The organism is Cupriavidus sp. 2SB (assembly GCF_005503625.1).
Lineage (GTDB): Bacteria > Pseudomonadota > Gammaproteobacteria > Burkholderiales > Burkholderiaceae > Cupriavidus.
In genome coordinates, this window is record NZ_SCMX01000016.1 from 57672 (window position 1) to 104439 (window position 46768).

41 protein-coding genes (1 of these 41 running past the window's edge) are annotated in these 46768 nt (G+C 62.1%); 13 read left to right on the forward strand and 28 right to left on the reverse strand.

Annotated features, from left to right (window positions below):
- Positions 1 to 139 carry the 3' portion of a DotU family type IV/VI secretion system protein gene (locus tag FFS21_RS32900; protein ID WP_502705162.1) on the forward strand. Its footprint begins 1079 nt before the window's first position, so the window shows 139 of its 1218 coding nt (coding positions 1080–1218); its start codon lies off the left edge, out of view; it ends in the stop codon at positions 137 to 139.
- Positions 140 to 180: 41 nt separating this feature from the next.
- Here FFS21_RS32900 and FFS21_RS10245 read toward each other — a convergent pair whose 3' ends face one another.
- The 11 genes from FFS21_RS10245 to FFS21_RS10295 form a co-directional block, all read right to left on the reverse strand.
- On the reverse strand, positions 181 to 723 hold the full coding sequence (locus tag FFS21_RS10245; protein ID WP_137924728.1) for a cupin domain-containing protein: 543 nt from the start codon (positions 721 to 723) through the stop codon (positions 181 to 183).
- A gap of 410 nt (positions 724 to 1133) precedes the next feature.
- Positions 1134 to 1871: an SDR family oxidoreductase gene (locus FFS21_RS10250; protein WP_137924729.1), complete on the reverse strand. Its 738-nt coding sequence runs from the start codon at positions 1869 to 1871 to the stop codon at positions 1134 to 1136.
- Between the two features lie 5 nt (positions 1872 to 1876).
- Positions 1877 to 3202, reverse strand: coding sequence for an FAD-binding oxidoreductase (locus FFS21_RS10255; RefSeq protein ID WP_137924730.1), 1326 nt, complete (start codon positions 3200 to 3202; stop codon positions 1877 to 1879).
- Positions 3199 to 4626 carry a UbiA family prenyltransferase gene (locus tag FFS21_RS10260; protein WP_137924731.1) on the reverse strand — a complete coding sequence of 476 codons (1428 nt, stop codon included), beginning with the start codon at positions 4624 to 4626 and terminating at the stop codon, positions 3199 to 3201. Before FFS21_RS10260 ends, FFS21_RS10255 begins: the two co-directional genes overlap by 4 nt.
- Entirely contained in the window at positions 4623 to 5093 is a 471-nt protein-coding gene (locus FFS21_RS10265) for a GtrA family protein (RefSeq protein WP_137924732.1), read from the reverse strand. Before FFS21_RS10265 ends, FFS21_RS10260 begins: the two co-directional genes overlap by 4 nt.
- Entirely contained in the window at positions 5090 to 6634 is a 1545-nt protein-coding gene (locus FFS21_RS10270; protein WP_137924733.1) for an ArnT family glycosyltransferase, read from the reverse strand. Before FFS21_RS10270 ends, FFS21_RS10265 begins: the two co-directional genes overlap by 4 nt.
- Positions 6635 to 6930: 296 nt before the next feature.
- The gene (locus tag FFS21_RS10275) at positions 6931 to 8223 is read right to left on the reverse strand and encodes a hypothetical protein (RefSeq protein WP_137924734.1); all 1293 of its coding nucleotides are present in this window, start codon (positions 8221 to 8223) and stop codon (positions 6931 to 6933) included.
- Between the two features lie 180 nt (positions 8224 to 8403).
- On the reverse strand, positions 8404 to 9693 hold the full coding sequence (locus tag FFS21_RS10280; protein ID WP_137924735.1) for a hypothetical protein: 1290 nt from the start codon (positions 9691 to 9693) through the stop codon (positions 8404 to 8406).
- 180 nt (positions 9694 to 9873) lie between these two features.
- On the reverse strand, positions 9874 to 11169 hold the full coding sequence (locus FFS21_RS10285; protein WP_137924736.1) for a hypothetical protein: 1296 nt from the start codon (positions 11167 to 11169) through the stop codon (positions 9874 to 9876).
- A complete protein-coding gene (locus tag FFS21_RS10290) occupies positions 11166 to 12443 on the reverse strand; it encodes a hypothetical protein (RefSeq protein ID WP_137924737.1) in 1278 nt (425 codons plus the stop codon). Before FFS21_RS10290 ends, FFS21_RS10285 begins: the two co-directional genes overlap by 4 nt.
- Positions 12444 to 12500: 57 nt before the next feature.
- Positions 12501 to 14168, reverse strand: coding sequence for a metallophosphoesterase (locus FFS21_RS10295; RefSeq protein WP_137924738.1), 1668 nt, complete (start codon positions 14166 to 14168; stop codon positions 12501 to 12503).
- 414 nt (positions 14169 to 14582) lie between these two features.
- On the opposite strand from FFS21_RS10295, the gene FFS21_RS10300 reads away from it, so the two are divergent.
- Positions 14583 to 15017 carry a nuclear transport factor 2 family protein gene (locus FFS21_RS10300; RefSeq protein WP_137924739.1) on the forward strand — a complete coding sequence of 145 codons (435 nt, stop codon included), beginning with the start codon at positions 14583 to 14585 and terminating at the stop codon, positions 15015 to 15017.
- A gap of 22 nt (positions 15018 to 15039) precedes the next feature.
- Here FFS21_RS10300 and FFS21_RS10305 read toward each other — a convergent pair whose 3' ends face one another.
- The 3 genes from FFS21_RS10305 to FFS21_RS10315 form a co-directional block, all read right to left on the reverse strand.
- Positions 15040 to 16041, reverse strand: a complete 1002-nt coding sequence (locus FFS21_RS10305; RefSeq protein WP_137924740.1) for an aldo/keto reductase — start codon at positions 16039 to 16041, stop codon at positions 15040 to 15042.
- Between the two features lie 55 nt (positions 16042 to 16096).
- Positions 16097 to 17893: an FAD-dependent oxidoreductase gene (locus FFS21_RS10310; RefSeq protein WP_137924741.1), complete on the reverse strand. Its 1797-nt coding sequence runs from the start codon at positions 17891 to 17893 to the stop codon at positions 16097 to 16099.
- Positions 17894 to 18089: 196 nt separating this feature from the next.
- Positions 18090 to 18617: a GNAT family N-acetyltransferase gene (locus FFS21_RS10315; RefSeq protein WP_137924742.1), complete on the reverse strand. Its 528-nt coding sequence runs from the start codon at positions 18615 to 18617 to the stop codon at positions 18090 to 18092.
- Positions 18618 to 18726: 109 nt separating this feature from the next.
- On the opposite strand from FFS21_RS10315, the gene FFS21_RS10320 reads away from it, so the two are divergent.
- Entirely contained in the window at positions 18727 to 19131 is a 405-nt protein-coding gene (locus FFS21_RS10320; RefSeq protein WP_137924743.1) for a DUF1801 domain-containing protein, read from the forward strand.
- Positions 19132 to 19142: 11 nt separating this feature from the next.
- Here FFS21_RS10320 and FFS21_RS10325 read toward each other — a convergent pair whose 3' ends face one another.
- Positions 19143 to 19580, reverse strand: a complete 438-nt coding sequence (locus FFS21_RS10325) for a DUF2501 domain-containing protein (RefSeq protein ID WP_137924744.1) — start codon at positions 19578 to 19580, stop codon at positions 19143 to 19145.
- A gap of 295 nt (positions 19581 to 19875) precedes the next feature.
- Between FFS21_RS10325 and FFS21_RS10330 the strand changes: the two genes are divergently transcribed.
- Positions 19876 to 21354, forward strand: coding sequence for a SulP family inorganic anion transporter (locus tag FFS21_RS10330; RefSeq protein WP_237380090.1), 1479 nt, complete (start codon positions 19876 to 19878; stop codon positions 21352 to 21354).
- Between the two features lie 62 nt (positions 21355 to 21416).
- On the opposite strand, the gene FFS21_RS10335 is transcribed toward FFS21_RS10330, so the two are convergent.
- Positions 21417 to 22280: a LysR family transcriptional regulator gene (locus FFS21_RS10335; RefSeq protein ID WP_137924764.1), complete on the reverse strand. Its 864-nt coding sequence runs from the start codon at positions 22278 to 22280 to the stop codon at positions 21417 to 21419.
- A 144-nt stretch (positions 22281 to 22424) separates the two neighbouring features.
- Here FFS21_RS10335 and FFS21_RS10340 point away from each other — a divergent pair, with 144 nt between their 5' ends.
- A complete protein-coding gene (locus tag FFS21_RS10340; RefSeq protein ID WP_137924746.1) occupies positions 22425 to 23639 on the forward strand; it encodes a CaiB/BaiF CoA transferase family protein in 1215 nt (404 codons plus the stop codon).
- 65 nt (positions 23640 to 23704) lie between these two features.
- Positions 23705 to 24700: a tripartite tricarboxylate transporter substrate binding protein gene (locus FFS21_RS10345; protein WP_137924747.1), complete on the forward strand. Its 996-nt coding sequence runs from the start codon at positions 23705 to 23707 to the stop codon at positions 24698 to 24700.
- 30 nt (positions 24701 to 24730) lie between these two features.
- Here the strand turns inward: FFS21_RS10345 and poxB are convergent, their stop codons facing one another.
- The 3 genes from poxB to FFS21_RS32265 all read right to left on the reverse strand — a co-directional run bounded on the left by poxB (position 24731) and on the right by FFS21_RS32265 (position 29076).
- A complete protein-coding gene (gene poxB, locus FFS21_RS10350) occupies positions 24731 to 26464 on the reverse strand; it encodes a ubiquinone-dependent pyruvate dehydrogenase (RefSeq protein WP_137924748.1) in 1734 nt (577 codons plus the stop codon).
- Positions 26465 to 26616: 152 nt separating this feature from the next.
- A complete protein-coding gene (locus FFS21_RS10355; RefSeq protein WP_137924749.1) occupies positions 26617 to 28851 on the reverse strand; it encodes a phosphocholine-specific phospholipase C in 2235 nt (744 codons plus the stop codon).
- A gap of 63 nt (positions 28852 to 28914) precedes the next feature.
- Positions 28915 to 29076: a hypothetical protein gene (locus FFS21_RS32265; protein WP_160472402.1), complete on the reverse strand. Its 162-nt coding sequence runs from the start codon at positions 29074 to 29076 to the stop codon at positions 28915 to 28917.
- A gap of 241 nt (positions 29077 to 29317) precedes the next feature.
- Here FFS21_RS32265 and FFS21_RS10360 point away from each other — a divergent pair, with 241 nt between their 5' ends.
- A complete protein-coding gene (locus FFS21_RS10360) occupies positions 29318 to 29806 on the forward strand; it encodes a VOC family protein (protein ID WP_137924750.1) in 489 nt (162 codons plus the stop codon).
- A 34-nt stretch (positions 29807 to 29840) separates the two neighbouring features.
- Here the strand turns inward: FFS21_RS10360 and FFS21_RS10365 are convergent, their stop codons facing one another.
- Complete coding sequence (locus FFS21_RS10365) at positions 29841 to 30416, reverse strand: redoxin domain-containing protein (protein WP_137924751.1); 576 nt, start codon at positions 30414 to 30416, stop codon at positions 29841 to 29843.
- 254 nt (positions 30417 to 30670) lie between these two features.
- On the opposite strand from FFS21_RS10365, the gene FFS21_RS10370 reads away from it, so the two are divergent.
- Positions 30671 to 31534 (forward strand): alpha/beta fold hydrolase, encoded by an 864-nt coding sequence (locus FFS21_RS10370; protein WP_137924752.1) that lies wholly within the window; start codon positions 30671 to 30673, stop codon positions 31532 to 31534.
- A gap of 231 nt (positions 31535 to 31765) precedes the next feature.
- Complete coding sequence (locus tag FFS21_RS10375) at positions 31766 to 32701, forward strand: LysR family transcriptional regulator (RefSeq protein WP_137924753.1); 936 nt, start codon at positions 31766 to 31768, stop codon at positions 32699 to 32701.
- Here the strand turns inward: FFS21_RS10375 and FFS21_RS10380 are convergent.
- On the reverse strand, positions 32673 to 34979 hold the full coding sequence (locus FFS21_RS10380; RefSeq protein WP_137924754.1) for a xanthine dehydrogenase family protein molybdopterin-binding subunit: 2307 nt from the start codon (positions 34977 to 34979) through the stop codon (positions 32673 to 32675). The genes FFS21_RS10375 and FFS21_RS10380 overlap by 29 nt on opposite strands.
- Complete coding sequence (locus FFS21_RS10385; protein WP_137924755.1) at positions 34976 to 35458, reverse strand: (2Fe-2S)-binding protein; 483 nt, start codon at positions 35456 to 35458, stop codon at positions 34976 to 34978. Before FFS21_RS10385 ends, FFS21_RS10380 begins: the two co-directional genes overlap by 4 nt.
- A gap of 179 nt (positions 35459 to 35637) precedes the next feature.
- Between FFS21_RS10385 and FFS21_RS10390 the strand changes: the two genes are divergently transcribed.
- Positions 35638 to 36912, forward strand: coding sequence for an MFS transporter (locus FFS21_RS10390; RefSeq protein ID WP_502705160.1), 1275 nt, complete (start codon positions 35638 to 35640; stop codon positions 36910 to 36912).
- A gap of 232 nt (positions 36913 to 37144) precedes the next feature.
- Here the strand turns inward: FFS21_RS10390 and FFS21_RS10395 are convergent, their stop codons facing one another.
- The 5 genes from FFS21_RS10395 to FFS21_RS10410 form a co-directional block, all read right to left on the reverse strand.
- Positions 37145 to 38137 (reverse strand): tripartite tricarboxylate transporter substrate binding protein, encoded by a 993-nt coding sequence (locus FFS21_RS10395; RefSeq protein ID WP_137924756.1) that lies wholly within the window; start codon positions 38135 to 38137, stop codon positions 37145 to 37147.
- Positions 38138 to 38181: 44 nt separating this feature from the next.
- On the reverse strand, positions 38182 to 39597 hold the full coding sequence (gene pyk, locus FFS21_RS10400) for a pyruvate kinase (protein ID WP_137924757.1): 1416 nt from the start codon (positions 39595 to 39597) through the stop codon (positions 38182 to 38184).
- A gap of 12 nt (positions 39598 to 39609) precedes the next feature.
- On the reverse strand, positions 39610 to 40881 hold the full coding sequence (locus FFS21_RS10405; RefSeq protein WP_502705161.1) for a glycerate kinase type-2 family protein: 1272 nt from the start codon (positions 40879 to 40881) through the stop codon (positions 39610 to 39612).
- Between the two features lie 10 nt (positions 40882 to 40891).
- Positions 40892 to 41044: a hypothetical protein gene (locus tag FFS21_RS31990; RefSeq protein ID WP_171020366.1), complete on the reverse strand. Its 153-nt coding sequence runs from the start codon at positions 41042 to 41044 to the stop codon at positions 40892 to 40894.
- Positions 41045 to 41205: 161 nt separating this feature from the next.
- On the reverse strand, positions 41206 to 42294 hold the full coding sequence (locus FFS21_RS10410) for a tartrate dehydrogenase (RefSeq protein WP_137924758.1): 1089 nt from the start codon (positions 42292 to 42294) through the stop codon (positions 41206 to 41208).
- Between the two features lie 140 nt (positions 42295 to 42434).
- Here FFS21_RS10410 and FFS21_RS10415 point away from each other — a divergent pair, with 140 nt between their 5' ends.
- Positions 42435 to 43358: a LysR family transcriptional regulator gene (locus tag FFS21_RS10415; protein ID WP_137924759.1), complete on the forward strand. Its 924-nt coding sequence runs from the start codon at positions 42435 to 42437 to the stop codon at positions 43356 to 43358.
- Between the two features lie 196 nt (positions 43359 to 43554).
- Entirely contained in the window at positions 43555 to 45114 is a 1560-nt protein-coding gene (locus tag FFS21_RS10420) for a methyl-accepting chemotaxis protein (protein ID WP_137924760.1), read from the forward strand.
- Between the two features lie 258 nt (positions 45115 to 45372).
- Here the strand turns inward: FFS21_RS10420 and FFS21_RS10425 are convergent, their stop codons facing one another.
- Entirely contained in the window at positions 45373 to 46311 is a 939-nt protein-coding gene (locus FFS21_RS10425) for a LysR family transcriptional regulator (RefSeq protein WP_137924761.1), read from the reverse strand.
- Positions 46312 to 46430: 119 nt separating this feature from the next.
- Here FFS21_RS10425 and FFS21_RS10430 point away from each other — a divergent pair.
- Positions 46431 to 46768: SDR family NAD(P)-dependent oxidoreductase (locus tag FFS21_RS10430; protein WP_137924762.1), on the forward strand; the 338-nt coding region annotated here is incomplete at its 3' end.

Genomic DNA, 46768 nt, shown 5'->3' on the forward strand with positions numbered 1-46768 from the left:
GATCGCCGACAATGGGACCGAGACGGGCAGGGCGTTGAACCGACGTATCGAGATTGTCATTGATCGAAGCCGACGAGACGCCGCACCGGCCACGAGCGGCGGCCCTCCCACCAGGGCCGACACCTCTCACCGCCGGTAGTCTTTGTCTCACCCGAGAGCAGCGATAGTTGCGCTGCCCGCCTACAGCGGAATCCCCATCAGCATCACCGTGGCCGTGGTCCGGCTCACACCGACCACGCGCCGCCAGCACTCGCCTGCGATACGTGCAATGGCCCGGATGGGATTGGCGCCGTGGAACTCACGCACCAGTCGGCGCACGATCCGCATCGGCAGCCGCACGCCCCGAGGCACTTCGTTGCGGCAGAACGCCACCTTGCGCACGTAGTCATCCACCTCCCAGAACCACGACGTACCTTGCGGGAAATACCCCACATCGCCCACCGCGAGCGTGTGCGTCACCCCCTGGCTGTCAGTCACGCGCACGCTGCCTTCGAGCACGACTACGATCTCGTCGATGTCGTAGTGCCACTCGAATGAGCTGCGCGTGCAGTCCCATACCATGGTCCAGGCAAAACCGTCGACGGTGGACGAATGCAGGTTGCAGCGCGTGGTGGGCGACCCGCTGCGCATCCACGATGCCTCGATCGGACACGGCGAATCGGGCAGGGCGCGAATACTCCCGAAGGTCCCGGCATGGCGCTGCTGTTCGGGCAAGTCTCCCATGGCTTCTCTCTCCCCCGTCTATGCAGGTGTGGTCGGATAAGAGCGATGGTTCACCAAGCGGCGCGGCGGAAATATGCGGTGGCGTACAAAGAGTGGACGTTCATCGAGGAACAGGCATCGCACCCCGGTGCGACTTCCAAAAAAAGAACCCGCCTGGCGGTGAGGTCAGGCGGGCTGCAGGGGGAGTTGTCATACAGGACGGGTCAAGGTCCTGTGATGCATCGTAGGGTGCGTCGCAGCATGCGGCTGTAGGAGTTTGTCTGATTTTGCATTTCTAGCATTTTCTATACAGGTTTGGCGAAATTGAGCTGCCCTGCGGAATGCCTAGTCGTGCCAACGGTTTGCGGGGATTTTGCGGCTTTGCATCATTGCATGATCTAACAGACAACAAGGCATTAGCCCCACTAAATTTAAAGTGCGAGGCGTCGAAACACCACGTCGGGGATCGCGCGGATGATCAGCATGATGTATCGCCAGAAACCGGGCACATAGGCCACGGCCACGCCGCTGTCGATGGCGTTGACGATGTGGCCGGCAGCGGCATCGGGGCTGATCCAGAGTGCGCCTTTGCGGAATGCGCTGGTCATCGGTGTATCGACGAAACCCGGCTTGATCGTGACCACGGACACGCCTGCCTTGGCGAGTCGCTGGCGCAGGCCGGACATGAAGGCCGTGACCATGGCCTTGGCGCTGCCGTACACGTAATTGCTTTGCCGGCCGCGCTCGCCGGCGACGGACGAGATGACGGCGATGGTGCCGGCGCGGCGGCGTTCGAACAGGTTGGCGATCAATGTCAGCATGGCCACCACGGACAGCGCGTTGGTGCGAAGCTCGGCCATGGTCAGGTCAACCGACTGCGCGCACGCGGCTTGATCGGATAACGTGCCGTGCGAGATCAGCACGGTGTCGATGCCGTCCAGGGCCGTGTCGGCCGCGCGGAGGATCGCGTCATGAGCGTGGAAGTCGTTGGCGTCCATCACGGCCATATGCACTTGCTTGGCACCACGGGCGCGCAGGTCGTCCACCATGGCCTGGAGGCGTGGGGCGCTGCGGCCCACCAGAAACAGCGCGTCCCCGCGCTGGGCCATGCGTCGGGCGGTGGCTTCGGCAATGGCCGACGTTGCACCGATGATCAAGGTCTTCTTCATGTTTCCTACTCCCGATGGGATGGCCCATCCGTGACGCGTCGCCAGAAGCCCGACGAAAACGCCGGATCGAGATACGGTGCGAGGGCTTCCCATTGCGGAAAGCCTGCGCGGAAGCACGCGCCGCTCATGCGGCCATCCTTGGCCGGATACAGTCGCCCACCCGCACCAATCACGATGGCGTCGAGTCGTTCGAACAGTGCATGCACCGCGTGCCCTGCATTCGGAAAATCCAACGCCAGCGTGATGCCCGGACGCGGAAACGACAACAAGCCCGGCGACACCAGCGGCCCAAACTGTTTCAGCACACCCAGGAACGACGCGGCACGGCTGCGTCCGATCTCGGTCAGCAGTGTCTGCAATACACGCGGCGCATCCTCTGGCGGAATCACGCACTGGTACTGAAAGAAGCCTTTCGGTCCGTACATACGATGCCACTGCAGGATGTGATCGAGCGGATAAAAGAACGTTTCGCAATGCGCCAGCCTGCTGGCCGGTGTGCGGCTGGCGCGGTGGAAATGCATCGTGTTGAAGGCGGTGACGCTGATCCGATTGACCAACGACAACGGCGGGGTGAAGGGCATGCTGCGCGACGCCGCGCGATGCTGACCGGCTGGCTCGGCGCCCGCCTCGGCGTGATGCGCGCGCGTGAACAGTCCTCGCCCAACACGGCGTGTGCCGCCCGCGCAATCGATCCATGCCACCGTGTATTCGTCGTCGGCGTCGCGGCACAGCGCGAAGAATTCCTCGAGATTGCCGAAGCGCTCGGTAGTCTCGGCCACCCACGGCGAAGCGATGGGGCGCAACTGGATCTCGGCCCATAGCACCAGGCCGGTCAGACCAAGGCCGCCAATCGTCGCGGCAAACCAGTCGGCATTCTCCGTGGGCGAGCATTGCAGCAGCGTGCCATCGGAGCGGCGCAGCACCAGCGTCCGCACGTGGCGACCGAAGGTGCCGTGGCTGAGGTGGTTCTTGCCGTGCACGTCGTTGGCAATGGCGCCGCCCACGGTGACGAATCGCGTGCCCGGCGTCACGGGCAGGAACCAGTGCTGCGGCACGGCTACGCGCAGGATATCGGCCAGCAACACGCCGGCTTCGCAGCGCAGCACGCCGGTCGCCGGATCGAATGCCATGAAATGGTCGAGGTAGCGCGTGGAGAGCAGCGTGCCGCCCGGGTTCAGGCAACTGTCGCCATAGCTGCGCCCGTTGCCGAATGGCAGCATGGTCTGGCCTTCGGGCACGGGTGGCAGGGTGTCGAAGCGGCTGGGCAGTGCGCGCACCTCGCTATCGCTTGGCGTCGTGTGTCCCCAGGCATAGACCGTCTGCTGCATCATGTCGCGGCCCAGACCACCACCGCTGCCAGCACGCCAATGACCACGCTGGCGCGGTCGCGCAGCGCGAACATCACCGGATCGTCATGCATCTGGCCGCGATGCGAAACTACCCAGACGCGCGTGATCCAGTACAGCATCAGCGGACACAGCGCCCACAGCACCTGCGGCTGGCGATACAGGACCTCCACCACAGGGTTGTTGATGTAGAGCGCCAGCACCAGCACGCACATATAGCCGGCGCCGGTGCCCAGGCTCTCCAGCAGCGCAAGATCGTCGAGCCGATATCCACGTCCCGCCGCTTCAAGCTTGCCTTCGCCTTTCATCACCTGCAGTTCGGCAAAGCGCTTGACCAGCGCCAGGCTCAGGAACAGGAACAGTGAGAACAGCAGCAGCCACAGGGACAGCGGCACGTCCACGGCGGCGGCACCGGCCACGATGCGAATCGTGTAAAGACCGGCCAGGCACAGCACATCCACAATCACCAACTGCTTGATGCCGAGCGTATAGCCGAGCGTCAGCAGGTAGTACGCGGCGAGCACGAGGCCGAACTTGAGCGGCAGCAGCATGGCAATGCCCGCCGTGGCGAACAGCAGCAGCGGAATCAGCACAAAGCCAGCCTTGAGCGGCAGCGCGCCGCTGGCGAATGGTCGCAATGCCTTGCGCGGATGCTGGCGGTCGGCTTCGACATCGAGCATGTCGTTGAGCACGTAGACCGACGACGCACACAGGCAGAACGCCAGCAGACCGAGCGCCGCGTGACCCAGTGCCGTGGGATCGAGCCCACGATGCGCGGCCAGCAGTGGCACCAGTAACAGCACGTTCTTGGCCCATTGGTGCGGGCGCAGCAGCTTCAACACGGCGCGGGCATGGTGGCCGGGCGAGCCAAACGTGCGATAGACCTCGGTCACCTTGCGTGCGCGTTCTTCCAGATTGCCGTGGCCGTTGACCACCACGCCGCCCCGGCTGACGGACCAGACGTGCAGGTCCACGCGATCGTTGCCGCAGTAGTCGAAGGCGCGCGAGCCGAACTTGGCCACGAGCATGTCCGCTTTCTGCTTGCCGGAGAGGTTCAGCGTGTCAGTACTGGCGAGCACGCCATCGAACAGTTGCAGGTGCTTTGCCACGGCCTCGGCCAGACGCTGGTTCGATGCGGTGCACAGCCAGATCTGCCGGCCATCGCGCTTCTCGTCGGTCAGCCACTGCACGAATTCGCGATGGAAAGGCAGTACCGCATGGTTGAGCAGCACACGACTGGCAATCTGCGCCTTGAGGTGTGCCTTGCCGCCCCGGAACAGCCACCACGGCAGCAGGAAGAGGTAGAGCGGATTCTTGCGCAGCAGCGCCACGCAGGTCTCCATGAGCAGGTCTCCGTGGATCAGCGTGCCGTCGAGGTCAACGCACAGCGGAACGGCGGCGTGGCTCATTGTCCTTCTCCCATGCGAAGGGGTAGTTCAGATGACTCGGTATCGGCGCGCCGGAACACGTAGCGCTTGTCGAGCTGATACTTGGTGTAGTAGCCCAGCGTCAGACCCAGTACGCCGCCCAGGTAGCGCATGGCGAGCGTGCCGAACACGTAGTCGAAACCGAATTCGAACGCCCAGAAAATGGCAGTGGTGGCCAGCCCCATGACGGTGTAGAGCACGAATGTGCGTGCGTCGTGCGCGGCGTTGTCGGCCTGGAAATCGAAGATGTAGCGCTTGTCGAGTACGTACTTGACCACCAGCCCCACGGCAGTGCCCACGGCCACGGACAGCAGCGCTGCGTAGTCGCCGTCGTACACCTGAAGGAAGGCGTCCTGCGCACCGATGTTCACGACGATAGCGATGGCGGCCAGCACCGCATACGTGGTGGCGATGCGCGCGCCGCTGGGTTCCAGGGTGGTCTCGTTCATGGTGTCAGCGGCTGCCATGCGGTGAGGCCCGCCACGCTGTTCACGTTGCGGTACGTGGTGATCTCGAACTGGTATTCGGGATAGCGCGCGTCAAGCCGCTGCTTGATGCGGAAGAACCCGTCGCGGCCATACTGGCGCGGTGTGCCTTCGGCGGTGCCAAGCGTGCCGAGCTGAGTGACCATGCGCGCGTACTCATCGTCGCCAAGGTGCCCCGCAAAACTGCGCACCACCACCACGCAGCGGTGCGGCGCATCGAGCGTGGCTGCCGGCAGGTGTTGGCGCGAAAACGGCCCCAGTTGCACAAAGCCCGCATGATCCACATGCCAGCTCAGCGCCGGATCGTGCGCCACGATGACCAGGTCGTCATTGCAGGCGTCACGTTCGCGCGCGAGATCGGCCAGCACCGGCCCGATGCGCAGGTCCCAACTGTTCTTGGTGGTGTCCTGATGCGTCGCCACGTTGTAGACGCCCCAGAGATTGGCCACGGCCAGCAGCGCAAAACTCCACAGGAACGCGCGCATGCGGCGCTGCGGCACGTCCAGCGTGGCCAGCCATAGCGCCTGCCATGGCGAGATGATCACGAGGTTGCGCCATTTGCCGGCGATGCCGAGCGCGATGGTCGCTACCGCGCCGATGCCGTAGGCATGCAGGTATCGGTCGCGCAGGTTCGCCGGGTTGCCCAGCACCGCGAAGATCACCATGCCCGCCAGGCCCAGCGCCGACAGCACGGCGGGCACTGATATCGGGAACACGCCCTGATTGGACACCTGTGCGATGGCAAAGCCCATGAAGTTGCTGGCCATCGACGTGACCTGCGAATCCTTCGACAGCAGATGGACGGTCAGGAACACATGGAACTGGTAGGCATAGAGCAGGGCGCCGATCAGCCCGCCCCAGAAGATGCCCGAGAGTTTCTGTCGCACCGTTTGCTGCGAGCCCGCCCAGTAGAGCAGCAACACCGGCAGCGCCACGACAAACACCGCATAGCCGATGTAGCCGAGCACCACCAGTCCGCCGAAACACTTGGCCCAGTAGCGCCAGCCATCGCGGCGCGGCGTGATGCTGAGCCAGATCAGCACAGGTACGAAGTAGGCGTACCACCGCAACCCCGTGCACCACATCAGGATGGCGGGGTTCAGGCACAGCAGCACGAAGAGCAGCCCCGCCGCGCGCTCGCCGTGGCGCTGACGGATAGCCTCGGTGGCGTAGACCAGCGACGCCACAGTCAGCAAAGCCGTGGCCAGCCGCACCAGCGACCAATCGCCCGTGACGCTGTGGAACAGCCAGTTGATGAAGTAGGAGCCGGGCGGATGGACATCCTGCGTCTGCATCAGCGCCACCACGCCAAAGCCGTGGCGCTCCACTTGCAGGATGTTCGAGAATTCGTCGTCGTAGCCGTAGGACAGCCAGGCCACGGCACCATAGAGCATGCACAGCAGCACGTAACCCACCGGGAACGCCCACGCCAACCCATGCGCGGGCAGACGGGGCCTGACCACGTGGGCAGCTACGGCATCGTTCGCATTGGCGTTGGGCAGCACGTCGGCTCTCTCCTTGAGGCGTCAGGCAGCCGGGCAACAAAGACCCCGGGCAGACCAGCGCAGTATCTGGCGGTGCAATCGGAGGGTCTGTTGGATAGCGCACCCACTGCCGCGGAGGAGGTTCAGCCGGAATTCCTAAAGGAATTCACGTGACCTTGCATAAGTCCATGATTTTAATGACCTTTATTTCACTGCATCGAACGAAGTGCGGTCATTCGTCGTCCGGCAAGGCCTGTAGGATGGTGGGCTTTCGCAGATAGGAAATGCGGAGCGAAGCCGCAGCGGCCATGATGCTCTTACGGCAGGTAAACGTTGCTGTCAGCAGTGACAATCTTTTGTCCCGCGAAACGCACAAGGCCCTTGGCATCAAGCTTCTGAACCTGCACGCCAGTAAAGTCGATCGCCTTGGCGATAGCGGTAGCCCGGAAAGTCAGCGATCCGATCTTGCTTGTGACGAAGCTGGCTTTTTCGCCTTCGTAGTTCTCGATCGTTACGTTGGCAGATTCCAGCCAGAGAGAGGCTTTGGGGATCTTGCAGTTGCGAATGACCGTGGTGTCGACGCCTCCCATGATCCAGCATCCGGAAACCGTGTCGTCGATCAGATTCGGGAGATAGCCATCGTCGCCCTCATCATGCCCGCATTCGACACCGTCGAGGACCACGGACTTTAGATTCCCTCGGTTCTCGACGGGGACGAGACATTTAAATGACCGGTAGACTTTCGGATAGACCCCTGGAGGTCGAACGTTGACGCTACGGAATTTACTGTTGCGAACAGTGATGGAACGCGCACTGTAAAACTCGTTGATCATCGCTCCGGCCTGCACATCCTCAATCAGCACGTCACCGCTTACGTCGGAACTGCCAATATCGAGAACGTCGAACTTGCTGTTTAGGATGGTCAGGCTCGTTGAATATGAAGGCCCAAGTCCCGTTGAGCCCTTGAATTCACAGTTCTCGATTAAGACTGTGGAATATACCTTCTTCCCATTTATTGATTCACCGCTATTTACGTAAACGGGACCGAAATTGCAGTTTCGGTAAAGAACGATGCCATTTCCAGCTAAACTCATGTACTGCCCAGTACAGTCCTCATAGGAGACATCCTGATTGAAGTAGATGGCACCGTAGTGATTTTCATCCGAGTTTTTTCCGCCAAAATCGCATTCCACGAATCGCACATTTTTGCTCGTGTTACCGGCCATTAAATTAGCTTCTCCCAGCGTATCACTACGTAGAAAAACAACATTTTCGAAGTCGTAGGCCTGAAAGTTGGACCCCGGAAACTGGCAATGCTCGAATACGCAGTTTCGAATACTCGTCAAGTGAATGACGCCATAGAAGATGCAATCGTAGAAGTGGATGTTCTCCCACTCTTTCTCGTAGAAGTCGGTTCCCCCGACACCAAAGTCGGCGCCGCTGATTTTCAGGCGCTGGTCTCCCACCACGGCACGACGCTGTTCGGGATTCATCAGCAGCGCGTACTCGCGCGGCATGTTTTCGATTCGCTTGGCAGCCATGCGGGTACATCCACCGGTACTAAGGCAGGCTGTTCCGCATATGGCGAGAAACTGGCGGCGGTTGGTCATGGCGGGTGAATGCGGATCGGAACTTGAGATTGGGATAGGGATCAGGAAGCGTCTTGTTCATCCACGTCTAGTCGGGAAATTCCGTGCTCGCTCGGCCGGCGCAGTTGGGCGACGGGTCCGGCTGTTGGCGCGTTTTGGGCCTGAGCACCATTGATAAGTCGCTACAAGCAAGGCGCTTCCTTACGGCAGGTGGACATTGCTGTCAACGGTGACAATCTTTTGTCCAGCGAAACGCACAAGGCCCTTGGCATCGAGTGTCTGTACCTGCACGCCAGTAAAGTCGATCGCCTTGGCGATAGCGGTAGCCCGGAAAGTCAGCGATCCGATCTTGCTTGTGACGAAGCTGGCTTTCTCGCCTTCGTAGTTCTCGATCGTCACGTTGGCAGATTCCAGCCAGAGAGAGGCTTTGGGAATCTTGCAGTTGCGAATGACCGTGGTGTCGACGCCTCCCATGATCCAGGAACCCGAAGCCGTATCGTCGATCAAGTTTGGAACTGAGAAGTCACCGTCGTCACGCCCGCATACGACACCGTCGAGGACCACGGATTGCAGGTCACTGCGGTTATCGAGGTCGACCCCGCAGTCAAGCGAGCGGTAGATCTCGGGATACAGTTCCGGAGAGCGGACGTTCCGCCCCCGGAACGTACTGTTGCGAATCGTGATGGAGCGAGCGGTGTTGAATATGTTGATTATGGCGCCAGCTTCCACGCCTTCGATCAGGACGTCACCTTTAACCTCAGAATTTCCAATATCAAGAACGTCGAACTTGCAGTTTCTGATAGTCAGACTCGTGGAATACGACGGCCCAAGTTTTGCTTTACCTTTAAATTTGCAATTTTCAATCAATACTGTCGCATATACAGAATTTCCATTAAGTGACTCCCCATTCTTAATTTCTACCGGTCCAAAATTGCAGTTTCTGTATTTAACAATTCCATTCCCAGCCACGCTCATGTACTGGCCAGTACAATTATCATAGTAAACATCCTGATTAAAATAGATGGCTCCATAGTGATTGTTGTCTTGGTTCTTACCACCGAAGTCGCATTCCACAAACCGTACATTTTTGCTCGTGTTTCCAGCCATCAGGTAAGCCTTCCCCTGTGTATCACTGCGAATAAACAGGACATTCTCGAAATGATAAGCCTGAAAATTTGATCCGGGGAATTGACAGTGCTCGAAAACGCAATTGCTAATACGCGTTAAATGTATGACGCCATAGAATATACAATCGTAGAAGTGGATACCCTCCCATTCCTTTTCATAGAAATCCGTTCCGCCCATCCCAAAATCGGCCCCACGGATCTTCAGACGTTGATCTCCCAACGCGTTGCGACGCTGGTCGGGATGCATCAGTAGCGCATACTCGCGCGGCATGTCTTCGATTCGCCTGGCGGTTAGGCGGCTACATCCACCGGCATTAAGGCAAGCTGCTCCGCATATGGCGAGAAACTGGCGGCGGTTGGTCATGGCGGGTGAATGCGGATCGGAACTTGAGATTGAGATAGGGATCAGGAAGCGTCTTGTTCATCCACGTCTAGTCGGGAAATTCCGTGCTCGCTCGGTCGGCGCAGTTGGACGACGGGTCCGGCTGTTGGCGCGCTTTGGGCGTGAGCACCATTGGTAAGTCGCTACAAGCAAGGCGCTTCCTTACGGCAGGTGGACATTGCTGCCAACGGTGACAATCTTCTGTCCCGCGAAACGTACGAGGCCCTTGGCATCAAGCCTCTGAACCTGCACGCCAGTAAAGTCGATCGCCTTGGCGATAGCGGTGGCCCGGAACGTCAGCGATCCGATCTTGCTTGTGACGAAGCTGGCTTTTTCGCCTTCGTAGTTATCGATCATTACGTTGGCAGATTCCAGCCAGAGAGAGGCTTTGGGGATCTTGCAGTTGCGAATGACCGTGGTGTCGACGCCTCCCATGATCCAGCATCCGGAAACCGTGTCGTCGATCAGATTCGGGAGATAGCCATCGTCGCCCTCATCATGCCCGCATTCGACACCGTCGAGGACCACGGACTTTAGATTCCCTCGGTTCTCGACGGGGACGAGACATTTAAATGACCGGTAGACTTTCGGATAGACCCCTGGAGGTCGAACGTTGACGCTACGGAATTTACTGTTGCGAACAGTGATGGAACGCGCACTGTAAAACTCGTTGATCATCGCTCCGGCCTGCACATCCTCAATCAGCACGTCACCGCTTACGTCGGAACTGCCAATATCGAGAACGTCGAACTTGCTGTTGCGGATGGTCAAGTTGGTGAGTACGGATCTCGAGAGATGAGCCGATCCCTTGAATGTGCAGCCCTCGATGAGGATAGTGGCATAGAGCCTCTTCCCATCACTAGTTACGTCGCCACAGTTGACGTCGATTGGGCCAAACTTGCAGTCCCGGTAGTTGACAACTCCGCTACCGCCGATGTCCATGTACTGTCCAGTACAGCGTTCATAGGAAACGTCCTGCTGAAAGTAGATGGCTCCGAAATTGTTACGATTTTGGTTTTCCCCCCCAAAATCGCATTCCATGAATCGTACGTTCTTACTCGAACTTCCCGCCATGAGATAGGCCTTTCCCAGCGTATCACTGCGCGCAAACAACACGTTCTCGAAATGGTAAGCCTGAAAGTTGGAGCCCGGAAACTGGCAATGCTCGAATACGCAGTTTCGGATACTCGTCAAGTGGAAGACACCGTAGAAGATGCAATCGTAGAAGTGAACATTATCCCATTCAAGTTGATAAAAATCGGTCCCCCCGAATCCAAAGTCTGCCCCGTTGATTTTTAGGCGCTGGTCTCCCAACGCGGCACGGCGCTGCTCGGGATTCATCAGCAGCGCGTACTCGCGCGGCATGTCTTCGATTCGCTTGGCAGTCATGCGGGTACACCCAAAAGTTGTCAGTGTCGCCATGCCGAGCATGGCGATGAAATAGCGACGATTGGTCACTGAGGATCGACCTTCGTCGCGCTTCCTGGCGCTGGATATCGATCGCGGCCAAAAGTCTCGTTCAGCCATTTCCAATCGGGCACTTCCCCGTGCTCGCCCGGCCGGCGGCGCAGCGTGGGCAGAGATCCGGCGCCTGTAGAACGCGCGACAAAATCCACAGGGAAGAACCAGGGATCGAGCTTGAAATGATCCCTCGGGAATCCCATTGGGGCTTTTAGCTTGACCTCGCAGAACCAGCGGGGAGATGCCTGTTGCTGAAGACGCGCGATATCGTCTTGCCGCTCCGCAGGAATTTTCATCATATAGACCCCACTTTGCGGCGCAGCAGAGACGGCTTCGTAGGCAGAGCCCCTAGCCAATTGGCGAAATTCAAGTTCCATATCGAACGGGATCCATACGGCAGCGTTGGGCTGCTTTGGGGGTGTGTCGAATCCCCACAACCGCACCGATTCAATGCACGCGAGCTTGTGCGTTTTCGGCCCTACGATCATGAAGAAGTCCTTGCCTCTGGCACGTTCCCACGCAATCACCCGCTCAACCTTGCTGATTTGCATGTAGTCGAGTGCCACCGCGAGTCGTGGTTGCGCCCCGCCTTGCGTGTGGGCAATTTGACGGAAGGGGGCTTGCGCCGTGCTGTCGTAGAGCGTCCCTGACGGCGGCGTCAAGGTCCAGCCGCCAAATTCATGGTTCAGATTCTGGACGCCGATAGGTCCGCCACAAGAACTCACAATGAATCTTGTGCGTCCTGCCATCTGTTTATTGTCCGGATGTGTAGTCTGCAATCCCGGGTCGAACGCGCTCACGATGTGCACGGTATCCGCCGATTGCGTAACGGAATAGACACCGGCCCGGTGCGAGTGACCACTGAAGTGAAGAGCGACGCCGCCCGTCCGGGTCTGGTTGACGCAGTTCTCGAAGAACCAGAGCTGGTTACGCTCACAGGTACCCATGTTGTTGAAGTTCCACCCACCGCTGTTTTCGCCCCATTTGGTCAGCCGGCCCAGGGTCGCCGACGGCTTGATTTGGCGATCCGGGTCGGAGAACGCCACATTGAGGTCATAGTTGATGAACGTGAAGTGAGAAAAGACGAGGGTCTGTGCGGCGTACTTGGTCTTGGCCAGACGCTGGGAGTGATCGAGCAATGCACGCTGGGCGTCGCTAATCGCTTGCGTGGCCCGTGGCAGAATTCCACTGCCTTGCTTGTCAGCCCGCAACGGCACAACGCCGGCTAGATTGACGAACTCCTCGCCGGCTCCCCAGTCCAGGCCGACCATGCACTGATTGCCGTAGATGTGACGCCAGTCGGAAAGGGGGGTGAACAAGGTGAAAAACTAGTCGTATTGCCCTGGATCGTAGTTTTTTGCGGTGAGTACCTGACCGTAAGTGGGACCATAAGCGAGACATGCCTCGTAGATGGTGAGGTTATGGTCTGCTGCGATACCATCATTGGCCTTCTGTTCGGAAAATTCGCTAGCCCTTTCGGGATCTGCATAAACTCCGGAGGGACCATTGATAACGTCGACATCCTTGCCCGCGGCGATCAGTGCCTTGTATTGGGCAGCCGCGCCGGCAAGCCCGGCAGCATCAAGGTTGACAGGTCGGAGGCCGTGTGGGGCGTTGTCAAACGCGCCGGCGTTTTCCAAGACACCGGAAGCCAGCACCCATGCATTCTGTCTCGGAGAAATGCCATACGGAACCTGGTAGGCTTCGTGATTGCCTGTGGTCAGAAACACTGGCATGTTCAATTCCCGGTACGCGTGTCGCAGCAGGGAAAAGACCAGCATGTCATCGAGCCCACGCTTGTATAGCGAACGGTCACGGACTTTGTTCAGGACGTTGAATGCCTTCCACTGATCAACAATGCTGTTTGGTGCTACGGCGCCAGGATCGATGTTGCGGTTGAAGTCCAGAAGGTCGCCCGTGATGACCAACGCATCAGCCCTGGGAACATCGTCGCCACCTTTTGCGAATTGCTCGACCAAGCCATGGAGGGCGATGAAGCTGTTGCACAGGTTGGCGGCCGGAGGCATGGAGGGCGATCCTGGTGCCGGTTGGCCACCCGGCAACTCAAGCAGATAGGCAGGGGACTTGGCCAGCGCCGTTTGCCTGACGTTCACATGGACATCGGAAAGGTGGCCGATCTTCAGGGCGGGCGCCTTTCCGCGAACCACCGGGTGCCATGCCATGAGTCGATGTGTGGTGTCGGCCTTTTGCGGGGGCATCGCCATTGCTGACGGCGGTTTCGTCAGATCGAATTCATACAGCCGTTCATAGTGACTCTGCTGTTGATCGGCCACCTGCTTGTCGAGGAACTCCAGGATGACCTGATCCTGGTATTCCCACGCGCCGACCCCCTTGAGCTCGGGGCGCGCCGCGAACGTCTCCGGAACAGGAACCATCCAGGCAAACGTGTGCATGCTGTCCAGGCTAATCCCAGGGGGAAGCTTCGCGAGATCGATCTCGATCTCGTAAATGTGCGTCAGGCCCGCATACATCTTGGCAGTCGAATGGCGGACAATTGCAACCGGTTCACCGAGGCGGTTGATCATGATGCCGCCACGGAATCGGCCCACTTGCCAGACGTCTACAGCCTCCATTGCTCTGGACGCGGCCTTGCCGTCAGCGAAGAGCATGGTGTCCTTGGGTTCCCTTTCCTTGCTCTTTTCCTTGATCGGGTAGAGCCGAAGGTGACGATCGACAAAGACAGCACCTCGCGTGGTCTCCTTGACAAGGTTCCCGAAATGCCAGGTTGGCTGAAGTTCGCGCGACGGAACTACCCCGAAGTAACGTTCCGCATTGGCTTCCGCCGCGATGAACAAGCTGCACTTGTTCTGGCCCGGGGACAGGATCAAAGGGGTGCCAAGATTGGGATACAGGATGATGGCCCTGATAGGCGCCTTGTCCTCGCAGTCGACGCAGCCCAGGATTGCGGGTTCATGGCTTTCTGTCGTTGCTGCGATGCGGACCTTCTCGGCGATGGTGCGATCTGCTGTGCTCATGATGCGGTCTTCGAAATCAAGGCGTTGGCAGATTGCCTCCGCTTTCTGAGGAGTTGCTGTAGTCCATGCGGACGGTAGTCGAGAATTATGACGACTAGAAAAGCGATTAAATATGTACGCGAATATTTTACTGAAATGAAGATAATGATTTCATATCGATTTAAAGAAATATCTATTGATTAAATTAAATTACCGATGCGGCAAGGGGATTCGTGGAGGTCTGCGGTCAGCGGGTATCGCAGGAAAGGCGTCGTCCGATGCGGGATCAGATGAGCTGGGTAGTATTCAGGCGCTCGTTGGCCCAACCGACTGGCGGTTTCGCCAAGAACCGGCTACCATCGACGATATGCAACCAGTTGCATATGTAAGGCTGCATGAGCCATCGCAAAAGAAGTCAACATCAAGGAGACACGCATGCATGTACCTGGCCTGATTCCCGCCGCGCAATCGACGCTTGCCGTGTGGCATGACCTGCTCAAGCGCAATGCCATGGAGGAACTGGACCCGCTGCTCTCGGACAGGATCGTGTTCCGCTCGCCGGTGGCGCATACGGCCTATCCGGGGCGCGAAGCCATCAAGCTGGTGCTGAAGACCGTGAACACCGTGTTCCGCGATTTCACGTATCACCGCATGTTTGCTACTGAGGACGGCAAAAGCCTTGTGCTGGAGTTCAGTGCCACCATCGATGGCAAGGCGCTGAAGGGCATCGACATGCTGCGTTTCGACGATGCCGGGAAGATCGAGGAATTCGAGGTGATGGTGCGGCCGATGTCCGGCCTGCACGCGCTGGCCGAGGCCATGGGTGCGAAGCTGAGCGGTCAGCAGGCCGTGCTGAAAGGGCAGGGCTGACCGGGCAGAAGTTGGCCAGCATCTAGTCGAGCAGCATCGTCACGGGCACCGTGGCCGCCACGCTCAGTGCGGTGGCCAGCGCGTTGCGGGCGCGGTCGCGGGAGCAGTCCGGCGGGCATACGGCCTGGAGGATGGCCGGCGCGATCCAGTGGCCGCGTTCGCCCAGCGCCTCGAACTGGCTGACCAGCGCCAGGTTCTGCCGCAGATGCGCCTCGGTGAACATGGATGTGACGACCATGCCGGTTCGCCCGGCGTGACTCAGTGCGAAATACATGGCCAGCGTACTGTCATCCACCGGCGTCAGGCCGAGTGTCTGCAGTACGTGATAGATAGGCGGGCGCATGACCGCCCCTTGGACGGCGCCGCCTCCGCCGCCGAACGGCCGCGCCAGGAATACCGGGCGGCCGGCGGCGTCGGGGGCCTTGCATAGCGCGTCGAGCACGTTCAGGTTGCCTTCATAGAGCAGCGCCTGGGCATGCGCCGCAGCGGGGCTCGACAGTACCGGATGATGATCCGTGGCGATGCCCCAGCGGTCGATCTTGCCCGCGCGGCGCGCCTCTTCCAGAAACTGCAGCAGTTCATCGGTCAGGTCCGTCTCGGCGGGATCATGGACGAGATAGTTGTCCACGCGCTCCACGCCGAGGTCGCGCAATGACGTATCCAGGCATGCGCGGGCATAGGCCGGCGAATAGTCGCGATGCGCCAGCATCTTGCGCGCCGCGACCCGCGCCAGCCGGCGGCCTCCCGGCAGGTGCGACAACACGGTACGCGCGGCGGACTTGGCAAGGCCCAGCCCCGATGCATTGCGAGGCGGCACGATGCCGAACTTCGTCGTGATGGTCACGGCATCGTGCTTGCCGCGCAGGAACCTGCCCAGCAGCATCTCCGCTTCCCCGAATCCGTAAGAACGCGCCACATCGAAATGGGTGATGCCGTTATCGAACGCCAGTTCCAGAGCGCGCAGTGCTTGCGCGCGGCCAACCCGACCGAGCATGGCGCCGCATCCGAATCCCAACCGGCTCATGCAGGGCTCCTCGGTGAACGGTTGTCAGGCCCGGATCGCAAGGGTGGCTTGGCGGTCATGTCGCAATTCCTCCGGCTGCGCGCGCAGCCATGGGCACATCGGCAATCGTTTCTGGCACTGCGGGGGTGGCAGCAAGGGTGTTGATGTCGTACAGCGTGCCGCCGCGCAACTGCGCCCCGAGGTGGTGGGCCAGTCGGGCGGAAAGCGCCAGGATGGTCAGGGTGGGATTGGCCTGCCCCGATGACGGGAACACGGCGCTGCTGGCCACGTGCAGGTTGCGCGTGCCGAAGACGCGGCAATTGGTATCCACCACGCCGCCGCGCCAGTCGAACGCCATGCGCGCGGTGCCGATCTGGTGAAAGCCATCCGACGCATGCGCCATGACGTGATCCACGCGCTCGGCTTCCGGCATCCAGAAATCCAGTTGCCCGGCGCCGGTTTCGCGCAGGTGCCGGTCCAGCAGTTGATGGGTGCGCACCACCGATTCGGCATCGGCCTGCTGGTAGCGCAGGTCGATTCGGAGCCGGCGCAGGCCGTGCCGATCCGTGGCATCGGCCAGCGTCACGCGGCTGTCCGCATGCGGTAACTGCTCGGCGTGATAGTGCAGTGCGTAGACATTGTTCGGGCTGCGCAGGAAGAAGCCGGGCAGCCGGGGCCGTGCCAGATAGCGTCGATAGATGAAGGGCGGCACGAAACCCGCGATCTGTGGCAGGGCACGCAGCACGTTGCCCCAGTGCGCGCCGAGCCCGCCGCGCGCGCTGGCCGCGGTCACGGCCTTGGCGATAGCCGGCGCCGTCAGCATCCGGTTCAGCCCGGGCGTGCGCAGCGCGAGGTAGGCCAGCGACAGCACGCCGTTTCCGTGCGCGGGATCTGCCGGTGGATGGTTGTCGAGCCACATCGCGGTGTTGAGCAGCCGCTCGCGATGCTGCACCTCGGCCGGCACGGTCAGTCGGCGCCGCGCATAGAAGCCGTCGCGGTCGCGCTCGAAGTGGTAGACCGTGCGCCTGGGGTCGGCATGAAACCGCACGCTGGCGATCTTGCCGGAAATATGGCCCATGTAGTGTCGGCCCAGCATGTCGCTGCGATTCCCGAGCCGGTTGTCGCAGCGCGTATTGGCGTCCAGCAGCAGTTGGGTCACGCCCAGTCCGCCACAGGCCAGCACGAAGCGGTCAGCCTGGATGCGCAGCAGCAGCCCATGTTCCGCGCCGCCCTGGGCCACCACGACGCTGCGCACTTCCTCGGTATCGGGATCGAGATCAATGTCGATGCACGTCGCGTCGAGCAGCAGCCGGACGTTGGGATGGTCGCGCAGGGTTTCGGCGTAGCGGCGCGCAAATACGGGCTCACCGGCCCAACGCTCCAGATCGGTGGCAATCACGTCGCCAGCGCGGAAGGAGCCGGTCAGCGGCTGCCGGGCCGTCGCCGCGTCCATCACGTCCATCTCGCCGAGCGTGAAGCTCGGCTGGCCGCATTTGGCGTACTCGCACGCGGCGCGATACCACGGCGCCACGTCTTCATAGGCAATCGGCCAGGCCGCGCCCGGTGCATGGTCACGGGGCGCAAAATCCACCGGATCGAACGGGATGCAGCGGCCACCCCACAGCCAGGAAGTGCCGCCCAGCGCCTGTCCCACGGCATCGGCCATTGGCGCGTGGCGCAGACCATCGACGATTTCCGCATCGCTCGCGGCTTGCTTGTCTGGCTGCAACGCATCTCCGCCGCCCTCGACGAGGATGACGTCGATCCCTTGCTTGGCCAGTTCGAGCGTGCACGCGATACCGGCGGGTCCGGACCCGATCACGCAGACACGCGTCTGCATTGTCGCGGCCGGCGACGAGGTGGTCAGTGCCATGGGAGCCTCTCCGGTTTCGCCGTCGGTGTGGCGTCTTGTCTACGGGCGTCTGTCGTTGGCGTCATGCGGATGGTCCGCAGGGCGTGCCCGCGGACCTGTCCGGAACTCAATGTACGGGCGCGCACGGGTGCGCTTCCGTACGGTTGCCCACACGGATGGATCAGATAGGTCAGAGACTTCAGGAACGGGGGAGGGCCTACAACGCCAGCGTGACGATGCGCACGGTGGGATCGTCCGGACACGGCGCATCGGAGAAACCGAGCCGATGCGCCAGGCCGCGCATCGGGTGGTTCGTGGCCAGGACATAGCCTTCCATCGTCCGGATGTCGGTCGTGCGGGCATGCCCGATCAGCGTCTGCAACAAGAGCCGCGCCAGTCCTTGCCCCTGCCAGGCGTCCAGCAGGGTGATGGCAAACTCGCAGGCGCCACGGTCGGGGATTTCCACATAGCGGGCGCCGCCGATCAGGCCCTCGCCGGGAACGGCCATGGCCACGAGTGCGAAGTCGTGGCCCGGCTCCGAGTGCACGGCATCGTCAAGCAGGGCATCGGGCAGTGTCTTCATCAGACCCATGAAGCGCGTATAACGCGACGCGTCGGAGAGATGCGTGAAGGCTTCGATCACCCCGGCGCGGTCAGCCTCGCAGATCTCGCGCAGCAGCACGGCCCGGCCGCCTCGGAGGGTGGTTTGCAGGGGCAGCACAACAGGAGAGGCGATCTCGGACATGGGGGGCCTGAAGGTGGGGACGGGTGCTGTCATGGTAGGACAGCCGATAGATGCCGTGGCACTATCCTCACGCACACGCAGCCCCCCGCGATAACGACAAGGAGACCCGATGACCAAGGATTCCGATGTATCCGATGTGTCCGCACAGATCGACGAGAAGATTGCCTCGCTGGACGACTGGCGGGGCGAGACCCTGGCGCGGGTCCGCAAGATCGTCCGTGCCGCCGATTCGGGGATCATCGAGGAACTGAAATGGCGCGGCGTGCCGACCTGGTCACATCACGGCATCCTCTGCACGGGCGAGACCTACAAGAGCGCGGTGAAGATGACGTTCGCCAAAGGGGCGTCGCTACCCGATCCGGCCGGCCTGTTCAATGCCAGCCTGGAGGGCAACACCCGTCGCGCCATCGACTTCCATGAGGGCGACAAGATCGATGCCAAGGTGGAAAAGGCGCTCACGGCGCTGATCCGGGCAGCCGTGGCGCTCAATACGGAGAAGAAAACGCGTGGCTGAGAGATGGCGGCTCAGAACATCGACTTGCCCTGCGCCAGGATCTTCTCGCAGACCTGCTTCGTCACTTCGGCCTTGAGCCCGCCGCCGCTCAGATCGAGCTTGCTGCCGCTGCTGGTGGACAGCATGCCTTTCGAGCCTTCGCCATAGCCGGCGTCCTTGTTCCCGCCCGACGTCGAACCGAGCAGTTTGTCCTTGACCGCCGATGTGGCGGAATCGGCGTTCAGGTAGTTGTTCTTCACGCAGTACTCGATCACGCCTGCGGCATTGCCGGCCGTGCCCGCGCTGACCGACGACGGTGCGAGGCTGCCTAGCGTACCCAGGGCACCGGTGGCGCTCTGCCCAGAAGTGCCGCCGGGGGCGGATTTCATGAGATCGCCGAGCTGGGCGTGGGCGAGGGGGGTGACGAGGAGGGCGAAAGCAAGAACGGTAGCGGTGCGAAATGCTGCCATGGGGAGACTCCTTAACGCGGGGACGGGGTTTTTTACTATATGCGGTTTGGGCGATCCTCTCGGGTTTTGGCTCCCCTCTCCCGCATGGCGGGAGAGGGGTTGGGGGTGAGGGCCAGCGGTGCAATCACCAACAAATCGCAATTTGAACCTCATGCCCTCACCCCCGCCCCTCTCCCACTTCGCGGGAGAGGGGAGAAAACCAGCGGTGAGGAAGCCAACGCAGGTTGCTCAAAACCCCTCAACCCCCTATCATTCCGCGCCTCGCCTAAGTCGCTGTTTCCGCTGGAGTTTTCCCTTGTTCGCCCCCAACACCTTTCGCCAGGACTGGCTGTCCAATATCCGTGGCGATTGCCTCGCCGGGCTTGTCGTGGCGCTGGCGCTGATTCCCGAAGCCCTCGCATTCGCCGTGATTGCCGGTGTGGACCCGCAGGTGGCGCTCTATGCCGCGTTCTCGATTGCCGTGGTCACGTCGATCGCAGGTGGTCGGCCCGGCATGATCTCGGCGGCCACCGGGGCGGTGGCGCTGCTGCTGACCTCGCTGGTGAAGGACCATGGCGTGCAATACGTGTTCGCCACGGCGCTGCTGGCTGGCGTGCTGCAGATCGGCGCGGGCTGGCTGAAGCTGGGCGCGCTGATGCGTTTCGTATCGCGCTCGGTGGTGACGGGCTTCGTCAATGCGCTGGCGATCCTGATCTTCCTTGCGCAGTTGCCGGAACTGACGCACGCGCCGGCCGCCGTCTACTGGTTGACCGCAGGCGGGCTGGCCATCCTTTACCTGTTCCCGAGGATTACCAAGGCGATTCCGTCGCCGCTGGTCTGCATCGTCGTGCTGACCGCCATCGCCATCTACCTGGACCTGCCGGTGCGCACCGTCGGCGACATGGGCGCCTTCCCCGAGCATCTGCCCGTGCCAGCCTTGCCCAACGTGCCGCTGACCTGGGAAACCCTGCGCATCATCTTCCCCTATGCGATGGCGGTGGCCGTCGTGGGCCTGCTGGAATCGCTGATGACGGCCGCCATCATCGATGACTTCACCGATACGGGCAGCGACAAGAACCGGGAATGCCGGGGGCAGGGCATTGCCAATATCGTGGCGGGGATACTCGGCGGCCTGCCCGGTTGCGCAATGATCGGGCAATCGATCATCAACGTGAAATCGGGCGGGCGGGGCCGGTTGTCGAGCTTCGTGGCCGGCGCGCTGCTGCTGGTGCTGGTGGTGTTCCTCGGGCCGTGGGTCAAGCAGATCCCGATGGCCGCGCTGGTGGCCGTGATGATCATGGTGTCGATCAGCACGTTCAGCTGGCAGTCGCTGAGGAACCTGCTCACCCATCCGAAAAGCTCGTCGGTGGTGATGCTGGCCACCGTGGCCATCGTGGTGCTGACCCACAACCTGGCACTAGGCGTACTGGTAGGCGTGCTGCTCAGCGCGCTGTTCTTCGCGTCGAAGGTGACCCGTGTACTGCAAGTGACGTCGGAATCCACCGCAGCCGATACGCGCCGCTACTTCGTGCGCGGACAGGTCTTCTTTGCCTCGTCAGAATCGCTGGTCAGCGAGTTCGATTTCAAGGAGCCGGTGCGCCATGTGGTGCTCGATCTCTCGCATGCGCATTTCTGGGACATCACGGCCATCGACGCGCTGGACCGGGTCGTCCACAAGTTCCGCCGCAATGGGGTGGAGGTTGAAGTGTTTGGGCTGAATCGTGCGAGCGTGACGATGGTGGAGAGGTTTGGGACGCATGACAAGGTGGGGGCGACTCGCGAGGCTGGGCACTGATTTGATTCGCTCCCGGTTTTCTCCCCTCTCCCGCGAAGTGGGAGAGGGGAGCAATGCAGCAGTCAGACTAACGCCCCCGCCTTCTCCCTCAAAAACGCAATCAACGTCGTCACTGCCTTTGTCTGATACCGCGCTGGCATATACAGCAGATACATCGTCGTGCGCAGGAATGCCAGTTCCTGCTGCGGTAGAGGCAGGCGGACCAGTGCCCCGGCCTTGATGTCCTGATCCACCATGTAGCGCGGCACCAGCCCCACGCCGAGGCCCTGCAGGATGGTGTCGCGCAGGAAGAAGAAATTGGCCGACACCAGTCGGGGGCGATTGACCCGCAGTTTCTGGCCGGTGAGTTCCGATGTCACCAGTGGCAACGTTGCAAAACCGGCGAGCGTATCCGGAAGTTCGCCGAGTTCCGCCAGCAGGCCCGGCGTGGCGCAGGCCACGTATTCCACATCGCCAAGGCTGCAGGCCACCGCGTTCGATGGCGTCTCCGCCATCACCCGTACCGAGAAATCCACCGCGCCCTTGATCAGGTCTTCCAGGTCGTTGTCGAAGATCACGTTGAGCGTGATGTCGGGGTAGCGCCGCATGAACTCGATGAACCATGCGGACATCGTGTGCTGCCCAAAGCCGCTCGGCACGCTGAGCCGCACCGTACCGCTGAGTTTCTTTCCCAGGCTTTGCACGGATTCCTGCGCGGCCAGCAACTGGTGCCGAATGGCGCGGCCGTTTTCATAGAGTTGCCAGCCCAGTTCCGTGGGCTCCAGTTGCCGCGTGCTGCGGCGAAGCAGTTCGGCGCCCAGTTGCCGTTCGAAGTGATTCAGCCGCTTGCTGACGTTGGCTCGGCTCATGCCAAGCCGGGCTGCGGCGCGGCTCAGGTTGCCCGCGTCGATGATGTCGACCAGCAGGGACAGTGCGTTCAGGTCCACATTCGGGTCCATTGTCAACCTTTGGTATGCAGATATGGTGAAATTCCGTTGCAATTGTCAAGCATCGAGAACATATCCACAATCGTGCTTCACCAGAAACAACCGGACCGCTCCCAGAGTCCGCGTGGACCGGGGAGACACAGCATGATTTCAACGAACACAGCCGCAGCGCTGCCGCTGGCAGGCGTGCGGGTACTGGACCTCTCGCGCGTATTGGCCGGGCCGATGTGCGCCATGGCGCTGGCCGATCTTGGCGCCGATGTCATCAAGGTGGAGCACCCCTCGCGCGGTGACGATACCCGCGACTGGGGCGTGCGCATCGGATCGCGCAATACCTCGTACTTCAACAGCGCCAACCGCAATAAGCGGGCGATCACGCTGGACCTGCAGAGCGAAGCCGGCGTGAAGCTGGCCCGCGAACTGGCAGCGATCAGCGATGTGGTGATCCAGAACTTCAAGGTAGGCGGCGCCGAGAAACTCGGCCTCGGCTACGAACAGCTCAGCGCCATCAATCCGCGTCTGGTCTATTGCTCGATCTCGGGCTATGCGCGTTTCACGCCGGAAGCCGAGCGTCCGGGCTACGACCTCGTCGTGCAGGGCGAATCGGGCGTGATGGCGACGAACGGTGAAGCCGGGCAGGGTCCGCTGAAATTCGGCGTGGCTGCCGTCGATATGTTCACCGGCATGTACTCGGCGCAGGCCATTCTTGCCGCGCTGTTCGCGCGCCAGTCCACGGGGCAGGGCCGTCACGTGCAGATGGCGCTGTATGACTGCGGGCTGATGATCACCTCGTACTACGGCATGGAAGCGCTGCTCAAGGCCGGCGATCCGCCCAAGTTCGGCAATGCGCATCCGTCGATCGTGCCTTACGGCGTGTTCGAAGCCGCCGATGGTCCGCTGGTCATTACGGTCGGCAACAACGGCCAGTTCGTGCGCTTCTGCCGCGAGGTAATCGGGCGTCCGGAATGGGCCGAGGACGAGCGTTTTGCGACCAACACCGCGCGCTCGGCCAATCGGGAGATCCTGCTGGCCGAGGTACGGCAGGCGCTCGCACAATTCACGCGTGCCGAACTGCTGGAGCGGCTGACCGCCGCGCAGATTCCTTGTGGCGAGGTGCTGGGCCTGATGGAAGCGCTGGAGTCCGAGCGCACCGCGCAGGCCGGCCTGCTGCATCGCTTCGAAGACAGCGAAGCCGGTTCGCAGGCCGTGCTGGCGCCGCCCTATGCACTCGACGGCCAGCGCATGCCGGTGCGCCGTGCGCCCCCGCACCTGGGCGAGCACAACCGCGAGGTGTTCACCGATCTGCTGAAGCTCGATGACGACACCATTGCCGCGCTGCAGGCGCAGGGCGTGATCTGAACACCAGGCATCGAACATCAAGACAACATTCAACGATTTAGATTTCGGAAGCAGGAGACAAGACCATGAGCCAAACCATCACCCGCCGCCACGTACTGAAGGCTGGCGCCGCTGCCGCGCTGGCGGCCGTCATGCCCGCCGCCTTTGCCAAGAGCGAGTGGCCCGACAAGTTCATCAAGATGGTGGTGGCGTTCCCCGCCGGTGGCCCCACGGACACCGCCGCGCGCATCGTCGCGCAGAAGCTGTCGGAGCGGCTCGGGCAACAAGTCATCATCGAGAACAAGCCGGGTGCGTCGGGGTCGATTGGCACGGCCAGCTTCATCAAGAGTCCGGCCGATGGCTACAACCTGTCGATGTTCGGCATGCCCGCGCTGCTGGCGCCGCTGATGTACAAGACCAACGCCTATGACGTGAAGAAGGATTTCACGTCGGTGGCAACTGTCTACGTGCTGCCGATGGCCATCGTCATCAACCCGGCGGTGGTGCCAGGCGTGGAGACGCTGCCCGACCTCATCCGCTTTGCCAAGGCCAGCAAGACGCCGTTGAGCTACACCAGCTCGGGCACCGGCAGCTTTGGCCATCTGGCGATGGAGCAACTCAAGGACCTGGGCCATTTCGACATGCTGCACGTGCCGTATCGCGGCAGTGCGCCGGCCGTGGCCGACTTGCTGGGTGGTCAGGTGGGGGTGATGTTTGCGGACGTGGTGGCAGCGCTGCCGCATATCCGCGCGGGCAAGCTCAAGGCCATCGCGCTAAGTTCGCCGAACGCCAAGGTGCTGCTGGCGAATGTGAAGACGGTGTCCGAGCAGGGCTTTCCGGGCTTCGACTTCGATTCGTGGGGCGGCCTGATTGCGCCGCTGGATACGCCGCAGGCCATCGTGGACCGTATCGCAAAGGAGACACGCGACATCATCGGCAACGACAAGGAACTGCAGCAGAAGCTGGTCACCGCAGGTGCCATCGCGTCGTTCCAGGACGGCAAGCAGATGCAGGCGCGGCTCAACAAGGACTATGACCGTTGGAGCGCCATCGTCAAGGCGAAGGGGATCAGCGCCAACTGATCGGGCATCGATCCCCTTGGTGGAACTGGCCTAGCGCAGCAGGTTCGACTTCGCCAGTTCCAGCAGTTCGTCGCCCCGGCCGTTCATCACGGCCTTGAGCGCCCACAGGCTGAATCCCTTCACCTGCTCGGCCTTGATCGAGGGCGGCATGGCCAGTTCCTGCGTGTTGGTGACCACGTCCAGCAGGGCGGGGCCGTCGTGGCGCAGGAATCCTTCGATGGCATCAGGCAGCAGCAGTGGGTCATCCACGCGCTGCGCATGCACGCCGATGGCACGCGCCATGGCCGCGAAATCGGGGTTCTCCAGCCGCGTACCTTCTTCCAGGAAGCCCGACGCCTTCATTTCCAGCGCCACAAAGCCCAGCACGCTGTTGTTGAAGATGATGACCTTCACCGGCAGCCGCTCCTGCACCAGCGTCAGGAAGTCCCCCATCATCATCGCGAAGCCGCCATCGCCAGACAGGCTGATGATCTGGCGACCCGGAAACGCAGCCTGTGCGCCGATGGCCTGCGGCAACGCGTTGGCCATCGAGCCATGCGCCAGCGAGCCGATCATGCGACGGCGGCCATTCATCTTGAGGTAGCGTGCGGCCCAGATCGTTGGCGTGCCCACGTCGAACGTGAAGACGGCATCGTCGGCAGCCATGTCGCTGACCAGCTTTGCCAGGTATTGCGGATGGATGGGCTTTCGGCCGCTGTCACCGGTGGCCAGGTCATCCAGTTGGTCGCGGGCGCGATGGTAGTGCTCCACGCTCTGGTCCAGATGCGCGCGATCCGCTTTCACGGTCAGCAGCGGCTGCAGCGCATCGAGCGTGGCGCCGACATCACCGACCAGCCCGAGATCGAGCCGGGTTCGACGACCGAGGTTCTCGGGGCGGACATCGATCTGAATGACCTTCGCATCGGTCGGATAAAACTGGCGATACGGGAAATCGGTGCCCAGCATCACCAGCGTGTCGCATTGCTCCATCGCGTGATAGCCGGAGCTGAAGCCGATCAGGCCCGTCATGCCCACGTCGTACGGATTGTCGTACTCCACATGCTCCTTGCCGCCCAGCGCATGCACCACGGGCGCCTTCAGCGTTTCGGCCAGTCGTAGCACTTGTTCGTGGCTGCCAGCGCATCCGCGTCCGCATAGCAGCGTGGTCTTGCTGCCATCGTTGAGCAGCGTGGCGAGCGATTCGAGCGACGCGCGATCCGGCGTGACCACGGGTTGCGAGAAGGTCAGCGAAGCCGGCGAAGAGAGCATCGCCGTGGCCGCCTCGCGTAGCGCCACATCGCCCGGAATAACGATCACGGCCACGCCACGATGACCCACGGCAGCGCGGATGGCGGTCTCCAGCACGCCGGGCAGTTGCTCGACGCTGGTGACCAGTTCGCAATAGTGACTGCACTCGCGGAACAACTGGTCCGGGTGCGTTTCCTGGAAGTAGCCCCGGCCGATTTCGGCACTCGGGATATGGGCAGCGATGGCCAGCACCGGCACGCGCGAGCGGTGGCAGTCGAACAGCCCGTTGATCAGGTGAAGGTTGCCCGGGCCGCAGCTACCGGCGCAGACCGCGAGTTCGCCGGTCAGGTGGGCTTCGGCGCCGGCCGCGAAGGCGGCGGCTTCCTCATGGCGCGTATGAATCCATTCGATGTCACCGCGCACGCGCAGCGATTCAGTCAGCCCGTTGAGGCTGTCGCCCACCACGCCGTAGATCCGGCGGACCCCCACGTTGTATAGCGTTTGGGTAATGAGGTCCGCTGCAATCGTCTTGGCCATGGCGCTGCTCCTTGTTTGTGGGTGGCGTGGCTTAAACCATAGTCATTCGTCACGTTCCCCGCTTGAAGGTTCGCGCCATGGCCTTCCGATTTGCACGGATTACGTCACGGCGGGCCGGAAACCCGTCCGCAACGCTGGCCTGGCAGCAATTCTTACAACTGTCCCATTGCCGGATCGGTCACTGAATCCTTGCCGGTCTCCACGCGACCTGCAAAGCGGCGGTAGAACGTGAGATCGCTGCTGCTGGTGACGGCAAAGTCGTACCAGCTGCCGCTGTCCTTGAGGGACCAGTTCAGCGTCTGCGTGGCGCCCGCCGCCACCGTGGCTTCCCACGGACCGTCGGTCCGGTAGGCCAGCGGCGTGATGTGGAAGGTGGTCGAGCCGCTGCCCAGGTTCATCAGGTCGATGTAGACATCGCCATTCGTCACTTCGTAGCAGACGCGGATTTCCGGATTGGCACGCGCAGTGGCCAGCACCTTGGTATCGCCCTTGAAGTGGCGGTGATAGCCATTCGGCCCGAGCACCCAGAGATCGTACTGACCGGCATCGGATGACGATGCAGCCCAGGTGTCGGACAGCGTCTTGCCCGCTTCGAGCATGTAGCGGCGCGGCACGCTGTCCAGATCGTTGCGATCGTAGACGTGGAACACGGCAGCCTGCTTGCCCGAGTTCGCGAACAGCAGTTGCACGGTGCCGTTGACGTTGGCGCGGGCGCTGGTGTGCAGCTCGTAGGGCAGGGCGCGCGACGGCACCGAGCCGGCTTCCTGCTGCGGCAATTGCGCGGTGGTAGGTACGGGCACAGCGGGCAGGGCACCCTGCGACGCACGCAGGGCATCCGCTGCGGCGCGCGTCTGGTGTCCGTTCAACTGCGGCAGCAATTCGTTGTTCGGCGTCTTGAAGTTGAAGGCCGAGGTCAGGTCGCCACAGACTGCGCGACGGTACGGGCTGATGTTGGGTTCCTGCACGCCGAAACGGGCTTCCAGGAAGCGCAGCACCGAGGTGTGATCGAACACCTGCGAATTGACCCAGCCACCACGGCTCCACGGCGAGATCACGAACATCGGCACGCGCGGGCCGGGGCCGAACACGCGGCCATCGCGCGCGGGCTGGCTCGTGCTGCCTGCTGGCGGTGACTGCGTGTAGTACTCGGCAGCCATGTCCGTATCCGACAGCGTGCTCTTGCCTGCCAGCGTGTTGTCCGGATGGCGCGACGGGGCGGACGGCGACGGGATGTGGTCGAAGTAACCATCGTTCTCGTCGAAGTTGATCAGCAGGACGGTCTTGCTCCAGACCTCGGGATTGCTGGTCAGCGCGTCCAGCACTTCCTGCAGGAACCATGCGCCCTGTACCGGCGACGACGGGCCCGGGTGCTCGCAGTAGATCGACGGGGCATTGATCCACGAAACGCTGGGCAGCGTGCCATTCGTGACATCGCGCTTGAAGGCGTCGAGGTACTGGTCAGGCGTGGTGCCCGGCAGCGTGTTGGCGATGCCCTTGTACAGCGGATTGGCCGCGTTGTCCGTGGCCGCATCGTAAGCCTTGTACGGCAGCGCTTGTCCGGTGTTGGTGTAAGCCGACTGCGGCGCGCCGCCGCTGGAGACCGGGAAGCCCGAAGCCAGGTTCGCGCGGCGGAAGTTCTGGAACGCGCCCAGCATGTTGTCGCCCCACTCATCGGGCATGTTCTGGTAGCTGATCCAGCTGATGCCGGCAGTCTCCAGACGTTCTGCGTAGGTGGTCCACGTGTAGCCAACGTTGGCATCGGCGGCGATGCCGTTGATCGCATCCCACTCGTTGTTCACGAAGGCACGGTTCTGCGGCATCACGCCGTTGGTGCCGGTGATGTGGAACGAGCGATTGGCGTCGGTGCCGGTGTGCATCGCGCAGTGATACGCATCGCACATCGTGAACGCCCTGGCGAGCGCGAACTGGAACGGGATTTCCTGTTCCTTGTAGTAGCCCATCGAGACATCGTTCTTCGACACGGGCCAGCGCGACATGCGGCCATGGTCCCAGGCGTTCTGGCTGTCTACCCACGTATGCGGCGTGCCGGACACGCGCTGCGCGTTGTTACTGGTGCCATCGAGGTGATACGGCGTCAGGATGCTGCCGTTGGCGCGGCCTTGTTGCCAGATGTTGCGACCGTTCGGCAGCGGAACCGTGATGCGATCGCCAAAACCGCGCACGCCCTTGAGCGTGCCGAAGTAGTGGTCGAAGGAACGATTTTCCTGCATCAGGATGACGACGTGCTCGACATCGGCAATGGTGCCCGTGGCGTTATTGGCGGGAATGGCCAGTGCGCGGCGGATGCTGGGCGGGAAGGCGGCCAGGGCGGCGGCGGAGAATGCCGTGCCAGTGGCCGCCTGCAGAAACTTGCGGCGGGAGATCATGTTTTTTATGACTGAGCGAATGAGTCAGTGAGCGGAGCGGGCGTGCGAGACGATGCGAGCGGATCAGGGCGCGCAGCGCTTGTCGACGGCGGGGGCCGAGGCGCCGGGTTGCGTGCCGGCCGGAGGTTGCGTGGGCTTGTCGTCATCGCTCCCGCCGCAAGCGCTCAGCAACAGCGCGGCGAGGCACGCGGCTGCGAATCCGCGTATGAATCTGGTTTCTTCCATGGTGTCTTTTTTTATCGGCTCGTTATTCGAATCGGGGCTGCCCGGTGAGGCAGGCCGCAAGACTAGGAGACACCAGTGACAGGTTCATGACGCGAGACGCACTTGCGGGCGATTTCCGCACGCGGGTGTCCACATTCGCTCGCCGACATTGCAGTACATTGATTGACACACGCGAGGCACATCGGCGCAGCACCGCGCCGGGCGCCAATTCTTACGCAGTGATGACAAACAGGAGACCCGCATGACGAGCAAGAACACCATTTGTCTGTGGTATGACGGCGACGCACTCGACGCCGCCAACTTTTATGCAGAGACGTTTCCCGACAGCGTGGTAACGGCCGTCCATCGCGCGCCGGGCGACTACCCCAACGGCAAGGAAGGCGATGTGCTGACGGTGGATTTCACGGTGGCCGGCATTCCGTGCATGGGCCTGAACGGGGGGCCGTACTTCAAGCACAACGAGTCGTTCTCGTTCCAGATCGCTACAGATGATCAGGAAGAAACCGATCGGCTCTGGCATGCGATCGTCAACAACGGCGGGCAGGAAAGCGACTGCGGCTGGTGCAAGGACCGCTGGGGCCTGTCGTGGCAGATTTCGCCGCGCGTGCTGACCGATGCCGTGATGGGATCGGACAAGGCGGCTGCCAAGCGGGCCTTCAACGCGATGATGACGATGAAGAAGATCGACGTGGCGAAGATCGAGGCGGCGGTGCGGGGCGAGGGCGGCTAAAACACGCCACCCTCACGCTGGCTTCACGCGACACTCATCGCGCGTCAACCGAACACGCACCCGACGCGCAGCCTTCCTCGACTGGGGCACCTTCCGCCTGACGCGCAACCTCGTCCGTCCGGGCCGCATCTTGCCGCGCTTCCAGCACCAGTTCCGCGATCTGCGCGCCGAGCGTGAGGTCCGCCACCGATCCGAAATGCTGCTGGCGCAGATTGCCACGGGCATCGATCAGGATCAGCGTCGGCGTGCCGCGCATCGCATAGGCCCGCATGGTCTGCGGCACGCCATCGTGCCCGTCGGGGCGGTCCACGCCTACCGGAAACGGAATGCGGTATTCGTGCAGGAACGCCTTGAGCGCGGTGGGCGTCATCGCATCGTGATGCTCGAACACGGTATGCAGGCCGATCACGGCCACCTCTGATGCGGAGAACGTCTGGTGCACCCGTACCGCTTGTGGCAAGCCATGCGATACGCAACCCGGACACAGCATCTGGAAGGCTTCGATCACAACAACCTTGCCTCGCAAACTCTCCAGCGTGATGGGACGGTCGGTGTTGAACCACTGCTGTACGGCAAGGGCCGGGGCGGGTTGGGGATGGCGGGCATTCATGATGGGATCTCCTGCTGCGTCTGATGGTGTCCCTAGTATTGGCTCGCGGCGACCTTCCGGGATGCCAATTCGTCCGGGAAAGATATCCTTTCGTCCAGCGACGAGACCGCCACTTCGCAAGACATCGCGTTCCAAGTTAGCGAGCTAATACCAAAAGCCGGTGCACCTTCGGAAAAACCGGGCGATTCCGACAAATCGCGATCGCCGTCCCTGAGAAGCTTCGCGGCTTAAACCACAGACACCGCGAGACGTTCATGCAGGCCACGATCAACGGCACAGAAATCTTCTTCGACATCGACGGCGAAGGTTTTCGCCCGGGGGCGGGCAGGCTGATTGAAAAGCCGGTGCTGGTGGTGATCCACGGCGGACTCGGCTTCGATCACGGTTACCTGAAACCCGGCCTGTCCGGCCTGCGCGACGAGGCGCAACTGCTCTACGTCGATCTGCGCGGGCAAGGTCGCTCGGGGCGTCCGCCGCTGGAAACCTGCACGCTGGAGCAGATGGCCGATGACGTTGCCGCGCTCTGCGCGTACCTCGGGCTGCATCACGTGCACGTGTTCGGCCACTCGGCGGGTGGCTTCGTCGCCATGCACATGGCGCTGCGCCATCCGGCGTTGGTGCAGGGAATGGTGCTGTGCAGCAGTTCGCCCACGGTGCAGCCGATCATGGACGACACCGGCGAGCCGGCTCCGTCGCTTGCCTCGCGCGCCAACCCGGAAACACTGGCCGTGGCGGCCCGTCTATTCGGCGGCGACATCTCCGCCGAAAGCGTAGACGCGTTCTTCCGCCATGTGGGCCCGTACTACGCGGCGCCCGCCCATATGGACGTGCCGCCCGTGCTCACCGCACTCAGCATTGCTTCGGTCGACATGATGCGGCACTTCATGACCGCCGTGGCACCGTCCTACGACCTGCGCCCCCGGCTCGAACAGATCGATACCCGAACGCTGGTGCTCGTCGGCAAGCACGACTGGGTCTGCCCGCCGCGCGCCAGCCGCGCCATTGCACGCGGCATTCCCGGTGCGCTGCTGGTGGAATTCGAGGATGCCGGGCACTTTCCGTTCTCGGAAACGCCGGGCATGTTCATCCGCGTGATGTCGCAGTATTTCAGCGGGTGAGAGCAGGAGAGAGCGGGGACATCTGTGCTACCTACAACTCTCGGGCAATGGGTGCTTCGTCGGCTAGGACGCTGAGCGGGGAGACTTGGAATATCCGAGGGTTGCACAGGGCTTATCCACAAAACATTTGCGCGTCGCACGTGCCAAGCTGAACAATAGCCGGACCATTCATGAAATGGTTTCATTGCGTCACTCTCGACGCCAGGCTGCATTTTTTCACAGCGAGCTGCGATGCCCCGCCACAATCTCAACGATCTGCTTGCATTGGTCACCGTCGCCCGCGAGCGGAGCTTCACGCGCGCAGCAGCGCGCCTCGACGTCACGCAATCCGCGCTGAGCCACACCATCCGCAATCTGGAAGCGAAACTAGGTGTGCGGCTGCTGACGCGGACCACGCGCAGTGTGTCGACGACCGACGCGGGCGAACTGCTGGTCCGGTCCATTGGTCCCAAATTCGAGGAAATCGAAGCCGACCTGTCCGCCGTGGCCGAACTTGGCGAACGCCCGGCGGGCACCATTCGCATTACGTCCGTCGACCATCCGATCGATGCCATCATCTGGCCACGCCTCGCCAAGGTACTTCCGCACTATCCGGACCTCAACGTCGAATTGACGGTCGATTACGGACTCACCAACATCGTGGGTGATCGCTACGACATCGGCGTGCGGTTTGGCGACCAGATCGAGAAGGACATGATTGCAGTGCGCATCAGTCCCGATGTGAAAATGGCCATGGCGGGGTCACCCGCATATTTCAAGGGCCGCGAAAAACCGATGGTGCCGCGCGACCTGTTGTCGCACCGATGCATCAACCTGCGCCTTCCCACTAGCGGCGGCCTCTATGCGTGGGAACTGGCGAAGGGATCCAGGAAGTTGCAGGCCCGTGTGGAAGGGCAGGTCATTTGCAATAGCGTCAACCAGATGATCAATGCCGCCCTGGATGGCTTTGGGCTGGTGTTCCTGCCGACGCCGGTCGTCCAGTCCTACGTGGAGAAAGGCAAACTCATCAAGGTGATGGAGGACTGGTGCCCGACCTTCCCGGGCTATCACGCGTTCTATCCGAGCCGCAGGCAGTCGTCGCGCGCGCTCAAGATCGTGATCGACGCCATCCGGTACCACCCGGATGGCGTCACCGCTGCTAAGCCTGCGAAAGCTGGTCACGGATAGGCAGGGACCGGATCCGTGTCCCCGTTGCTGCAAAGATCGCGTTGCAGAGTGCAGGCGCGATGGGCGGCACGGGCGGCTCGCCCACACCACCGGGCGGTACGTCGAAATCGCCACCGACCATCCACGTATGGATGGCCCGAGGTGCCATGTGCGAGCGCAGGATCTCGAAGTCGTGGAAGTTGCTTTGCTGGACGCGGCCGTCCTTGAACGTGATCTCGCCCAGCATCGCCAGGCTGATCCCCATCACGCATCCGCCTTCCACCTGGGAACGGATGCGCTCGGGGTTGACCTGCGGTCCGCAATCGATCGCCATGTCCACGCGCGGAATGGTGATCTGGCCCTTGCCATCCACCGCCACTTCCACAACGGTGGCCACATAAGTCACGAAGCTGTACGCCATGGCAATGCCAAGGCCGTGCCCCTTGGGCAGCTTGCGACCCCAATTCGCCCTGCGCGCCGCTTCCTCGATGACGCGCCGCATGCGTCCGGTATCCAGGGGATACACGTCCGGCGATTCGTTGTAGTTCCACGTGTCCGAGAGTGTCGAGGGATCGATCTTGCGCGGCGGGCCGATCAGCTCCAGCAGGTAATCCTTCGGATCGCGCCGCGCCTGATGCGCCAGCTCGGCAACGAAGCTCTGCACGGCAAACGCGTGCGGAATATTGGACACCGAGCGGAACCAGCCAATGCGCGTGTGCGCCGGCACGTCAGCCGACTCCAGCCGGATCGACGGGATCTGGAACGGGACGTTGATGGCCGTCATGCCCGCTTCGAATGCAGCTTTGCCTTCGGCGCCTACCTTGAACGTGGAGGTAATGGTCGGCGCGGCGGACCGGTGCAGCCATGCCGTCGGCTTGCCGCTGGCATCCAGCACGGACTCCATGTGCTCGACTGATACCGTGTGGAAATAGTCGTGGTGGATATCGTCGTCGCGCGTCCACTGCAGCTTGACGGGCTTGCCGTCCATCGCCTTCGACACCAACGCCGCTTCGGAAATGAAGTCGGCCATCGACTTGCGGCCGAAGCCGCCGCCCAGCAACGTGACATGCAGCGTGACGTCCTTGACGTCGAGGCCGACGTGCTTCGCCACGCTTTCCAATGCACCCTGGGGCGCTTGCGAAGGCGCCCAGATCTCGCACTTGCCGTCAACGAAACGCGCCGTTGCCACGGGCGTTTCCATCGAGGCATGCGCAAGATGCGGAGTGTAGTACTGGGCCGAGACCTTGCGCTGGCTGCCGGCCGCCGACAACGCCGCCACGGCATCGCCATCGCTGCGTAGCGCCTTGCCTGGCTGTCGCACGGCCGCTTCGAGCGTGCGGCGGAACACGACGGAATCGTAGCGGCCATTGGCGCCATCGTCCCACTCGAGCTTGAGCGCCGCGCGGCCCTGCATCGCCGCCCATGTATTGGTAGCCACCACGGCCACCCCACCCACGGGATTGAACAACGGCGGACCGTCGTAGCCTTTCAGCTCGACGACCCGCAGGACTCCCGGAACCTTCAGCGTATCGGTGCTGTCGACCTTGCGCAGCTTGCCACCATGGACAGGCGGGCGGGCGATGACCGCGTAGACCATGCCCGGCAGCCGCACGTCGATACCGTAGGTCGCCTTGCCTTGCGCAATATCACGACTGTCGGCCGGCATGATCCTGCCCTTGCCGATGTAGCGGAATGCGTCCGGCTGCTTGAGCCGAAGTTGATCGCGCTTCGGCACTGGCTGCTGCATCGCGGCGGCTGCCAGATCGCCATATCCGATCCGGCGTCCCGTGGCCGCATGAATCACTTCGTGGTTACGCGCCTGCACCTCCGTGACCGGCACCTTCCATTGCGCGGCAGCAGCGGCTTCGAGCATTTGCCTTGCCGACGCACCGACGCGACGCATCGGTGCCAGGAAATGCCGCATGCTGCGCGATCCATCCACGTTCTGGCTGCCATAGCGCGCCTCGTTGGCATCGGCCTGAACGATTCTGACGCGGCTCCAGTCAGCCTCCATCTCGTCGGCGACAACCATCGGCAGGCTGGTTCGCACACCGGTGCCCATCTCGGCTCGATGCGCCACGATGGTCACGGTGCCATCCCGCGCAATCGAGACGAACACCAGCGGATCGTCAACGACACCGCCCGGCATCGCCGCGCCACCGAATTTCTTCTCGGGTTCGGCAGCGGCGGCCTTGGTGACCAATCCGCCGAACTGCAGAGACAGCGCGAACACCGCGCCTGCCTGCAGGATGCGACGGCGCGCCGGTTGTTCGAGCGTTTCGAGGTCGGTGCGGGTCATGCCTTGGCTCCCGTCTTGTTGGCCGCAAGGCGTGACGATGCCAGCTTCACTGCAGCATTGATGCGCGTGTACGTGCCACAGCGGCACAGATTGCCGCTCATCCCCGCCACGATCTGCTCGTCAGTGGGCTTCGGATTCGCTTTCAACAGCGCGGTAGCCGTCATGATCTGCCCGGCCTGACAGTAGCCGCACTGGGCCACGCCTAGCTCGACCCAGGCATCCTGGACGGCCCGGCCTACGCGATCGGCATCCATCGATTCGATCGTGCGTACGCGCTTGGTGCCAATACCGGAGATCGGTGTGACACAGGAGCGGACCGGTTGCCCATCGACATGTACGGTGCAGGCGCCGCAAAGCGCCATGCCGCAGCCGAACTTGGTGCCGGTAAAGCCCAGGGCATCGCGCAGCGTCCACAGGAGTGGGGTGTCGGGGGAGAGGTCGACCTCATGAACCTGGCCGTTGATGTTTATCGTTGTCATGGACGGAAGAGAGGCGGGGGGATCGCGGTATGGTATCGAATAGGCGGCGTTTCGATTACGCACAATGGCTCATTGCCATCATGAAAGCAGTTCATCAATCGTTTCATGAGTCCGGCTCATCAAGGCAACAAGTATCGACCGGCTAGTCGCCGGCGCCCGTAGCCCGGATCATTCGGCCGATGGAAAACACCGCACTACCCAGCACCTCCCCAACATATCCGGACTCGCCTGCGCAAGGTTCGCAGCCGCCGGCCTACTGGAGCGGCGTCTTCGCGATGACGCTCTGTGTCTTCGCGCTGATTGCCTCGGAGTTCATGCCCGTAAGCCTGCTGACACCGATGTCCGCAGACCTGCATGTCACTGAAGGAATGACAGGGCAGGGCATTGCCATCTCCGGCACCTTTGCCGTCGTCACGAGTCTGTTCATCTCAGCCATGGCGGGCAGCATGAACCGAAAGTTGCTGCTGCTTGGGCTTACGGCGGTCATGGCGGCATCGGGTGCCGTTATTGCGGCGGCCCCGAACTACAGCATTTACATGGCTGGGCGCGCATTGATCGGGGTTGTGGTCGGCGGCTTCTGGTCGATGTCGGCGGCCACGGCAATCCGCCTGGTACCGACGCACCAGGTGCCACGCGCATTGGCAATCTTCAATAGCGGCAACGCATTGGCCACAGTCGTGGCGGCACCGGTTGGCAGCTATCTCGGCGCACTCATCGGCTGGCGCGGCGCATTCTATTGCCTCGTCCCGATTGCCCTCCTGGCACTCGCCTGGCAATGGTTCAGCCTTCCCGCCATGCCGGTGCCGATCCGACCCAAAGGCAGCAGCAATGTTTTCGTGCACCTGAAGCGCCCGGTAGTGCGGCTGGGCATGCTCGCAGCCGGCGTATTCTTCTCCGGGCAATTCACGCTGTTCACTTACGTCCGGCCGTTTCTCGAAACGGTCACGCATGTCGATGCATCCGGCTTGTCCCTGATCCTGCTGGCCATCGGCGTGGCGGGATTTGTCGGCACCATGCTGATCGGCGCCGTGCTGAAGCGGGCGTTCCACGCCACGCTCGTGGCAATTCCGATGTTGATGGCCGCCATCGCACTCGCACTGATCGGCCTGGGCCATCACACCATCAGTGTGGTCGTGCTTCTGGCATTGTGGGGGCTGGTGGCAACTGCCGCGCCCGTCGGTTGGTGGAGCTGGATCACGCGCACGTTTCCGGACCATGCCGAGGCAGGCGGTGGCCTGATGGTGGCAGTCGTCCAACTTTCGATCGCACTGGGCTCTACCGTGGGTGGCATCCTCTTCGATACATACGGCTACCGCAACACGCTTGAAGCCAGCGCAACGCTGCTGCTCATCGGTGCAGTACTGGCATGGATGACGGCCCGTGCCGCGCAGATTGACGATGCTCAAGTTGTCAATGAGCCACTCGCTCATATGCAACCGGAGAAAGCGCGGTGAAGTTGTTCATCCGGATAATGCGCCAACATCACGTGTCCAGGCTTTGCTCATCTGTCGTAGGGCTGGCCATTTTCAGATGTCGGCACGGGCGTGCGGGGCCGTTGATATCCCCTATCAGACAGATGCCACGTCATATCTAATGCTCTGCGCGGCTGGGGCGCAGGAGACCCACTCGGCGGTCTGTCTCCAGTCGCGCATCACTGTTCACTTCCCCTGAGGCAGCATCTCGAAACTATTCGATGGTGACATTGCCCTCCTTTACGAGGGCAGCGAACTTGCTGGTCTCATCATTGATGCGCTTGGCAAAAGCTTCAGGCGTACTAGACATTGGCTCGGCACCTGCAGCGAGCATACGTTGCTGGAAGTCGGGTGAGCTGACAATCTTCACGATTTCGGTGTTAAGTTTGGTGACGACGGGCTTGGGTGTTGCTGCGGGAGCGAGCACGCCGAACCACGTACCAATGTCGAAGCCTTTGAGACCCGCCTCATCCATCGTCGGTACGTCAGGCAAGGCGCTGGAACGCTTTGCCGTGGTGACTGCCAGCGCTTTCAGCTTGCCGCCCTTGATATGCGGCAGCACCGTCGTCAGGGTGTCGAAGGACATGGAGACCTGACCGCCCAGCAGGTCCGTGGTCAGCGGACCACTCCCCTTGTACGGCACATGCAGCAACTTGACGCCGGTTGTCGCCTGGAACTGGGTGCCGATCAGGTGTTGCGCAGTGCCGTTGCCATTGGAGCCATACGACAACTCTGGAGATGCCTTCTTCGCCAGTGCGACAAGCTCGGCCACATTCTTTGCAGGCGTCTTCGCGCTGTTGATGACCAGCACGTTGGGGACCATCGCCAGTGTGGAGACCGGGGTCAGGTCCTTCTGGAAGCTGTAGGGGAGCTTCTTGTAGACCGACGTGGCGATGGTGTGGTGCACAGCGCCCATCAACAGCGTGTAGCCATCGGGCTTGGCTTTCGCAACGTAGTCAGCGCCGACCGTGGCGCCCGCGCCTGGACGGTTTTCGACAATGACGGGCTGGCCGAGCGCTTTGGACAACTGATCGCCCAGCGCGCGTGCCAGGACATCGGTCGTGCCGCCAGACGGGAACGGAACGACCAGACTAATCGGCTTGGCCGGCCAGTCCTGTGCAGATGCCTGCGACGCTGCGCAGATTCCAAAGCCGATCACGAAAAGCCCGCAGAGGCCACGGACGCGTTGAGTCGTGAAGGTACGCATGGTTGTCTCCTTTGATTGTAGTGATGGCAATGCGTGTTGATGTGCTAGATCTGCGCGATGCGCAGAAGATTGGTGGTGCCCGCCACGGTGAACGGCAAGCCGGCGGAGATCACGATCGACTGGCCGGGTTCGCCGAAGCGTTCCTTGACGACGGTTCGGCTCGCAAGGTCAGTCATTTCCAGCACATCCACGACTTCATGGCACAGCACGGCATGGACACCCCAGGCGAGTGCCAGGCGGCGAGCCGTGGCGATACGCGGCGTCATGCCCAGGATTGGCACTTCGGGCCGCTCACGTGCCATGCGTAGCGCGGAATAGCCGGAACTGGTGTAGGCGACGGTGGCCGGGACCTTGAGCAGCCCGGCCACATGTCGCACCGCATAGCCGATGGCATCGGCTGCCTCGGCGCGCGGTGGGGTATGCGAAGACTGAATCGCGTCGTGATAATGCGGATCGGATTCGGTGCGCGTGATGATGCTGTTCATCATCGTCACAGCTTCCACGGGATACCGGCCCGAGGCCGATTCCGCCGAGAGCATGACCGCATCGGCGCCGTCGTAGACGGCCGTGGCCACATCGGAGGCTTCGGCGCGCGTGGGTACAGGCGTCGCGATCATCGACTCCAGCATCTGCGTGGCCACAATGACTGGCTTGCCCGCCTTGCGGCAGGCGCGCACGATCTGCTTCTGGAGCGATGGCACCTGCTCGGCTGGCATCTCCACGCCGAGATCGCCGCGCGCCACCATCACCGCGTCGGCTTCGGCAACGATGGCGTCCAGACTCTGGATCGCGGCAGGCTTTTCCAGTTTTGCAACGATTCCGGCGCGGTCCTGCACGATCGCCTTGATCTCCTGGATATCCTCGGGACGCTGCACGAACGACAGCGCAATCCAGTCGACGCCGAGCGTGAGTCCGAAGTCGAGGTCTCGACGGTCCTTCTCGGTCATCGCCGACAGCGGCAGCACCACGCCCGGCACGTTGACGCCCTTGCGGTCGGACAGGGGCCCGCCATTGACGACCGTGGTTTCGGCAAAGTCTCTACCGCAATGGTCCACGCGCAGGCGGATCTTGCCGTCGTCAAGCAGCAGTTCGGTGCCTTCACGCAGTGCGGCGAATATCTCTGGATGCGGAAGGCTGACGCGGGAAACCGTGCCCGGCTGATCGCGGTCCAGGTCGAGGCGGAACGATGCGCCCGCCGGAAGCTGGATGGGGCCGTCGGCAAACGTGCCGATCCGCAGCTTCGGGCCTTGCAGATCGAGCAGCACGCCGATAGGGCGACCGCGCGCTTGCTCGATTTCCCGGATCGTATCGAGCCGTTGCCGATGGTCGTCATGGCTGCCATGGCTGAAGTTCAGGCGGAACACATCGGCGCCCGCGTCGAACAGGGCATCGATGATCTCGGGTGACGTGCTGGCAGGACCCAGCGTCGCCACGATCTTCGCGTTGCGGAGGCGTCTCATGGTCATACTCCATCAGGGCGCGATCAGAATCGCGCGGAAATCGTTGACGTTGGTGAGGGTGGGGCCGGTTACGACGGCATCCCCGAGGGCTTCAAAGAAGCCGTGGCCATCGTTGTTGCCCAGCGCATCCTGCGGACGGATACCCATTGCGCAGGCACGCTGCAAGGTGTCGGGCGTCACGATGGCGCCGGCAATCTCTTCCTGGCCATCGACGCCATCGGTGTCACCCGCGAGGGCATGGACGCGAGCATCGCCGCGCAACGTCATGGCAAGCGCGAGCAGGAATTCGACGTTGCGACCGCCACGTCCCGTGCCTCGTACGGTCACGGTCGTTTCTCCGCCCGACAACAGCACGCACGGCGACGGAAACAGCTGGTGGTTGGCCGATTCCAGCGCGAGAGCGCCGAGCACCAGCCCCACGTCGCGCGACTCGCCTTCGATCGCATCGCCCAGCAGATGCACCCCGAGGCCCGCGTCGCGGGCAACGCTCGCAGCCGCTTGCAGTGCCATCCGTGGTGTGGCGATCAACGTCGTGTCGATGCGCGGCAGCCGCGTATCGCCGGGCTTGACGGTCTCGGCCGCATCGGAATCCAGCACGCGCATGACGTGCTCTGGCAACGCCAGTCCATAGCGCCGGAGAATGTCGATCGCCTCCTGGCGCGTCGTGGGATCGGGGACCGTTGGGCCGGATGCAATGTCGATCGGGTCATCGCCCGGCACATCGGAAAGCAGCAGGTTGCAGACACGGGCCGGGTAGCAGGCTGCCGCCAATCGTCCCCCCTTGATCGCCGAGAGATGGCGTCTGACGCAGTTCATCTCGGTGATCGTGGCGCCTGACTTGAGCAGATCGCGATTGATCTGCTGCTTGTCATCGAGCGAGATACCTGCAAGCGGCAGCGGTAGCAGGGCGGAACCTCCACCGGATATCAGGCTTACGACCAGATCATCCTCCGTCAACCCGGATACCAGTTCCAGCATGCGGCGGGCCGCCTCGTTGCCAGCTGTGTCGGGCACGGGATGCGCCGCTTCCACGATCTCGATCTGCTCGCATGGCACCGCATAGCCGTAGCGGGTTACCACCAGACCCTGCAGCGGACCTTGCCAGGCTTTCTCGAAGGCGTGCGCCATGGCTGCCGATGCCTTGCCGGCACCGATCACGATGGTGCGTCCCTTGGGGCGGTCTGGCAAATGGCGCGCCAGCGTGAGCGACGGCTGCGCGGCGGCGATGGCCGCATCGAACATGCTGCGCAGCAACGCGCTGGCCTGTGGGGTGTCGAATGTCATCGTCATCGCCTCAGTGCATCAGGCCAGCGTGCGCATCGGCGACGCGAGACAAACGACAGAGCAGGGCGCGCACGCCCACGCGGCCCAGTTCCTTCCTGCTCTTCATGCGTGCGACGCCAAGCAATACCTGCACGTACAGCTTGCCCAATAGCCTTTGAATCATGGCTGTCTCCTGCTGATTCGAGGTGAGTCGCCTGCGGTCGAGGGCTCTGCTGGCCGTTGTCGGAGTCCGCAAGGAAGCAGACGCACGGTGGGCGCGCGCCTGCTGGCAGCCCGGCCATGGCCGGGTGCGAAGGGTCTACAGGTGAAGGGGCGAACGCAGCCTTATGCAGCCTTGGCCTGGTGGTGCGCCGCCAGGTAGTCGCAGACCGCCTTGGTCACATCCACGGTCTTTGCCTTGCCGCCGAGGTCCCCGGTATGCAGCGCCGGATTGGCGGTCACGGCTTCGATCGCGGCCATCACGCGTTGCGCGGCGGCGTTCTCGCCCAGATGTTCCAGCAGCATGACCACGGACCAGAACGTGCCGACCGGATTGGCCAGGCCCTTGCCCATGATGTCGAAGGCGGAGCCGTGGATCGGCTCGAACATAGACGGATAGCGGCGCTCCGGATCGATGTTGCCGGTGGGGGCAATGCCCAGGCTGCCAGCCAGCGCAGCGGCCAGGTCGCTCAGGATGTCGGCGTGGAGATTGGTGGCGACGATGGTGTCGAGTGTGGCGGGGCGGTTGACCATCCGTGCGGTGGCGGCGTCCACCAGTTCCTTGTCCCATGTGACATCAGGGAAGTCCTTCGCTACCTGCACGGCCACTTCATCCCACATCACCATCGCGTGACGCTGTGCGTTCGACTTGGTAATCACGGTCAGCAGCTTGCGCGGCCGCGACTGGGCCAGCTTGAACGCGTACCGGAGGATGCGCTCCACACCGACGCGCGTCATCATTGACACATCGGTCGCGGCTTCGATCGGATGACCTTGATGCACGCGGCCGCCCACGCCGGAGTATTCGCCTTCGGAGTTCTCGCGGACGATGATCCAGTTCAGGTCCTCCGGTGCGCAACGCTTGAGCGGCCCATCGATGCCGGGAAGGATGCGCGTGGGGCGCACATTGGCGTACTGGTCAAAGCCCTGGCAAATCTTGAGGCGCAGTCCCCAGAGTGTGATGTGGTCCGGGATCTGGTTGTCGCCAGCGGAGCCGAACAGGATCGCGTCCTTGTTGCGCAGGGCGTCGAGGCCATCGGCCGGCATCATCACCCCATGCTGGCGGTAGTAGTCGCCGCCCCAGTCGAAGTTTTCGAACTCGAAGCGGAAATCGGCGCCACCGGCAGCCAGCGCTTCCATGATTTCCCGGCCAGCCGGGACCACTTCCTTGCCAATGCCATCGCCCGGGATCGTTGCGATCTTGTACGTCTTCATCTTTCGTCTCCTGTCTGGTCTGGAAATCCGTTTCGGTGCCCTCGCGCTGTCGAGAGCATGGGACGGATTCTGGACGGTGGACGAAGTTTTGGATCATGGCTAAAGTTAAACCATTCTTAACCTGTAGGTTGAAGGTGAATATGGTTACCAACAGTGCGATCCAACCGGCCGAGTTGGGCTTCTTCGCGGCGTTAGCCACGGCTGGCAGCCTGAGCGCCGCAGCTCGGGATCTGGGCATCACGACTGCGGCCGTCAGCAAGCGGCTGGGCCAGATGGAAATGCGTATCGGCATGCCGTTGGTGACGCGTACCACGCGGCGCATGAGTCTGACACCGGAAGGGGAGGTCTTGCTCGAACATGCCCGCCGCATCCTGGGCGAACTGGACGATCTGCAGCAACTGCTGACCAGTGCCAAGGGCAAGCCGAGCGGCTTGCTCCGCGTCAATGCCACGCTCGGCTTTGGCCGCATGCATGTGGCGCCGGTGATCTCCGACTACAGCCGGATGTACCCCGAAGTCGATGTCCAACTGCAACTGTCTGCGGACCCGCCACCACTGACCGAAGATGCATTCGATGTCTGCGTGCGATTCGGCGAGCCGCCCGACGCGCGCATCGTGGCGCGCAAACTCGCACCAAACCGGCGGCTACTGGTTGCCTCGCCACGTTACTTGCGCGAGCACGGCACGCCGCAAACGCCAGCAGACCTGCAGCGCCACAACTGCATTGGCATCCGGCAGGGGAGCGATGCCTACGGCGTTTGGCGGCTCACGCCAGTCAAAGGTGCCAAGGCACGTACCGAAGCGATCCATGTCCGAGGCAACCTCACCACGAATGACGGCGAAATTGCCGTGAACTGGGCGTTGGAGGGACACGGCATCGTGCTACGCGCCGAATGGGACGTCGACCGCTATCTCCGCAGCGGAAGACTGGTGCAGGTGCTGCCGCAATATGCCACCCCGGAGGCAAACATCTACGCGGTGTACCAGCAAAGGCATCAACTGTCGTCCCGAATCCGGCTGTTCGTCGAGTATCTCGGCGAAAAATTCGCGGCCTTTGGCCAGTAGGCCCAGCTCTGGGCCAGCAGGGACCGAGGATCCGTCTTGGTCGCTATCTATACCCCACCAAAGTTGGGTTGAGGATGGCAATTGAACAGCCGTTCTGCAAGCGACAGTGCCTAATCTTGCGCGTCGACTACGCGGCAGGGCAGACAAAAATCAAGCAGAACCTATTGCCGAGGGCGTAGGGACAACGGAGATACGGATGGCGTTTATCGGCAATATGAAGATTGGCAAGCGGCTGGGGCTTGGCTTCTCCCTGATTCTGGCATTTTCCATTGCTATTACCGCTATCGCCATCTGGCGGCTTGACAACGTTGCAGCCGCGACGCGCGAGATGATGAAGGTGCCGCTCCTCAAGGAGAGACTGATTGGCGACTGGTATGCCAATCTGGCATCGGGCATCCGACGCACTAGCGCCATTGCGAAGAGTACTGATCCTGCGCTGGGCCCATATTTCGCCGAAGAGGCCGCGGCGTCGTCCAAGAGCTCGGGCGAACTTCAGAAAAAAGTGGAAGCACTGATTTCCACGGAACAAGAAAGGGCGCTGTTCAGCAAGATCGGCGAATCCCGGAAGGCCTACCTGAGTTCTCGCGACGAGATCAACAAGGCCAAGGCGGCTGGTAATGTCGATGAAGCCACGCGTATTCTGGACAAGGTGTTCACCCCAGCGGCGAACGCCTATCAGGGCACGATGCGCGAGCTGGTTGAAGTGCAGCGACGCACCATTGACGATACCGCCCAGGAGATTGATGGCGTTGCCGCCAAGAGTCGCGCACTGCTGCTGGTGCTCGAAGGACTCATCCTGGTACTTGGGATCATCTGTGCGTACTTCCTGACGCGCAGCATCAGCCGTCCGCTGGCACAAGCTGTCAGCGTGTCGCGTCGCGTGGCCGATGGTGACTTGTCCAGCGAGATCGTTGTGAAATCCAGTGACGAGACCGGCGAGCTGTTGCAAGCGCTGAAGGACATGAATGACAAGCTCGGGGGCACGGTCGGAAATATCCGAACGGCCAGCGTGGCGGTCGCCAGCGCTGCGGGCCAGATCGCATCCGGCAATCTGGATCTCTCTTCTCGCACCGAACAGCAGGCTGCTTCGATCGAGCAGACTGCGGCGAGCATGGTCGAGCTGACGGAAACGGTGAATCAGAATGCCGACCATGCGCGCCAGGCGACGTCCCTCGCCGGAAGCGCCAGAGAGATGACGGAGTCCGGGCGTTCCGATGTGGCCGCGATGGTGCAGACGGTCGGGGAGGTGAGTGCCGAGTCGAGGAAGATCGCAGAGATCACCGGCATGATCGAAGGCATCGCATTTCAGACGAATATCCTGGCACTCAATGCCGCAGTCGAGGCAGCACGTGCTGGCGAGCAAGGACGAGGCTTCGCGGTTGTCGCGGGCGAGGTACGATCGCTGGCACAAAGGGCGTCTGGCGCAGCCAAGGAAATCAAGGAACTGATCGAGGCATCAACCGTGAAGGTGCAAGTGGGTGCCCAGCAGGCCGAAGGCGTCAGTGCCGCAATGGAACGGATCAATACGGCAATCGAGCGCGTCTCGGACATCATCGGCGAAATCTCCGCGGCTTCCGACGAGCAAAGCAAGAACCTTGAACAGGTGAGTCTTGCCATTACCCAGATCGACCAGGCGACCCAGCAAAATGCAGCGCTGGTCGAGGAGTCTTCCGCAGCAGCGCAGGCTCTGCGCGAGCAGGCAGTGGGTATGAAGGACGAGGTGATGTATTTCAAGACCGCAGTCCAATTCGCTTAAGCAGCCCGTCCGCCTGGTTCGAGAACAACACAGCGACCATCCGCCGTGTGGGTCTACCCACCGGGGATGGTCATTCGCGTGATGTCGGATTATTTGTGACATTACTATTTGTGGCCAACATTTGTTTTGGCAAGAATAAGCATTATGTTAAATGAAATGTGCAGCTGCGAAGCCCGAACGGACTGGACCCAGCGGCGTCGACGCTAGCCAGTCACGCACCCCGCTTGCGGACATCAGGCCAGATCGCAGCGGAAACCCCTATCTGGAAAGCAATGTTGTGTCGCGCTGCCCAACCCACGCGGGCGACGACAGGTGTTTGGCAAAGTAGTCCATCAGTGCCGTGATTCTTGCGGGTCTGGCGCGGGCCGAGGGGGTGACGAAATACAAGCCGCCCCGCGTCAGGTGCCAGCCATGCAGGAGCGTTTCAAGCCTTCCATCGGCCAGATACTCACCGGCCATGAACTCGGGCAATTCGGCAATGCCCTCGCCTGCGAGCAACATGGGCAGCAGGGCCTCGGAGTTGGTCACGCGCAGCGGGCCAACGGGCGTCACCGGATGTTCTTCGGCTGCGTCGTTGACGAAGCGCCATATATCGCTGCGCGCCCGGTACGCATAGGAAAAACAAGGTCTTGCTTCAAGGTCGCGCGGATGGGTCGGGCGGCCAGCGCGTTCCAGGTAGGCCGGGGCCGCCACGACGATCTGGGAAACCGGGCACAACTGCCGGGCGACGAGCGAGGAATCCGGTAAGGCAGCGATACGCAGCGCCGCATCGAACCCTTGCGCCACGATGTCCACCGTGGCATCTGACAGATGCAGATCGATCGACACTTCGGGATAGGCCTCGAAGAATCCCGGTAGCAACGGTGCCACCCATCGGACCCCGAACGACATCGGCACCGCCAGCCGTATCAGCCCACGCGGCTTGACCGACAGTTCGCGTGCGACGTTCTCGGCAGCTTCTGCCTGCCGATAGAGATTTCCCGCCTGCTCCGCAATCGTGGCACCGAACTCGGTCAGGGCCAGGTGCCGGGACGTGCGATTGAGCAGGCGCCCGCCTAACCGCTCCTCCAGCCTTGCCACCCCGCGCGATACCGTCGCGACGGAGACCCCCATCGTACGCGCCGCCGCGGCGAACGACCCCTCCTCTGCCACCTTGCCGAACATTGCCAGCCCTTCGAAATCCGGAAGCTTCGTCATTTCATTTGTGCAACGATGATTTGCGATCGATTCTATTTCGAAATGATGCGCGCGTCGATATTCTTCTCCCATCGCATCACCCTTTCAGAAACCTCCGAAACCAAACAAGGAGAAACACCATGACCGGCAAGCTCGCAAACAAGATTGCACTCGTCACCGGCGGCACGAGCGGTATCGGCCTGGCCACGGCCAAGCGCTTTGCGGCCGAGGGGGCTTACGTCTATGTCACGGGCCGCCGCCAGGCGGAACTCGATGCTGCCGTTGCCGCGATCGGCAACGCCACCGGTGTCCGCGTGGACTCGTCGAAGCCTGAGGAACTGGATGCGCTGTACAAGCAAATCCGTGCAGAGAAAGGACGCCTCGACGTACTGTTCGCCAACGCCGGCGGCGGCACGATGGTGCCGCTGGGCGACATCACCGAAGCGCACTACCACGACACCTTCGACCGCAACGTCAA

What these genes read in the sequence shown, in the direction of transcription:
- FFS21_RS10315 (WP_137924742.1), bottom strand. Translation starts at nt 18,617, where the DNA reads ATGTCCGAGATCGCCTCTCCTGTTGTGCTGCCCCTGCAAACCACCCTC.
- FFS21_RS10345 (WP_137924747.1), top strand. Translation starts at nt 23,705, where the DNA reads ATGAGCCAAACCATCACCCGCCGCCACGTACTGAAGGCTGGCGCCGCT.
- FFS21_RS10415 (WP_137924759.1), top strand. Translation starts at nt 42,435, where the DNA reads ATGGTTACCAACAGTGCGATCCAACCGGCCGAGTTGGGCTTCTTCGCG.
- FFS21_RS10260 (WP_137924731.1), bottom strand. Translation starts at nt 4,626, where the DNA reads ATGAGCCACGCCGCCGTTCCGCTGTGCGTTGACCTCGACGGCACGCTG.
- FFS21_RS10325 (WP_137924744.1), bottom strand. Translation starts at nt 19,580, where the DNA reads ATGGCAGCATTTCGCACCGCTACCGTTCTTGCTTTCGCCCTCCTCGTC.
- FFS21_RS10290 (WP_137924737.1), bottom strand. Translation starts at nt 12,443, where the DNA reads ATGGTCGGCCTGGACTGGGGAGCCGGCGAGGAGTTCGTCAATCTAGCC.
- FFS21_RS10420 (WP_137924760.1), top strand. Translation starts at nt 43,555, where the DNA reads ATGGCGTTTATCGGCAATATGAAGATTGGCAAGCGGCTGGGGCTTGGC.
- FFS21_RS10300 (WP_137924739.1), top strand. Translation starts at nt 14,583, where the DNA reads ATGCATGTACCTGGCCTGATTCCCGCCGCGCAATCGACGCTTGCCGTG.
- FFS21_RS31990 (WP_171020366.1), bottom strand. Translation starts at nt 41,044, where the DNA reads ATGATTCAAAGGCTATTGGGCAAGCTGTACGTGCAGGTATTGCTTGGC.
- FFS21_RS10395 (WP_137924756.1), bottom strand. Translation starts at nt 38,137, where the DNA reads ATGCGTACCTTCACGACTCAACGCGTCCGTGGCCTCTGCGGGCTTTTC.
- FFS21_RS10390 (WP_502705160.1), top strand. Translation starts at nt 35,638, where the DNA reads ATGGAAAACACCGCACTACCCAGCACCTCCCCAACATATCCGGACTCG.
- FFS21_RS10280 (WP_137924735.1), bottom strand. Translation starts at nt 9,693, where the DNA reads ATGACCAACCGCCGCCAGTTTCTCGCCATATGCGGAGCAGCTTGCCTT.
- FFS21_RS10305 (WP_137924740.1), bottom strand. Translation starts at nt 16,041, where the DNA reads ATGAGCCGGTTGGGATTCGGATGCGGCGCCATGCTCGGTCGGGTTGGC.
- FFS21_RS10375 (WP_137924753.1), top strand. Translation starts at nt 31,766, where the DNA reads ATGCCCCGCCACAATCTCAACGATCTGCTTGCATTGGTCACCGTCGCC.
- FFS21_RS10255 (WP_137924730.1), bottom strand. Translation starts at nt 3,202, where the DNA reads ATGATGCAGCAGACGGTCTATGCCTGGGGACACACGACGCCAAGCGAT.
- FFS21_RS10275 (WP_137924734.1), bottom strand. Translation starts at nt 8,223, where the DNA reads ATGACCAACCGCCGCCAGTTTCTCGCCATATGCGGAACAGCCTGCCTT.
- FFS21_RS10410 (WP_137924758.1), bottom strand. Translation starts at nt 42,294, where the DNA reads ATGAAGACGTACAAGATCGCAACGATCCCGGGCGATGGCATTGGCAAG.
- FFS21_RS10245 (WP_137924728.1), bottom strand. Translation starts at nt 723, where the DNA reads ATGGGAGACTTGCCCGAACAGCAGCGCCATGCCGGGACCTTCGGGAGT.
- FFS21_RS10265 (WP_137924732.1), bottom strand. Translation starts at nt 5,093, where the DNA reads ATGAACGAGACCACCCTGGAACCCAGCGGCGCGCGCATCGCCACCACG.
- poxB (WP_137924748.1), bottom strand. Translation starts at nt 26,464, where the DNA reads ATGGCCAAGACGATTGCAGCGGACCTCATTACCCAAACGCTATACAAC.
- pyk (WP_137924757.1), bottom strand. Translation starts at nt 39,597, where the DNA reads ATGAGACGCCTCCGCAACGCGAAGATCGTGGCGACGCTGGGTCCTGCC.
- FFS21_RS10425 (WP_137924761.1), bottom strand. Translation starts at nt 46,311, where the DNA reads ATGACGAAGCTTCCGGATTTCGAAGGGCTGGCAATGTTCGGCAAGGTG.
- FFS21_RS10405 (WP_502705161.1), bottom strand. Translation starts at nt 40,881, where the DNA reads ATGACATTCGACACCCCACAGGCCAGCGCGTTGCTGCGCAGCATGTTC.
- FFS21_RS10355 (WP_137924749.1), bottom strand. Translation starts at nt 28,851, where the DNA reads ATGATCTCCCGCCGCAAGTTTCTGCAGGCGGCCACTGGCACGGCATTC.
- FFS21_RS10340 (WP_137924746.1), top strand. Translation starts at nt 22,425, where the DNA reads ATGATTTCAACGAACACAGCCGCAGCGCTGCCGCTGGCAGGCGTGCGG.
- FFS21_RS32265 (WP_160472402.1), bottom strand. Translation starts at nt 29,076, where the DNA reads ATGGAAGAAACCAGATTCATACGCGGATTCGCAGCCGCGTGCCTCGCC.
- FFS21_RS10370 (WP_137924752.1), top strand. Translation starts at nt 30,671, where the DNA reads ATGCAGGCCACGATCAACGGCACAGAAATCTTCTTCGACATCGACGGC.
- FFS21_RS10385 (WP_137924755.1), bottom strand. Translation starts at nt 35,458, where the DNA reads ATGACAACGATAAACATCAACGGCCAGGTTCATGAGGTCGACCTCTCC.
- FFS21_RS10380 (WP_137924754.1), bottom strand. Translation starts at nt 34,979, where the DNA reads ATGACCCGCACCGACCTCGAAACGCTCGAACAACCGGCGCGCCGTCGC.
- FFS21_RS10360 (WP_137924750.1), top strand. Translation starts at nt 29,318, where the DNA reads ATGACGAGCAAGAACACCATTTGTCTGTGGTATGACGGCGACGCACTC.
- FFS21_RS10250 (WP_137924729.1), bottom strand. Translation starts at nt 1,871, where the DNA reads ATGAAGAAGACCTTGATCATCGGTGCAACGTCGGCCATTGCCGAAGCC.
- FFS21_RS10295 (WP_137924738.1), bottom strand. Translation starts at nt 14,168, where the DNA reads ATGAGCACAGCAGATCGCACCATCGCCGAGAAGGTCCGCATCGCAGCA.
- FFS21_RS10320 (WP_137924743.1), top strand. Translation starts at nt 18,727, where the DNA reads ATGACCAAGGATTCCGATGTATCCGATGTGTCCGCACAGATCGACGAG.
- FFS21_RS10365 (WP_137924751.1), bottom strand. Translation starts at nt 30,416, where the DNA reads ATGAATGCCCGCCATCCCCAACCCGCCCCGGCCCTTGCCGTACAGCAG.
- FFS21_RS10310 (WP_137924741.1), bottom strand. Translation starts at nt 17,893, where the DNA reads ATGGCACTGACCACCTCGTCGCCGGCCGCGACAATGCAGACGCGTGTC.